Here is a 57,671-nt window from a genome sequence, read left to right on the forward strand (position 1 = left end):
CCAACGTGATTCAGTGGTTGATGGTCGGTATTTCTGAAACGATTGCCGTTGGAATGTATCTTGACTACTGGTGGCCAGGTATTCCAACGTGGGTAACGGGCGTTGTTGTTTTGGCAACGTTAACGGCCGCTAACCTGGTAACGGTTAAGGCCTACGGTTCTATGGAAGCATGGTTCTCATTGATTAAGGTGTTGACAATTGTCTTCATGATTATCCTTGGCTTCATGGTAATCTTGCTTGGTGTTGGTAACCACGGTCACCCACTTGGTTTCTCAAACCTTTGGTCACACGGCGCATTCTTCGCCGGTGGCTTCAAGGGCTTTATGTTCGCCTTGTCAATTGTTATGACGTCATACCAGGCCATTGAATTGATTGGAATCACAGCTGGTGAAGCCAAGGATCCACAAACGGCCATCGTGAAGTCAATCAAGTCCATTGTGGCTCGTATCTTGATTTTCTACGTTGGTTCAATCTTCGTAATTATCACGATTTACCCATGGAACCAGTTGGACCAAGTTGGGTCACCATTCGTTGAGACGTTCTCACGGGTTGGAATTACGGCTGCTGCCGGTATCATTAACTTTGTTATGATGACAGCTGCTATCTCAGCTTTGAACTCAGGTTTGTTCTCATCATCTCGTATGCTTTACACGCTTGCCTTGAACAAGGAAATTTCTCCTAAGTTCTTGAAGCTATCAAAGCGCCGCGTTCCTGAAGTTGCTGTTTTGGCTATGTCAGCCGGTATCTTACTTGGAATTGTCTTGAACGCCTTGTTGCCACTTATCTGGCACGACTCATCAAAGATTTTCGTCATGGTTTATTCCGCTTCGACTTTGCCAGGAATGGTGCCATGGTTCGTTATCCTTTGGAGTCAAATCAAGTTCCGTAAGGAACATCCAGAGTACTTGGAAGGACATCCATTTAAGTTGGCGATGTCACCAATTTCAAACTACTTTGCCATGTTCATGCTCTTGATTACTTTGGTCTTCATGACAATCAACCCTGATACGCAGATTCCATTGTTGATTGGATTCTTGCTATTGGCCTTGGTTTTGGTGGTTTACTTTGTTCGCCACCGCAACGATGCTAAATAAGTTTTCTTAAAAGAAGCCTTCGGGCTTCTTTTTTTGTTAGCGAAAGTCGGGTTATTCACGTTATAATAGATGAAATAAATCATTTAATGGAGGTCGAAATGACTAGAAGAGAAGTACGCCAACAGTTGAAGGCGAACGCACGAGAAAAGATGGCGGGGAACTGGCTATACTTAGCCCTTGTGACTTTACCAGCCGTCATGTTTTCATGGATTGGTGACCGTGCCTTTGATCGATTAGACGCATTCTCTGCGATTAATAACGCATCATCAATGGATATTCATGAATTCTCGAATACCTTCGGGGATGGTAGCTTGTTTAATGTGACAACGCCATCGATGATGTCCTTTGGAGATGGAACGGCCAAGGGTCTTTTGGCCTTTTTCGCCGCTACTGCAGCTACTTACTCTTTGCTGGATTACAGTCGTGCTGAAAAGAAGTTGCCACACCCATTCTTGCAAGCCATTGAGGCATACAAGACAAAGGGACTCTTTGTGGGAACAATCGCTGTTGCTGTCTTGCAATTAGTTTGGACGCTTCTATGGACCTTTGTCTTCATTATTCCTGGAATCATCAAGTCTTTCTCATACTCACAAGCCTTCTATGTATTGAAGGATGCCAAGACAAATGGCGAAGATATTCGCTACCGTGACGCCATTACTCGCTCCCGCGAGTTGATGGATGGCCACAAGTGGGAGTACTTTGTTTTGCAATTGTCCTTCCTTGGTTGGTCAATCTTGGCCTACTTGGTTCTTGGCCTTGGAATGGTTATCCTGTTGCCATACATGTACCTGACTTATGCCGGATACTATGACTACTTGAAAAAGGATTTGGCAGACAAAAACGCAGCGGAAACAGTTGCTGAATAATTGATTGAGTCCTAGCATGTGCTAGGACTTTTTTGATACCCACTTTTTAAAACGAATGAAAGTTTTGATTTTATTGAAACAAAAGTCGTGTTCGTCATGAATTTAAGCAGTTTCCGAATGTTTTTTGATAATTATTTTCTAACCTTTGCTTGTGCAATTTAAATAGAAGTGTTACGATAGAAAAAATCGAATCACACCTTTAAAGTTGATCAGAGAATCACTAAGGTATGCGATTGCGGTTGTTTGCCCTCCCAGACCAGGGAAGAGTGCCACCAGTGGTGGAGACAAGTGAAGCTTTTTTAGCAGAACAAAAAAGACTCGGTTCGGCGAAGAACTCAATAGGATATCTGAAATGACAAAGCTCTGATCAATTGATCAGGGCTTTTTTTGTCGGATATTTGGAGGAAATGATGGAGAAGAATGTGCATAACCTAGTGGACTTGGCGGATTTATCCAAAGCAGAGTTGAACGGACTCTTGGATACAGCCATTGCTTATCAAAAAGGAGCGGCAGTTCCAAAGTTAAAGCGGGACGTGGCTGTTGCTAATCTTTTCTTTGAAAATTCGACGCGTACGGTGACTTCCTTCCAGATGGCCGAGCATCGGCTGGGACTGAGTCGCTTTGACGTCAACATCAATGGTTCCTCGGTTCAAAAGGGGGAGAGTCTGGCAGATACGGTGAAGACGGTGCAAGCGATTGGCATGGACTTGGCAGTCATCCGCCACAGTGAAACCGGCTGGTATCAGAATTTAGAAAGCGACCCAAACATTCGCCTGTCTCTTGTTAACGCTGGTGACGGTGCGGGAGTTCATCCTTCCCAGACTCTCCTAGATCTGATGACGATTAAAAAAGAGTTCGGTGACTTTGCCGGCCTGAAGATTGGGATTGTCGGTGATTTATCCCACTCACGGGTAGCCAAGTCCGACGCCAAGATTTTTAAGGAGCTGGGGATGCAGGTGTTCTTCGCCGGACCAGAGGAATGGTGGAGCGAAGAGCTGGCCGAGTACGGACAGTACGAAGCAATCGATGATTTACTCGAACAAGTTGATGTGCTGATGTGTCTGCGGGTGCAGCTGGAACGACTGGAAGAAAGCGGACGGGATAACTTCACGGCGGACGCTTACCACGAGGCTTACGGGCTGACAAAGGACCGTGCGAAGAGGTTGAAAGGTTCGGCCATTATCATGCATCCGGCGCCAGTGAACCGCGGGGTTGAAATCGATTCGGATTTGGTAGATGGTGCACAGTCGCGCATCTTTGACCAGATGGCAAACGGGGTCTACGCCCGAATGGCCATCCTAACGCGGGTCTTACAAAAGCAAGGGTTGATGGAGGAAAAGTAATGGACAAAATTATTAAAAATGTAATCATTGACGGGCAAAAGTCAGCCATTGTCATTTCCGATGGCAAGATTGCTGGTGTCGGTCGGGCTTTTGCAGCCAAGCCGGGTTCTGAAATTATTGATGGGAAGGGAATGACCGCCATCCCCGGCCTCGTCGACGTTCACGTCCACTTCCGCGACCCAGGGTTAACCGAAAAGGAAACAATTCGGACTGGGTCAGAGGCTGCTGCTGCTGGTGGGTTCACAACGGTGTTAACCATGCCAAACGTACTGCCTGTCATTGACCAGGTGGCGACTTTGGAAAAGCAGGTTGCCTTAAACAAGGAAAAGGGACTTGTCAAAGTCGGCCAGATTGCGGCCATTACCGACGAATTAACGACTGACCGAGTAACGGATATTGCGGCACTGAAACAGGCCGGCGCAAAGGCCTTTTCAAACGATGGTCACGGTGTCCAAGAAGCAAAAACAATGTTGGAAGCGATGAAGGCTGTGGCTGCGGTCGGTGGCATCATGACGGTTCACTTGGAAGACAACGGTTTGGCAGACGGCGGGGTCGTTGATCCGGCCGCCAGCGAACGCTTAGGATTACCAGGTTTGACCGCTCTGTCCGAGACAACCCAATTGGCTCGCGACATTGAGTTAGTGCGAGCCACGGGCTGCCGCTACCATGTGGCCCACGTTTCAAGCCAACAGTCAGTTGAATTGATTCGCCAGGCGAAGAAAGAGGGCTTGCCTATCACAGCGGAAGTGAGTCCCCACCACCTCTTCTTGGACGAAAGTATGATTCAGGGTGACGATACGAACTTCAAGATGAATCCACCGCTGCGGACGAAGGAAGACCGCTACGCTTTGATTGCCGGTCTGCTAGACGGCACCATCGACATGATTGCCTCGGACCATGCACCACATACGGAAGAGGATAAGGCCGGTTCAATTGCCGACTGTGCCTTCGGAATTGTTGGATTGGAAACGACTTTGCCATTGGTTTACGAACGCTTTGTGGCATCGGGCCTAGTTGATTTGAAGACGGCGGTTTCCTGGTTGAACAAGAAGCCGATTGAAGGATTTGCGTTGAATGAAGCCGGTCAGCTACGAGCAGGAGATGCCGCTGACATCGTCTTGTTGGACGTTGAGCAGGCCTTCCAGATTAATCCGGAAAGCTTCCACTCCAAGGGTAAGAACACGCCCTTTGCTGGAGAAGAAGTGCACGGGTTGGTGATGAAAACCTTTGTGGACGGTCAATTGGTCTTTTCAAAAGAATAAGGAGAATGGGATGGAACGCTATTTAGTTTTAGAGAACGGTTCGATTTATCAGGGACAGGCCTTCGGGGCGCAAGGAGAGTTGTTGACGGAGGCGGTTTTCTCAACGGGGATGACCGGCTACCAGGAAACCATGACGGATCCATCTTATTACGGCCAAAGCATGGTCTTTACTTACCCACTAATTGGAAACTACGGGATTAACTTAGACGATAACGAAGCGGATGCACCAGCCGTGGACGCCATTATCGTCAAAGAGTTAGCCCGCCGCCCATCGAACTTTCGCTCGGTAATGTCAGTCGGTGATTATGCCAAGGAAAACGGTGTGGTTGGGATTCAGGGAGTCGACACCCGTAAGTTGGCAAAAGAAATTCGCCAGCAGGGTTCAATGAAGGCGGTCATCGTTAATTCACTTGATCAAAGTCGCATCGACGCGCTTTTTGATCAGGATTACGATGCCTTGCTGCAGGAGAAGCGAGCCCAACAGGCAGTAGCGGTACCTGCCTTGAGCAAAGAAGAGGCTGACCTGCATGTGGCCTTGATTGACTTTGGAATGAAGGACTCCATCATGAAGGCGCTGGAGAAGCGGGGAATTGCGGTGACGGTCTTCCCGGCGGACAGCGACTTTGAAACGGTGGCTGCTAGCCAACCGGACGGAGTGCTTTTGTCGAACGGACCGGGAAACCCAACGGACTGTGACTTTGCTTATCCTTTGATTCGCCAGCTGCAAGAGCATTACCCACTGCTCGGTATCTGTCTGGGCCACCAGCTCTTCGCTTTGGCCAACGGTGCGGAAACCTACAAGATGAAGTTTGGCTACCGTGGCTTTAACCACGCGGTTTGGGATGTCAGCCAACAGGCCAAGCACTTTACCTCGCAAAACCACGGCTACGCGGTGGACACTCAGTCGCTGGAAGATACGGACCTCGAGGTGACTCACGAAGAAATTAATTCCCGCTCGGTCGAAGGGGTGCGCTTGAAGAACCGACCAGCCTTCTCGGTGCAGTTTCATCCGGATGCCTGCCCTGGTCCCCACGATTCAGAGTATATTTTTGACCAATTCGTCTCATTAATGACAACAAAGGAGCTCGTCAATGCCTAAACGAAATGATCTTCATAAAATTTTGGTAATCGGTTCTGGACCAATTGTGATTGGACAGGCCGCGGAGTTTGATTACTCGGGTTCACAGGCCTGCTTGGCCTTGAAGGAAGAGGGCTATGAAGTTATTCTAGTCAATTCCAACCCAGCCACTATCATGACCGACGAAGAGGTCGCGGACAAAGTTTACATGGAGCCGCTGACCAAGGAATTTTTAAAGAAGATTATTTTAGAAGAAGAGCCCGACGCGATTTTGCCAACCTTAGGTGGGCAAACGGGGCTGAACCTGGCCAAAGAACTGGCCGACTCTTCGCTCTTAAAGGAGAAAGGGATTGAGTTACTCGGAACAAAGCTGAAGGCCATTGAACAGGCCGAAGACCGACAGCTCTTTAAGGACCTCATGGACGAATTGCAGGAACCAGTTCCTGCATCGGCCATCGCCACAACGGTGGAAGAGGCGCAGGCGATTGCTAAACAGATTGGCTTTCCTTTGGTTGTTCGACCAGCCTACACGCTGGGTGGTTCTGGCGGTGGCTTTGTCGACAACGAAGCGGAGTTACAAAGCATCGCGACCCACGGCTTGGACCTCTCACCAGTTAACCAGGTTTTGATTGAGCAGTCGATAGCCGGCTTTAAGGAAATCGAGTTCGAGGTGATGCGCGATTCATCTGATAACGCGTTAATCGTGGCCAGCATGGAAAACGTGGATCCAGTTGGTATCCACACGGGGGACTCAATTGTCGTTTCGCCAACACAGACTTTGGCCGACCGGGAATACCAAATGATGCGTGACGCGGCCCTAAAGATTATCCGCGCCTTGAAAATCGAGGGTGGTGTGAACATCCAAATGGCGTTGGATCCAAACTCCTTTGACTACTACATCATCGAAGTGAATCCACGAGTTTCCCGCTCATCGGCATTGGCTTCCAAGGCGACGGGTTATCCTATTGCTAAGATGGCGGCCAAGATTGCTACTGGTCTGACTTTGGATGAAATTAAAAACCCAATTACGCAGACAACCTGGGCGGTCTTTGAACCAGCCTTGGACTACGTGGTCACCAAGATTCCACGCTTTCCATTCGATAAGTTCAAGGAAGCAAACCGAGCGCTGGGTACCCAGATGAAGGCGACCGGAGAGGTAATGGCCATCGGGCGTACCTTTGAAGAATCCTTGCAAAAGGCAATTCGTTCCTTGGAAATCGACCAGAAGGATTTGACCGGAGTGGGTTACCATGACCGTTCGGTTGAAGACATGCTGGCGGATTTGATGCCTGGAAAGGAAGACCGAATCTTTGTCCTAGCGGAGTTAATCCGGCGGGGTGTCACGGTGGAAAAAATCCATGACATTACTAAAATCGATTTCTTCTACCTGGACAAGATTCAGCACATTGTTGAAATCGAGCAGGCCTTTAAAAAGAATCCAGCCGATGCCAAAGTCTTGAAAGAAGCCAAGGTTTACGGCTTCTCGGATGCAACGCTAGCAGCACTGTCCGGTAAGGATGAAATGGTCGTTCGCTCAGATCGACTCGCCGATGGGATTTGCCCAGTCTACAAGATGGTGGATACAGCCGCCGGGGAGTTTGAGTCGAAGACGCCTTACTACTACGGGACTTACGAAGACGAAAACGAATCAATTCGCACGAAGCGCCCATCAGTTTTGGTACTGGGTTCTGGTCCCATCCGAATTGGCCAGGGAGTCGAGTTCGACTACGCCACGGTGCACGCGGTGAAGGCCTTACAGGCCGCTGGCTATGAAGCCATTATTCAGAACTCGAATCCGGAAACGGTTTCAACCGACTTTGCCATCTCGGATAAGCTCTACTTTGAACCATTGACGCTGGAAGACGTGTTGAACGTCGTTGATTTAGAGCAACCACTAGGTGTGCTTGTGCAGTTCGGTGGTCAGACGGCTATCAATCTGGCGGAAGGTTTGGTCAAGGCAGGTGTAAACCTGCTTGGAACCAACCTTGAAACCATTGACGAAGCCGAGGACCGGGATAAGTTCAACAAGGTCATGGACGAATTGAACCTAATTCAAGCCGACGGGGCATCGGCTACGACCGAAGAAGAGGCCGAAGAGGCTGCCAATAAGATTGGCTATCCACTTCTGATTCGTCCATCTTACGTCATTGGTGGCCGAGGGATGGAAGTCCTCGATAATTCCGCGGAACTCAAGCGCTACATGACGGAGGCTGTCAAAGTCTCCCGCGACCATCCGGTCTTGCTAGACTCCTACCTAACTGGTCAGGAAGCCGAGCTGGACTTGATTTCGGATGGTAAGGATGTGGTTATCCCCGGCATCATGGAGCACGTTGAACGGGCTGGAATTCACTCTGGTGATTCCATGTCGGTCTATCCACCACAGGCGCTCTCATCTGACATTCAGGAGAAAATGATTTTGGCTGCGACAAAGTTGGCCCGCCGCCTAAAGGTGGTTGGCTTGATGAACGTGCAGTTTGTTATTCACAACAACGAGGCCTACGTGATTGAAGTGAACCCACGGGCTTCACGAACGGTGCCTTTCCTATCAAAGGTAACCAAGGTGCCAATGGCACAGTTGGCAACCTTGGTATCACTGGGCCATTCACTGAAGGACTTGGGCTACAGCTCTGGATTGGCCGAACAGTCCAAGCGGGTGCACGTCAAAGCACCGGTTTTCTCCTTCGAGAAGTTGCCAGATGTGAACCAAACGCTGGGCCCTGAAATGAAGTCAACCGGGGAGGCGATTGGTTCTGCCGATACCTACCCAGAAGCCTTGAAGAAGGCCTTCTTATCAGCTAAGTTGCCTGACTTAGCAGCCAATGCCAAGGTTTACCTGAGCTTTTCTGCAAAGGAAGAAGATGAGGCGCTGCCACTTGTGCAGCAGCTGATTGAATCTGGCAAGCAGCTCTTAGCTTCTGGTCAGACGGCCGATTTCTTAGAAAAGTCAGGCTTCCCCGTTCAACGAGTGGAGAGTGACCAGGAACTTGTTGAACGCTTTGCTTCAGCAGACGTTGACTTGGTGGTTGATACCATCGACTTGTTAGAAGAGGAAGCGCCACTGCAGGCTCGCGTCCGTGAACTAGCAACGGATGATGGCCGACCAATTTTAACGGCAATCGATACCTTTGCAGCCTTCTGCCAGGCCATGGCAGTCGCAAGCAAAACGCTATCCGTACAAGCATTAGGAGATGAATAAGATGACAGAAAAGAATTTAAAGACGCAACTTGCCCACGTAGCCTTTGATGGTCCTTTGTTGAATGCCTCAGGTATTCACTGCCAAACGGCGGACGAATTGGCTGATCTTGCCGCAACGGCCAACTTGGGCGGGATTGTGACTAAGTCAGCGACGCTTCTTCCCCGCCAGGGAAATGAGAATCCCCGTTACTACGACTTGGCTTACGGATCGATTAACTCAATGGGCTTGCCAAACTTGGGCTATCCCTTCTACTTGGACTACGTGCAAAAGGAAGAGGCTAAGCCAACCATCCTTTCAGTAGCCGGATTGTCAGCTGACGATGTGATTGAAGTGCTCCGGGATGTCCAAAATTCTGATTACCAGGGGTTAACGGAATTAAATCTCTCTTGCCCCAACGTGATTGGGAAGCCCCAAACGGCCTACGACTTTGTCGCCACTCGCAAGGTTTTGGAACGTATCTTTGAATTCTTCACCAAGCCAATCGGTGTGAAGCTACCACCTTACTTTGACTTAGTGCACTTTGACCAAATCGCAGCGGTCCTAAACGACTTTCCATTGACCCACGTCAACACGGTCAACTCGGTCGGAAATGGATTAGTTGTCGATATTGAGAAGGAACAGGTGGTGACCAAGGCCAAGGGTGGATTCGGTGGCCTTGGTGGAGCAATGATTTTGCCAACGGCGCTGGCCAACGTTCGCGCCCTGCGTCAGCGCTTGAATGACAACATTGCCATCATTGGAACCGGGGGTGTCACGACCGGTGCTGACGTCTTCGCCCATATTCTCTGTGGGGCCGACATGGTTTCTGTTGGAACGCAGGTAATTAAGGAAGGTTTGGGGGTCTATGACCGTTTGACCCAAGAACTGCAAGACATTATGGATGAAAAGGGCTATACAAGTTTGGCAGACTTCCGTGGTAAGTTGCAGGAACTATAAGGGGAGAGAAGATGAGCCAATCACTGATGGTGGCCTTTGATGTGCCAGATAAAAAAGCAGCCTTAAAACTGGCTGAAGAGCTGGGCGGTGGACAAGGTAAGACTGCCAAAGTCGGAATGGAACTCTACTATAAAGAGGGTGCTGCTGTTGTGCAGGATTTGCAGGAACAGGGTTTTGCGATTTTCTTGGATTTGAAACTCTTTGATATTCCGAACACCGTCCAAAAGGCCATGTTACAGTTAGCCCGTTTAGGCGTCGACTTCGTGACCGTCCATGCCATGGGTGGTAAAAAGATGTTACAGGCTGCCAAGCGTGGGCTGGAACAGGGCGCTCTTGAAAGTGGTCTGCCAGCGCCTAAGCTCCTGGCTGTGACGGAATTGACATCGATTTCCGAAGCCATTCTAAAGGATGAACAAAACTGTCGCTTAAACCTAAAGGAGCAAGTGGAGCAGCTGGCCTTGCTGGCAAAGGCAGCCGGCTGTGACGGCGTGGTCTGTTCGGCCTTGGAAGTGGCTGATTTACATCAAGTGGTTGGGGATGACTTCTTCTACTTGGTACCTGGTATCCGGATGGCCAATGATCAAGTCGGCGATCAGGTCCGAGTGGCCACACCTGCCAAGGCCAAGGCCTGGGGAGCCTCAGCCATTGTCGTCGGCCGGCCAATTAACCAGAGTACTGATGTTAAAACGGCCTATCAGGCCTACCTAGCTGACTGGCAAGGTAGCGAGCAAGAAAAGTAAGAAGTGGAGCGGACGATGACTTTACAAACAGAAATTATGAACCAGTTGATTGATGAACAAATCGTCAAATTCAAGGAAGAGGGGCATTTCACCTTTGCCTCCGGTATTCACTCACCCATCTACACAGATCTGCGCCAGACGATTTCTTATCCAAAAACGCGCAAGGACATCACGAAGGCGTTGGCTGCACTGGTGAAAGAGCATTATCCTGATACAACGGTGATTGCCGGTGTGGCGACAGCCGGGATTCCACAGGCGGCCCTGGTAGCTGACGAACTAGACTTGCCAATGGTCTATGTTCGCTCGAAACCAAAGGACCATGGAACCAAGAGCCAGATTGAGGGTGTGATTCGTGAAGATGACAAGGTGCTCTTAATTGACGACTTGATTTCAACCGGTGGCTCCGTTTTGAAGGCGGCCAAGGCCGTACAGGCTGCGAACTACCAGGTGAGCGGCGTGCTCAGCATTTTCTCCTACGGTTTCCCAGATGCTATGCAGAACTTTGAGGATGCTGGTCTGACTTTTGAACCAGTCATCACTTATTCTGATTTGTTGCTTCGTTACCAGGAGCGGGCGGGGATGCCGGCTGATAAAGTCGCTTCCTACCAATCCTGGCATGAAGACCCATGGAACTGGGAAAAGTAATCTCTAATAGACACTCCAAATAAAATCGTATAAAAAGGCTCTGCATCAACTGCAGAGCCTTTTTATTGAACATTTTTATTTTGACTTTTTTGTTATAATTTTGGCATAGAAACAAGTGAAGATGGTAGCTATCCTTTCAATTAAGGAGGTGATGTATATGGTTGTCAAAACCAATGCTCAAATCCGAAGAAAGGAGATGCCTAGGTGCCGGTGACGGACGTCTTACAGCTGATGCTAGTTTTTGGGATTCTTATTCTGAATTTACTAGCACTCGTTGTTGAGCTTATTAAATTAGGCCAAAAAAAATAACTATCTTTTGCTTTGCTGGCCTGAGATAGTTATTCATAACTAATAAAGGGTAGTCACCGTTAAACGGGTTTCTAGGAGCAATCGAGTTGCTGCTCGGTTGCTCTTCTTTATGTCTATATTATATGCCCGCTAGAATATCACTGCAAGCATATCAATCGTTAAGTGATGAATAATTGTGATGATTTCGGGCAATTTTTATTCTTATATGGAGTCAATCTTAAATTTAAAAATTTCTTGACAACCCCCATAGCAATCAGTAATATATATTAGGGCTCACATTTAATGTGAATACGTTTAATAGCTCCCAAGCATTGGCTTGGGAGTTTTTCTATTTTATATATGCCTGGTTGACCGAAACCCATCGGAAAGACACCAGCAGTTTTGGCAAAGCTACAGGAGGCAGTATGGCTAAGAAACAAACCAAGTATATTTTCGTTACCGGTGGAGTTGTTTCCTCACTTGGTAAGGGAATCGTGGCAGCATCATTGGGACGCTTGTTGAAGAACCGCGGACTCAAGTTGGCTATCCAAAAGTTGGATCCATATATCAACATCGATCCAGGTACCATGTCACCATACCAACACGGTGAAACATACGTGACGGGTGATGGTTTGGAAACTGATTTGGACATGGGACACTACGAGCGTTTCATCGACATCAACACGAACATGTACTCAAACGTAACAACTGGTCGAATCTACTCAGAAGTTTTGGCTAAGGAACGTCGTGGTGATTACAACGGTGCCACTGTTCAGGTTATTCCTCACATCACAAACGCCATTAAGGACAAGATTGTCAAGGCCGGTGAATCAAAGGATGCCGACGTTGTGATCGTCGAAGTTGGTGGAACTGTTGGTGATATCGAATCATTGCCATTTATCGAAGCTTTGCGTCAGATGAAGTCTGATTTTGGTAACGATAATGTCTTCTACATCCACACGTCATTGATTGTTTACTTGCGTGCGGCTGGTGAAGCTAAGACAAAGCCAACTCAACACTCAGTGACACAGCTACGTTCAATGGGTATCCAACCTGATATGTTGGTTTTGCGTACTGAAAAGCCATTGACTGAGTCATTGATTGAAAAGTTAGCAACCTTTACGGATGTTAACCCTGACGCCGTTGTGGAGTCACGCGACGTTGAGACTTTGTACGAAATTCCTTTGAACTTGCAAGTACAGCACATGGATGACGTTGTCTTGAGCAAGTTGAAGTTGGATGCTCCTGAAGCGGACATGACGGAATGGAAGCAAATGGTTGAAACCATCAAGCATCCTAAGAACACTGTCAAAGTCGCAGTGGTTGGAAAGTATACTGACCTTCCTGATGCCTACATTTCTGTTAACGAATCATTGAAGCACGGTGGTTACAGCGAACAAACTGACGTTCAAATCGACCACATCAAGTCTGAAACAGTGACTGCTGAAAACGTGGCTGAAAAGTTGAAGGACTACGATGGTATCATGGTTCCTGGTGGCTTCGGTGCCCGTGGAACAGAAGGTAAGATTCAAGCCATCAAGTATGCCCGTGAAAACAACGTGCCATTCTTGGGTGTCTGCTTGGGTATGCAATTGGCCTCTGTTGAATTCGCCCGTGACGTCTTGGGTTACGCCGATGCCAACTCAATTGAGTTGAACCCTGAAACGACACACCCAATCATCTCATTGATGAATGACCAAAACGAAGTGACAAACCTCGGTGGAACACAGCGTTTGGGATTCTACCCAACGGCACTTTTGCCAGGTACGAAGACCGCTGCTGCCTATGGTAACGTGGAAGAAGTTGACGAACGTCACCGTCACCGTTACGAATTCAACACGGAATACCGTCAAGAATTCGAAGATGCTGGTATGATTTTCTCAGCCACATCACCTGACAACAAGTTGATGGAAGTCATCGAATATCCAAAGAACGACTTCTTCATCGCTGCTCAGTACCACCCAGAATTCATCTCACGTCCAAACAAGCCAGAAGGTTTGTACCACGCCTTCATCAAGGCTGCGATTGCTGAAAAGGCATCTAAGTAATCTGGGCATTTTAATTCAAAATGTATCAAAAAAAGACCGCTGTCCAGGCGGTTTTTTTGATACGAAAAAGGATATAATGGACCTATGCTAGCTAATCCCTCAAAACATATTGAAGATAAACTATCACTTTTACCAAGTGAACCAGGTTCTTACCAAATGAAGGACTACACCGGCAAAATTATCTATGTCGGGAAGGCCAAAAACTTAAAGAACCGTGTCCGTTCATACTTTAAGCAGGACCACGATGGTAAGACGGCCGAATTGGTTGCCAACATCGTCGACTTTGACTTCATTGTGACGAACTCCGATAAAGAGGCCTTTTTGCTCGAAAACGAGCTGATTAAAAAGTATAAGCCTTACTACAACATTCGTTTGAAGTACGGAACCGGCTATCCCTACATCAAGATTACCCAGGAACGGAATCCCCGTTTGGCTTTGGTGTCTGAAGTGAAGAAGGATGGCGCCTTTTACTTTGGCCCATACCCCAACGTCTATGCGGCCCAGGAAACCCTGCACTTCTTGGAAAAGAACTATCCCTTGCGCCGTTGCAAGGGCCGGCAGGGACGTCCTTGTTTGTACTATTCAATGGGCCAGTGCCTAGGGGCCTGCTTTAAGTCCGTGCCAATGGCTGAATACGATGCCCAGGTCGACCGTATTAAGCGCTTTTTATCTGGTGATACCAAAGTCGTGAAGAAGCGTTTGGCCAAAGAGATGGAAGAGGCAGCCGAGAAGATGGAGTTCGAACGGGCTGCTGACCTGCGTGACCAGCTGAAGTACATCGACGAAACCGTCGAAAGTCAGCGAGTGCTGTCCAAGGATTCAACGCCGCGAGACCTCTTCAACTACCACATGGACAAGGGTTGGATGACCGTTTCCGTCTTCTTCCTGCGTCAGGCACGTTTGATTCGGCAGATGAAGCAGACTTTTGCAGTCGTGTCAGACGGGGTGGACGAGTTGACGACCTTCATTCAACAGTTTTATCTGCAGAAGAACATTCAGAAACCAAGGGAAGTGCTGGTGCCAAAGGTTGTCGACGCCGACTTGATGTCCCAAGCCCTGGACTTACCGGTGCGAACACCAGTCCGTGGTGAAAAGAAGGATTTGTTAGACCTTGCCGAAAAGAACGCCCGGATTGCGCTAGAAGAAAAGTTCCGTTTGATGGAACTGAACGAACAAAAGACGACCCAGGCGATGAAAGAAGTGACCGACGCCCTTGGTATTTCCATGGGCCACCGAATCGAAGCTTTTGATCATTCGCACACGCAGGGGGATGAGATTGTTTCGGCCATGGTGGTTTTTGAAGACGGGCGTCCAAACAAGGATTTGTATCGTAAGTACAAGATTCACTCAACCAATCATGCCGATGAATGGCTGGAAACCCAAGAGGTCATTCGCCGCCGGTACTCCCGTTTGCTTAAAGAGCACGAAGATATGCCGGATTTGATCCTGATGGACGGTGGGATTGCTCAACTGCACGCTGCCAAAGAAGTTTTGGAAGATGAGCTTGGCTTGGACATTCCAATTGCGGGGATGGTCAAGAACGATAAGCACAAGACAGCCGATTTGATTTCTGGTGAAACGGAAGAAATCGTGCCGCTTGACCATCACTCCCAGGGATTTTTCCTGATCCAACGTGTCCAGGACGAAGTGCACCGTTTTGTTATCACATTCCACCGGAAGTCCCGTTCGAAGAAGTCGCTGGCTTCCCGCCTGGATGCCATTTCTGGCGTCGGACCAAAGACCCGTCAGAAGCTATTGACTAACTTTGGTTCTCTAACCAAGATTGAGGAAGCCTCTCCAGAAGAATTGCAAGAGTTGGGTCTGTCGAAGAAGACGGCTCAATTGATTCATTGGACGTTATCGCAGTCCAAGGTTGAAAAATAATATTTAAGTGAAGTCAGTGAGTAAAGCTCGCTGACTTTTTCTTTGGAGTTAATTTGAAAAAAGTATAAGATTACTTGTTTATTCCCCTTAAACCTGCAATTTTATAAGGAAAAATCGTGTATAATATCCTTAATTTACCCTTGGGGTAAATGAAAATCACGAGCGTTGCTTCCGACACGGCTCGTATAAAAAACAAGAGGAGATGAACAGATATGTTCACAAAAATAAATAAGCTGCTGCACAAGACCTTTTTTAAGGGGATGGTTGACCTATTCGACCTTCTTGGTGTCGTGATGGTGTTGGCGGTTGCCTGGTATATGCACTTTTTGACAACACCACTGTCTGCTTTGCATTTCTTCCACGGTGCACAGGGTTATTGGATGACGACTTTTCCAGCGGTTGGGATTATCTCAACGCTATCAGCCGTTGCCTCCATCACGTCAACGCGTTTCATTGCCAAGCAATACAACCTGGGTAACTGGATTTCATGGATTAACGTGATTTTTGCCGGATTGCTCGATTTCGGATTTGGTAACATGGGAGCTTGGTTAACCTATCCGATCTCTGTGGTGACCAACTATCTACCAACCCGCATGACGGAATGGACGGAGAATAAGACGCCGAAGAAGGCGAAGTGGTACGTTGTCTGTCTTTTGATTGTGACGGCATTTTTGCTTTCGTTTGGCTTGAACTACCTTGGCTATGGTCTATGCCATTGGCCGGTCAATGCGGTTTACTACTTGGCGTCAATCACCTTTGGCTTAGCGCTAACGGCTGATGTTTTGAATATCTTTAAGGTACAAGAGCAGTGGTACTTCTGGGGAATCTATAACATCGCCAACTTTGGGAAGGCCCTAACTCAGCGCAACTTTGCCAATGTTGGTAAGTATTCCTACTATATTGTGAACTCGCTTTGGGCAATGGTTACTTGGGCGAAGAAGTCAAAGTAGGGATTAGAAACGATCAAAGTGAAAGATGAAAAGTAAATAATTGTAAAAGTCAGTGGGCGGAAGCTTGCTGACTTTTTTGGTGGAAATATGATATTGTCTTCTCTTCGAAAAGACTTTTTTATAGAAGAAAAGAAAGGTATAATTAAATTTATATTGCACTTTTACCGCTATACAGTCCCGTTGTTCCATGATATACTTAAATGTCTGTTACACGATTGAATAAAAGGAGAGAGACCGGTTCATGGCATTTGTTGATCAAGCACAAGTTGAATTAAAAGCCGGCAAGGGTGGCGATGGAATCGTCTCCTTCCGACATGAAAAGTTCGTCGCCATGGGCGGTCCCTTTGGTGGGGACGGCGGCCATGGTGGTTCGATTATCCTAAAGGTAGACGAAGGTCTACGTACTTTGATGGATTTCCGTTATAACCGTCACTTTAAGGCACAGTCTGGTGGAAAAGGTGGTACGAAGGGGATGACAGGGGCTTCTGCGGAAGACCGTATCATTTCTGTTCCGCAAGGAACCATCGTTTCGGATGCCGATACCGGTGAAGTTTTGGGTGACATGGTGCACGAAGGGCAAACCCTTTTGGTTGCCCGCGGTGGCCGTGGTGGCCGTGGAAACATTCACTTTGCCACACCTGCCAACCCAGCTCCTGAATTGTCTGAAAACGGTGAGCCTGGTCAAGTCCGTCGCATCAAGTTGGAATTGCGTGTTCTTGCTGATGTTGGATTGGTTGGATTCCCATCGGCTGGTAAGTCAACTTTGCTTTCCGTTGTTTCAAACGCTAAGCCAAAGATTGCCGCTTACCACTTTACGACGATTAACCCAAACATCGGAATGGTTCGCCTTTCAGACGACCGCGACTTTGTTATGGCCGATTTGCCAGGGTTGATTGAAGGAGCTTCTGAAGGTGTTGGACTTGGATTCCAATTCTTGCGCCACGTTGAACGTACCCGTGTTATCTTGCACCTTGTCGATATGTCAGGTATCGAAGGGCAGGATCCTTACACGCAGTATCGTAAGATTTTGACTGAATTAGAGCAGTATGACCCAACAATCTTGGAACGTCCACAAATCGTTGTGGGTACCAAGATGGACATGCCTGATTCACAAGAGAACTACGAAAAGTTTGTTTCTGAAGTGAAGGCCGATTCTGGATTGAAGTTTGAACCAGAAATTATGGCGATTTCAGCGGTTACACACAAGGGTGTTGATGACTTGCTTCGCGCAACGGCCGACATGCTTGATAAGGCACCGGTTCCTGAATCATACAAGGTTGAGGAAGAAACGGACGCTGAAGCAAAGCTTTATAAGTTCGAAGAAGAACAGGCTGAAGTATCCGTTGATTGGGATGCTGAACTTGATTGCTGGATTATTTCTGGCCCTGAAGTTGAAAAGCTTGCCGCAATGACAAACTTGCAGCGTGAAGCAACGATTATGCGTTTTGCACGCCAGTTGCGTCATATGGGTGTTGATGACAAGCTCCGCGAAGCGGGTGCTAAGGACGGCGATGACGTTCGTATTAATAACTCAAACTTTATTTTCGAATATTCTGATTAAAAAAGACCTGGGCGACCAGGTCTTTTTCATCAGGGTGAGTGTCAAAAGGAATCGATTGATTTGTTATTCGATAAGCCAATATCACCTGCTATAATAAATATTAGATAACTAGACCAACTAGTGGAGAAACATATGATTTTACCTGAATTACAAGAAGAATTTGATAAGCATTTTCAAGAAAAAACGGCTATCCAAGCGGCACTCTTTGACCGCTTAGCTGATGGTGAATCCGTCTTTGGTTTGGCGCCAACGGGTTCTGGAAAGACCTTGGCCTTTGCCTTGCCATTGCTATCCCGTCTTGATTTAGCAAAGAAGGGGCACCAACTCTTAATCCTGGCTCCTTCACAGGAATTAGGGGCCCAATTAGCACAAGTGATTCGTCCTTATGCTGCCTTGATTGGTGTCAAAGTCGCGGCCCTAATCGGCGGCGCAAACGGAAAGCGCCAAGCTGACAAGTTGAAGAAGGAAAAGCCAGCCGTTGTGGTTGGAACTTTGGGCCGTATCCAGACCATGATTGATGGGAAGGCCTTGAAGACGAATCACTTCACGATGTTGGTTGTCGATGAGGCGGATGCGACTTTGACAGAGGAACACGCGGCGGAGTTGGAGAAACTAGCGGATAACTTACCAAACTTGCAGCAGGTTTCTTTGTTCTCAGCTACCTCCGGGGTTGATTTAGCCTGGGTTGAACGACTCTTTGGGCAATCGGTTAAGCCAGTTTCTGTTGGCCAGCGTTCACCAGAAACCATTGATCACACTTTCCTTCACGTGGATGGCCGTGCCAATCATAAGGTCTTGATTGAATTGGCTCGTCGTCACGTGCAAGCTTTGGTCTTCTTTAACTCGATTAACGCCTTGGTTGCTGCACAGGCTGCCTTGCGCCATGAGCACGCTTCTGTGATGTCGGTTGGAAACAACGAGAAGTCCCATTTGAAGCGGGCAGATGCCTTGCAGGCCTTTAAGAAGGGTAAGTTGGACTTGCTCTTGGCAACGGACGTTGCTGGCCGTGGATTGGATATTACGGGATTGCCACTGGTGGTTAACGCTCAGGTTCCACGGAACTTAACGACATACTTGCACCGTTCTGGCCGTACCGGTCGTGCTGGTCAACGTGGCCAGGTCTTGACGCTTGGAAACGATCATGATATTCGAATGCTGAAGCAGTATTTGCCGGATGAATTGGAATTGAAGAAGTTTTCATGGGAATCGGTTGCCGATAAGAAAAGGTCAGTTGCGCCAGTCGTTTCTGATGAACCGGCTGCTGTGTCCATTGCGTCGACAAAACGAGTGAAGTCAGCTACGCCTAAAGCCGCTGACTCGGACTCTGTTAAGAAGCCTGGACAGGGTTATGCAGCTCGAAAGGCAGCGCAACGCAAGCAAGAAGACCCAAAGACTTTGAAAAAGGCGAAGCAAAAGCACCAGGCTCGTAAAAAGAAGAATAAGGGAAAGCCAAAGTGGGCTCAGAAACGAGATTAATTTTTTCTGATTGTTCATTTGGAGAGGCTAATAATGAATAATAAATTACACGATCGTATTAAAAAAGATTATGAAGGCGGCCTCTATAGTCGTAACTATGACTACAAAACGGAATCAAATGTCTATGGCCAAAACACTCTAAAGGAGTTACGTGCTGACTATGCTTCTGGTGCACAGAAATTCCGGGAGGATTTACGGAACGGCCATGTCCGCCATTGGCATACCTTTCCATTATTACGTGTGGCTAACCGTTTGATTGGTGGTCGTATGCAAGAAACGATTGATTTTATTCGTGGTTATAAGGATGAGGCGAAGAAACCTCATTAATAAAAAAGCAGCAACCAAAAGGTTGCTGCTTTTTGTGTGCATTATTGTTTTGCTTGATGCTTTGTTAAGAAGTAGAAAGGAACGGCTAGAATGAGTGCGCCTAATCCCCAAATGAGGTTCTTGCTTTCGACGTGGAAGAGTAACCAGAAAGAGGCAAGAAGTGCCAAAATTGGAATGACAGGACCGAATGGGATGCGGAATGCTTTATCAGAGCGGGCCATCGTTTTACGAAAGACGAGTACGGCAATGATAGTTGGAATGAATTGCGCAAAACGGGAAACGGCAGAAATTTGTGCTAGGACTGCAAATGACCCTGAGTAGGCAATCAATAGTGAAATGCTTGATGAAACGAGAATCGCTGCAAAGGGAGCATTGCGACGGTTACGCTTTGCTAGAAAGGATGGCATCATCTTGTTTTCGGCAAGTGCCAGCCCTGAGCGAGGGGAAACGAAGGAAGAGGCTAAGCAGATTCCTCCAATCGAAACGATTGTTCCGAAGGAAATGATATTGGCCCCAAAGTTTCCAGCTACAGCCTGGAAGGTATCCTTTAGTGGAACGGTTGATGTGGCTAGCTTATCACCCAGCACACCAATCGATGTCACCATGACTAAGATATAGACGACAACGACGGTACCAAGAGAAATGAGAAGGGCTTTTGGTAGGTTCTTTTGAACGTCCTTCATGTCTCCGGCGGTAATTACCACACGTTCAAAACCAGAGAAGATGTAGAAGAGGGTAATGGCCGCTGTGGCAAAGTTTGGAATCGTGGTGAGTTTTTCAACAAAGAATGGATCGAAGTGAGTTGGCTTGATGAAGAATAGTCCGACAATAATCACCAAGAAGATGGGTACTAGTTTTCCAACGGTAACCACGTTTGAAATGATGGTGGTTAAACGTACACCCGAAAGGTTTAAGCAGACTAGGCAGAGGTATAGAACCGTAATGATAATGTTTTTACTAGTACTGTCCGCTAAAGCAGGAAAGATACCACCAAGTGCTGTTGCAAAGGCCGTGTACATCGTTGCTTCAGCGATAATCCAAATTGCCCATGTAACGAAGCCAACTTCATAGCCGACAAAGTGGCCAAAGGCCTCACGGGCGTATACATAGGCACCGCCAGTTTCCTTGAAGTAGGAAGCACATTCGGCAAAACACATGGCGATGAAGAAGGCTAAGCAGCCGTCAAAGAGTAAGACTAAAATACTGGCCGGTCCGAAAAGGCGCATCCCAGTGGAAGGAAGTAAAAAGATACCTGATCCAATAATAGCGTTAATTCCAAAGAGTATGAGGCTGATGAAGCCCATTTTTTGTGTGCTTTTCTTTAGTTTTGGCATGAAATGAACTTTCTGTGGTTGGGCCTTTGGACTCCAGGCAGTTTAAAGTAAATAATGTATTAGACTTTTCTAATGATACGAGTCGAAAGCCCTACTGTCAATGAATTTTATTAATATTTTTATTCTTTTTAAATATTTAAACAAAAAGTCCTGTAAGCACTTTGACTTACAGGACTAAAAATTAAATTATGCTTCATGATGATGCTTTGTAAGGAAGTAGAATGGGACAGCGACAACAAGTGCGCCTAGACCCCATGCTAAGCTTTTTACGTCGACGTGCCAAAGCAACCAGCCTGAAACAACGAGAGCTAGAAGCGGGATGGCTGGACCAAAGGGTACGTGGAATGAGTGCTCCACGCCCTTCTTGGTCTTACGAAAAACCAAGACGGCAATGATGGTTGGAATAAATTGGGCGAAGCGGGAAACGGCAGAAATCTGTGCCAAAACCGCAAATGAACCAGAGAAAGCAATGAACAGAGAGACCGTTGATGAAGCGATGATGGCCACAACCGGTGCATCGTGCTTGTTCTTCTTAGCCAAAATGGCGGGCATCATTTTACTTTCAGCCAGGGCAACACCGGAACGTGGTGTGATAAAGGAAGAGGCCACACAGATACCACCAATGGAAAGGAGGGTACCAAATGAAATGAGGTTAGCACCGAAGTTTCCAGCAATCACTTGGAAAGTGTCTTTCAGTGGAACCGTTGATGTTGCTAGCTTATCGCCAAGGACACCAATGGAAACGGTCATTACTAATGCGTAGATGACAACGACGGTACCAAGCGAAATGAGAAGGGCCCGTGGTAAGTTTTTCTTTACGTTTTCCATTTCACCGGCGGTAATGACAATGGCCTCAAAGCCGGTAAAAATGTAGAAGAGCGTAATGGCCGCAGCGGCAAAGTGTGGTGTTGTCGTTAACTTTTCGACAAAGAATGGATCAAAGTGGCTGGGTTTGATGAAGAACAATCCGCAGATAATAATTAAGAAGATTGGTACGAGCTTTCCAACGGTTACAATGTTTGACACCATTGTGGTTAGGCGAACACCGGCAATGTTTAACAGAGCCAGGCTAACAAAGAGGATGGTGATAATAATGTTTTTGGCAAGTGGTGTTGCTAAGGAGGGGAAGGTACCGCCTAAGGCCGTAGCAAAAGCGACATACATTGTTGCTTCAGCAATGATACGAATGGCCCAGGTAACAAAACCGACCTCGTAACCAATGAAGTTACCAAAAGCTTCCTTGGCATAAATATAGGGCGCCACCCGTTTGCTTAAAGTAAGAGGCACATTCGGCAAAACACATGGCAATTAAGAAGGCTAAGGCACCGTCAAACAGTAAGACGAGGATACTTGCCGGGCCAAATAGCTTCATACCAGATGATGGTAGTAAGAAAATACCCGATCCAATAATAGCGTTGATTCCGAAGAGAATCAGGCTAAAAAAGCCCATCTTTTGAACAGTTGTGGTCTTATTTTGCATTCATTTTCTCCTGGACAATTTCGAAGAAGTGTTCAAAAAGGTTCTTTTCCTCTGGCATTGATTCCCAGAGATTTTCAGGGTGCCACTGAACGGCAAAAACACCGTCTTCTTGGCTTTCAATGGCTTCTGGAATACCGTCTTTGGCCTTTGCGACAACGCGTAGCCCCTTGCCAATCCTTTTCAAGCCCTGGTGGTGGCGGGAATTGACTTTGGCTTCTTTACCGAAAACTGGAGCCAAGAATGAGTCATCCTCGATTGCTACGGTATGAACGGGTAAGAACCCGCGGGCAGCTTGGCTATGCTGCAAAGGCTCTTGTTCGTATTGGCTGGTGAGGTCTTGGTAGACGTTTCCACCGTAGTAAATGTTAATCAGCTGAGCGCCACGGCAAATGCCAAGAACGGGCTTGCCCGCCTTCCTTGCTTCGTCAATGATAGCGTATTCGAAGTCATCACGGGCGGGGTAGGTCGTTCCAATTTTAGCATGGGGTTCTTCACCGTAAAGTAGCGGTGAAACGTCTGGGCCGCCAGGGATGATGACTGCATCAACCATGTCGACGTAGTCCTTGGCCATTTTCTTTTTGGCAATGGGGAAGGCAACGGGAACGTGGTTAAAGTCCATCATCACATCGACCAATGGCTTAGGTACGAAGCTGGCCAACTGTAGGTTGATAATGTCAGTTTCTAAAAGGTTAACGTCACAGGTAATACCGATTTTCATAGGGTTTTCTCAACTTATCTTTTTATTTCGTTTCATTAAATGAATTACTGAAGCGATAAATTATTAGTATTTTTAGTATAGAACAAACTTGGTTGTTTCAAAATATTAATTAAAAGAATATCTGGAAAAGGGGAGAAATGCCGCATTCTTTATTAATAGATTAAAAATAAGGTGTTGTCTTCTTTCTAATACGAAAAGCAGCCGGAATCCTATGATAAAATGGAAGAGATATCCTTTATAATGGGTCCATTAAAAGGTGAAGGAGAGGAACATGCCAGAGCTACCCGAAGTTGAAACGGTCCGTCGTGGGCTGACTAATTTAGTAAAGGGTGCCATCATCCGCAAGGTTGAGGTTCCATATCCAAAAGTGGTGACATCTGATTTGACTGAATTTAAATCAGACCTCGTCGGTCGGACAATTGAAAAGATTGACCGTCGCGGAAAGTACTTGCTCTTCCGCTTTTCAAATAACCTTACAATGGTGTCACACCTTCGAATGGAAGGACAATATTCAGTGGAACCTGAGGGCGCCCCTCTTCGCAAGCATACCGAGGTTGTTTTTCACCTCGAGGACGAGCGACAGCTCTTTTATAACGATACCCGCCGCTTTGGCCGCATGACGCTGGTTAAGACGGGGGATGAGTTGGTAACTGTGTCCGGCTTGAAGGATTTAGGGCCTGAACCAACGGAAGAAGATTTAAAGCTTTCTTATTTGAAAGAAATCTTTAACCGGAGTCATCGTATGGTGAAAACTTTCTTGTTGGACCAGTCAAACATTGCTGGATTAGGAAACATTTACTGTGACGAGGTTCTCTGGATGTCTAAGATTCATCCAGAAACGACGACAGATAAGTTATCGGACCGTAAGTTGTCTGAATTACGCAAGAATATTATTGCTGAAATTAACCGGGCGACTGCCCACCACGGAACAACGGTCCATTCTTTCTCCAATATTTTTGGTGAAACGGGCCAGTTCCAAAACGAACTACAAGTATATGGCCGGGCAAAGTTACCCTGTCTACGCTGTGGCACGACTTTGGAAAAAATCAAAGTCGGCCAGCGAGGCACGACTTTTTGCCCCAAGTGCCAGGTAAAAAAAGTATAAATTAAAGGTACTATGACAGAACTTCCAGTGATTTCACGCCGTCGTGTCAAAATAACGGCTAAAAAACAATTGAAAGAAAACTTTAGAAACGTCCTCAAGGGGACCTGGCCACTCGTGATTTTGCAGATCATTCAGACCTTGTTAATCTTGGCGACAGCCTATTTGATGTACGCTGGTTATGTCATTTCGCCATCGAATAGCAAGGATGATTTGTATTTGTCCAAGACATTCTTTTCATCATTAGGGCTTCTGTTAACTTGGTCAGCCAAGTGGGCGGTGATTGACAGCTTCCAGAAGCCTGAGGTGAAGCGGGGATGGTCTTCTGCTCTGCAAGGATTTGCGCCAAAGCGCTTTTTCCAAGCCTTCTTATTGGCCTTTGTGCAGAAGATTTTGCTCTTCTTCTGGTCATTAGTCATCCTATTGCCAGCCATTATTAAGCGTTTCTCTTACTCGCAAACATACTATGCTTATAAGATGGATTTACTCTTTGACCGTTCGCAAAAGTCATTGACGGATTACATCACGATCTCCCGTCGTGTGATGTCCGGGCGCAAGCGTGAGTTATTTCTACTAGAGTTGTCTTTCATTGGCTGGCACCTACTTGGCATCTTGACGGCAGGTTTAGCCTATATTTTTGTGACACCATACATCAACACCTGTCGGGTAGTATACTCAACACAGGTTTTTGCTCAAGCAATTGAAGGAGTTCGAAAATGAGAGTAATCGCGATTACAGGCGGGATTGCCTCGGGTAAATCCGCGGTGACCAATCAAATTAGAATGGCGGGGTATCCGGTGGTCGACGCTGACTTGGTTTCACGACAGGTGGTCGAACCGGGTACGCACACGCTTGAAGAAATTAAGGAGACTTTTGGAGAAGACATTATTAAAAACGGTGTCTTGGACCGGAAATTATTGGGTCAAAAAGTCTTTGGAAACCAGGCACTGTTAAAGCAGTTAACCAAAATTACCGCACCAGAAATTCAATCTGCGATTCAAGACCAGTTATCCTTTTATAAAATAAAGGGCAAGTCACTGGTCTTTTGTGCTATTCCGCTTTTCTTCGAACAGCATTATGAAGAAACGGGGTGGTTTGATCAAGTGGTCGTGGTTAGCTCAAATGAACGCACACAGCTCGACCGTCTGATGGCTCGCGATCATTTAGATGAATGGGAAGCCCAATCACGTATTAAAGCGCAGCTGCCTTTGAAAACGAAAATGGGAAAGGCAGATGTGGTGATAGAAAACGACGGGACACCCGAAGAACTTGAAGCAAAAGTTGCTCATTATTTAAAGGAAGTGAAGGAGGGGTAAATGGTTGATTCGGTTGAAAACTTTCAGGCTGCAAAGCCACTTGTGATTGATCAGTCTTCAAGCATTCAGCCGGAAGATTTATCAGTTCTATTTAATTTATACCTTCCTTTTTTGGGGGCTAAGGCCTACGCCCTTTACCAGTTTTTCTACGAAGAAAAGAAGGGGGCGGGCCAGGTACCAGCTTCCTTTCAAAATCACTATTTAATCCTGGATTCACTGTCTTTGTCTGCTCCAGACTTCGTCCGTGCTCGAAAAGCCTTGGAAGGGCTGGCATTGTTGAAATCCTACCAGGGACAGCAGATGGGCCAGGAAAAGATGCGTTACGTTTTGCAAAAGCCATTGTCAGCAGCGGCTTTCTTTAAAGAAGACCTGCTTTCCGGCTTGCTCTTTCACTACGTTGGTGAGGAACGTTATTTGGCCCTTGCCAAGCGCTACCAGCAAAATGCTGGCCCAAGGCTAAATGCTGAACAAGACGTTTCGGCTTCTTTCCTTTCTGTTTTTGATTTGCCAGAGAGCTCTCAGAAACCGAAAGTTGCCTTGAATGATCAGGCTGCTGAACGTCCTCGAACCGGTTTCAGCCAGTTAAGCTTTGACTTTGACGGGATGGCCGAGCTGGTGCACGGGACAACTGTTGATAAGATTCAGAAGGCCCGTGAACTGATTCTTACACAGCAGGTTCTTTATGGTTTGAACGAAGCGGAGATGGCAACGGCCGTAACCCGCTCCATTAACTTGGATGACCATGAAGTCAACAAGCAAGCCTTCCTAGCCTATCTCGCACAAACTTGGGCTTCAAAGAAGCAGGAAAAGCAGTTAGCAGAGATGGAAAAGTCGCCGGCGGTAGACAGCAAAGAACAGCCTGTAGCCCAGCCAGCACAGAGGACTGGTAATAAGAAGCTGGCAGGCCTTTATCGGGCGGCCAATGAACTATCACCAATTGACTTCATTTGGCAGATTAAGCAGCAAAATTCTGGTTATGTGACCCAAAACGAGCGGCGAATGTTAAACGATTTGGTTGCCAACCGTATCTTACCGGTACCAGCCATTAACATGTTAACCTACTTAATTTTGGTGGATATGGACCAAGCTGATTTGAAGCGGAACTTACTAGATACCATTGCAAATTCATGGGCGAAGGCAGGTGTTCGCACTGCAGAAGATGCTTTTGCAGCGATTATGGCGCATAATAAAAAGAGCAAAGAACGGACCAGCCAACCAAAGAGTGGTTGGAATCGTCAGCCAGTTAAAAAAGAGCCGGCCTTTACTTCAAACGAAGCGGCTAGCCAGCAGAAGGTTGATTCTGATGCGGTGAAAGACGCTTTGAAATTAATGAAAAACTATAAGACAAAGGACTAAGATTTATGCAGGATTTGGCAAGTGTTTTAAAAGAATTTTCGAAGCGCTACCCTGCTATCGGAAATGACAAAGCGGCAGCAGCCTTTGAAGCGGTTCAGCAGGATCAAGATATCCGTGACTTCTGGACAGAAAACCAGGCAAACTTGAAACCAGATGCCCTGGTTGTTTCCATGACGGACTTGTTTGAATTTGTTCGTGAAAAAAAGCGTTCGGCGGATGGAAAGCCGGCCCTTTACCCGGGCTATCGGCCAACTTTGGTTGTTGAAAAGGGCTACCCACACGTGGCCTATGAACCAACGGAAGAAACGAAGAAGAGTCTTCGTCAAGCAGCCTTGCTCCGTTCGATTGCGGTTCCAAAGTCGGTTGCGAAAGCCGATTTGAATCAAATCGTAGAAGAAGTTGGTTCGGATGAAGGACGCGCGCCTGCCGTGGCGGCCGTTGTTTCGACTTTCTCAGCCTTGGTTAATCAGCACGAAAACGGTGGCCAAGACTTCGTTCCTGGTGTTTACCTTTCGGGTGACTTTGGCGTTGGAAAGACCTACTTGATGGGGGCCTTTGCAAACGCCTTGGCCTACAACGGCATTGGGGTCATGATGGTTCACTGGGCAACTCTAATTGAGCGCTTGAAGGGTTCATTTGGAAACAATGGGGACCAGTCGCTTTTGGATTTGATTGACGAAGCGAAGAAGGCGCCGGTTTTGATTTTGGATGACCTTGGTGCGGACACCTTATCATCATGGTCCCGTGACTCCGTTTTGGCTGTGATTCTGGAATACCGGATGCAGCACGAATTAACGACCTGCTTTACTTCCAACTTTGATTTGAACTCTTTAGAAAAGTATCTTAGTCAGACCAAGGACGGGCAGGAGCCAGGTAAGGCCGCTCGTTTGATGCAACGTGTGCTGTACCTTTCAAAGCCGGTCGCTATGGCAGGTAAAAACCGCCGTTTGGACCGCTAACTCGAATTTTCTCTCATAAAGAAGGCTTTATCATGACAAAACATTGGCGAAAAATACTCCTTATTGCAGCGATTACATTGGCCTGCTTTTTTCTGGGTCGTTTGGATAGCTTTTGCTACAAGCAACCAGTGGGGCAGGTGACCGCTGTTAAGACGGTGGCATCCGATGAATCAACGGATGAACATGAAAATGAAGACCGTTCTTACACACAGAAGCTGACCGTAAAGCTTCTGAACCGTTCTGGCCAAACCGTTACGATTAAAAACGACTACTACGCCTCGCATGCCGAATCTGATCAATACCATGTTTTTGATCAGATTTTGCTACACAAGACCTCCTCTGGCTACCAGGTGGATATGCCGAAGCGGGATTCCTTGCTCTTTGCTTTGTTAGGTTTCTTATTCTCGGGACTCTACTTCTCGATGAGTCGACGAAAGTTCTCTTTCTTAGGCCTATCAATCATCGTAAACGCTGGCTTATTCATCCTAACGATTATCTGGGATGCTTCGGCTCGCGCACTTCCAGTGCTACCGGTCTTTTCGGTTTTGGCTGTGGTCCTTTCTGGCCTAGCGTTGTACTTTGTCTTGGGGCACGGTCTACAGGCTTGGATAACCTGGTTAGCAACAGTGATTGCCACATTATTGGCACTCTTGGCCATGGCCATCGTGATTGCTTTAACCGGGGCGACCGGTGTGCACTTTGAAACCATGTCCTATGTCACCCAGGTACCGCAACCCGTCTTCTATGCCCAAGCTGTGATTGGGGTGCTGGGTGCTGTCATGGATGAATCCGGGGATATTGTTGCCGGACTCTTCGGATTACAACGTGAATCTGCCGACCGTTCTTTCTCAGACTATTGGCAGGCCGGCCTATCCGTGGGACGTGAAATTTTAGGAACATTGACCAACGTCTTGTTCATGATTTTCATTGCCGAAACCATTCCGATGGTTGTCTTAATGCTCCGTAACGGTAATAATTGGTCTTACATTTTGGATCAAACGATGAACCTTGGTATTCTACAGACCGTGGTTTCTGCTCTTGGAATCGTCTGGGCGGTACCGGTCACGGCCTTCTTAACGGCGACGCTTTTGACGCGAAAGGAGACAGCAAAATGAATGGGATTTTTGTTTTAATTCTGCTACTTTTGATTTCGTTGCTGTTCGTTGGTGGTAGGCAGGGTGCCTTAACTTTCTTAGGCCTCTTCTTAAACTGTATTTTGATTTTCTTATTGATTACTCTGGTTAACTGGGGCTTTACGCCAATGGTTGTTCTGCCCATTATGGCGGTTCTCATCTTATCGGTGGCTATTTATCTTTCAGCTGGCCGTCAGAAAGTCCTGGCCATTACTTGGAAGACTTCGGTCCTCGTGCTGCTGCTCATTATGGTCTCAGCCTATTTGGCACAGCATCTGGGACATCTACAGGGATACACCTTGGAGAACTCAGATGAGTTGGAGGGATTGTCCTTAGCGGTCGGAATTGACTTTTCAAACCTGGCCATTATCGTCATGGTCATTTCAGCCCTTGGAGCGATTGCGGAAGCGGCCATGGCGGTAACTGCCGATCTCTTTGAAGTGGTGGAGCGAACGCCAGACATTACTTTGGATAATTTGAAAGCTCAGGGTACAACCATTGGTTCACAGATTCTTGGGACGGCGATTAACACCTTGTTCTTTGGAATGTTAGGGGCTAATATTCCACTTCTCGTTTGGTTCTTCCGTTTGCACTATTCTGCAGCTGAATTCATGAACGGAAAGCTCTTAATCTTTGAAGTCGTCACGATGCTCCTGGGAATGATTGGTATTATGTGCTCAATCAAAGTGGCGATTTTCTTTGTTGAACATGCTTTCCATAAGGAAGGAAGAGGTATTTTAAATGAATCAGACCTTTAGTCTTATTGAAGAAATCACTCGAAACGACGGTAGTATCTACTACGAACTAGGTAATGTCACGGAGAACTCCCGCGCCGAGTACGCTGCTGACCACGGCTTTATTAAGATGGTTCGTATTTTAAAGATGAACGTGCCCCGTTCATCCCACTTGCTAAAGGTGGAAGAATATCTAAACAAAACCTACGAGCAGTTGCCAATTGAAGCCGACCACTTTGATGAATGGGTGAAGCCGGAAGAGATTCAAAAGGAAATGCAGCAGGTTCTTCTCGACAACAAGCTAGGATAAGTGAACCTTTTCATTTATTCGCTTTTAATTGCTTGAAAAAGTCAGAAAATTTCTTTATAATCATAAGCGTTGTTAAACGCTTGATGGTGGTATAGCCAAGCGGTAAGGCATGGGTCTGCAACACCCTGATCACCGGTTCGATTCCGGTTACCACCTTTTCGGCCATTTTCTAGGATTCCTGGAAGGTGGCCTTTTTTTGTTCCAATAAAAAAGAGCGCCTCGGTACTCTCAAATACATTCTTACTTCTTCTTATTAATTTCATCCAACTTTGCATCAATCTTATTTAAACGGTTTCGCAGTTCATCAATGGTTTTATCTTCCTGCTGCTGGGTGAAGAAGGAGGTTACCGTACTGGAATGGTTCCAATCAGCCCGATGCCCAGAAACATGAGAACAATGGCGATGCTGCGTCCGACTTCGGTCTTAGGAGAGATATCACCGTAACCCACTGTTGTCACTGTGACAACGGGCCACCAGAGGGCATTACCAAAGTTCGTATCTTCGGCCAACGCGTAGATGCCGGCTGAAATCATAATCAATACAAGTGTAAAGGTCATCAAATAGATGAAACCGTTAGTATTGAGGAACTTATCGATGTTCCTTTTGAACTGGACGCTAAAGCCGATAATACGGACGAAACGTAGTAGTTTCAAAATTTTATTTGCTCGTGAAATACGGAATAGCGTAAAGAAGGCGTCGAAGGGAATAATGGCTAATAAATCGAAGATATTGGCTTTGAAAAAGGCCCACTTATTTTTGGTTTGTGTGAATCGGACAATGTAGTCAATCCAGAAGAAAAGTAGGATGAGTCGATCAATCAGGAAAAACGGTGCTTAATAAATTGAAATCAGACCTGCAATATCCAGTCCCGCTAATGATATTGAGATGAGTGCTAGCAGCCCTACAACTGCGTGATATAACTTTTTCATAAAATGACCTCTTAGATGGGTGGTTAAGAAGGCTATGATTTAGTCTTGAAGTTTTGTCTTTTCTTTCATTGTAACGCAATGAGACAAATATGTACGCCCGGTGGGGGCATGGTGTTAGTTAGCAAAAGTCGTGTTCTTGACTTTCCAATCTTCCAACTTGATGGTCACCCAGAATCCGTAAATACCGATTGTGATAATCATAAAGAAAAGCCACTTGATCCAGTTACCAAATAGTCCGCTGGCAGTTCCATGGAATCGAAGGCGGCGACCTTCGACAACGGTATGGTTAATCTTCCAACCGTAAATCCAAACTAAGGCAAGGGGATAAAGAATGCCTAGTGTACAGATAGTGATAATAAAGCCAAGAATTCGCCAACCGATGTAAGAAGCTAATCCACCATCAAAGAATGAGTTGCGACCAAATTTACTTTCCAAAATACTTCTCCTAACAGCTTTTAGCGTGGTTCAGACTGCTGCACGTTTTTTGATGCTTCATTCAATGTAACATAATCTGACGGTACTAAAAAAGAAGGCCATGCGGCCTTCTTAAAATAATAGCGATTCACTTTAGTCGTCCAAGTGTTCCAAAGTTTGCTTGTAGGCATCGATGTAGGCGAACATGGCACGTTCACCGTCAATGCTTGTGTCACTGTCGTTCTTCTTGGCCATGTCGATACGCGCTTGAACAGCTAGCTTGGTAATCATCATTGCAAAGTCGTGTGCTCGTTCTTCTTTACTAATCATAAAAGTTTCTCCTTTTATCAATATAAAATTAATGTTTTATTACTTAAAGGATAACAAAAGTAGACGACTTTGTGATAAATATCTGCAGTAAAAAGACACTTTCTTAGAAATAGTGGACTAAATTCTAATGAAAAAGCTTAAATTTATCGTTTTTTAGAATATAAAATGTTCAAAAAAACACAAAATTGTTAATTATAAGAATACATCGCCTTTATAAAAAGCATTTATCAAGATAAAAAATGCACAAATTCCTTTTGGAAAAAGTAATAACTCTAATAAGTATGTTATAATATCTTTAAATTATTCAAGCGAGTAATAGAATAGGAGAATGAATTCATGGGAATGCGTGTTGATAACTACGTTGATCCGAAAGATAAGAAACCAGTTGATGCTAAGCGAATCAAGATGTTGAAGCTCTTTTCAAAGGTGGCCACGGCTACTTGTATCTTGATGTACGTTTCTTACATTCCACAAATTATGTCAAACTTCTCTGGGAACCCTGTTAACCCTGTGCAGCCTGCCGTTGCGATGATTAACGCGACCCTTTGGACGGGTTATGGTTGGTTGAAGACTTATAAGGATTGGCCAATCATCATCTCAAATATTCCAGGTGTGTTCTTCGGATTGGTAACGATTGTGACGATTTACGTTCACTAAAATTATTTTTTATTGAAAAAGCAGCACGTTTTCGTACTGCTTTTTTGTCTGCTTTTCTTTTCAATTAGGCAGGTGGTAAAATAATGCTTATTGAGATGGGAGGAAAGTAGGATGCCGTTAACATTAACCGATAAAGTCAGTGCCTTATCAGGCGTTGGACCCAAGCGCGAGCAGGCCTTGCAAGACTTAGGTATTTTTACCATTGATGATTTGCTGTCCTACTATCCTTACCGTTATGACGATTTAGGCGAGCGCCTGCCATCCGAAACTCTGGATGGGGAAAAGGTCACCTTTAAGGGTGTGATATCCACACCAGCCGTTGTCCGCCGTTATGGGAAAAGGTCACAAACGGCGATTGGACTGCTCGTTGACCGTGAAAACGTTCGGGTGACTTTTTTCAACCAACCTTGGATTGCTAAAAACTTAGAAGTCGGTCAAGAGGTAGCGGTATACGGCACTTATAACGCGGCGAAGGCGGCTTTGACGGCGATTAAATTGGTACCTGCTTCCATTGACGGTCTTGCGCCAATTTATCCAGTGTCAAAGGCTATTAAGGCTAAGACAATTGCAGAGCTAGTGGAACAAGCTTGGGGACAGCTGCGAGGGAGCTTGCCTAACCTGGTGCCAACGGCTCTTCGTGAAAAGTACCGCCTGCTCGACAAGAACCAACAAGTTGAGTACTCTCACTTTCCAAAGGATAAAGTCGAATCCAAGGCTGGTCGTCGTTCGGCTGCCTTTGAGGAGTTTTTCCTCTTTCAAATGCGTTTGCAACTGATTAAGCAGGCGGATCAGCGCTTTTTAGGGGAAGCACTGAATTATGATAAAAAACAGGTTGCGGACTTTATTCAGTCCCTACCTTTTCAGTTGACCGGTGCTCAGCAGCGGGTGGTTGATGAAATTTTAGCCGACCAGGCAGCGCCCCAGCACATGAACCGCTTGTTGCAGGGAGATGTTGGTTCTGGTAAAACGGTGGTGGCCGCCATTGCCATGTACGCTGCGGTAACCGCTGGTGCCCAGGGAGCTATCATGGCGCCAACTGAAATTCTGGCTCAGCAGCATGCGAAAGGCTTAGCCAAGTTATTTGAGTCTGCTGGTATCCACCTGCGGGTGGAACTGCTGACATCGGGCTTGAAGGCGGCGCAACGCCGACAAATTTTAGAGGACCTCGAATCGGGTGATATCGACATTGTTGTTGGAACCCATGCCCTGGTGCAAGACGGCGTTTACTTCCACCACCTTGGTGTGGCAGTCATTGACGAGCAGCACCGTTTCGGTGTGAAGCAACGTGCCAAACTTCGTGAAGGGGGTGTGAACCCGGATATCCTAGCGATGACGGCAACGCCAATTCCAAGAACCTTGGCCATTACGGCTTATGGTGAAATGGAAGTTTCCATTATTGATGAATTGCCAGCCGGCCGTAAGCCAATCATTACCAGCCAACTTTCAAACCGTCAGTATGATCAAGCCATTGATTTATTGAGAGCGGAGTTGGCTAAGGGGGCCCAGGCCTACGTGGTGACGCCCTTGATTGAAGAGTCCGAAACATTGGATGTGCAAAACGTGACAGCGGTCTACCAAGAGTTACAAGAAGCTTTGCCAGACTATACGGTGGGACTTTTGCATGGCCGTTTGCCAAAGGAAGACAAGGACGTCTTAATGGCCGGTTTTGCTAATAACGACGTGCAAGTTTTGGTTGCAACGACCGTGATTGAAGTTGGGGTCGATGTGCCAAACGCTTCGATTATGTTAATATTAGATGCTGACCGTTTTGGCCTGGCCCAGCTCCATCAACTCCGTGGACGTGTTGGTCGAGGAGACCGACAGTCCTACACGGTTCTGCTGGCCGATCCGAAGACCGACTACGGGAAGGAACGCTTGGCCGCCTTGGTGCAAACGACAGATGGTTTTGAATTAGCCCAACGTGATTTGGAGTTGCGTGGTTCTGGTGATATTTTGGGAACCAAGCAGTCGGGAATGCCGGACTTCAAAGTCGGGGACCCGGTTAAGGATTTGACCATGTTGACGATTGCCCAGGAAGAAGCGTTGAAACTTGTTCGACAGCCCGACTGGGAACAAGAGGTGGATAATCAGGCCTTGGTCGATAAGTTATCGACGACAATGGCTGCTTACCGCCATTTTGATTAAATATTGTTATTTAATTGAAAAAAGATAGCAAAGTGCTATCGCTAAAATAATGATTATTGAACGTAGATACATTTAAAGGAGAATTGCTGTGATTAAGATTGCCATTGATGCCATGGGTGGGGACTTTGCCCCTGATGAAATTGTAAAGGGTGTTGAAATGGCCCGTGATCGTTACCCAGAATTGGAATTCCAACTCTATGGTACGGAATCAAAGGTTAAGCCTCTTATTCAAAAGTCAGACCGCATCACGTTGATTGCAACGACTGATGAAATCGAAATGGGTGAAGAACCCGTGAAGGCAATGAAGAACAAGCCAGATTCTTCAATGGTTCGTGCAGCGACTGCTGTTAAAAATGGGGAAGCGGATGCTTTCTTTTCTGCTGGAAACACTGGGGCAATCTTGGCTTCAGCCATCTTTATTGTTGGCCGTATGCGTGGTGTAGAGCGTCCAGCCTTGGCCTCTGCTTTCCCAAGCTTTGGTGGACAACATGATGACTTTGTCTTCATGGACTTGGGCGCCAATGCTGAAAACAAGCCATCTCACTTGTACCAATATGGTATCTTAGGTTCTTTTTATGCGGAATCCGTTCTTGGTATTTCAAACCCACGTGTTCGTTTGTTGAACAACGGTGGTGAAGAAGATAAGGGTGATGAAGTGCATAAGGCCGCTCACCAATTGATGAAGGATACGGATGCCTTCAACTTCTTGGGAAACGTTGAAGCACGCGAAATCATGGATGGAACGGCTGACGTGGTTGTTGCGGACGGATTCTCTGGAAACGCCACTTTGAAGGCTATCGAAGGAACGGCTTTGACCATGTTGGACCAGTTGAAGCAATCGATTAAGTCATCTGGTCTTCGTGGAATCTTGGGTGCTTTGCTCTTAAAGCCAGCCTTCAAGTCATTGAAGAGCAAGTTGGACTTCAATGAAAAGGGTGGTGCGGTTGTCCTTGGTGTTAAGGCGCCAGTTGTGAAGACTCACGGTTCTGCTAAGGCTGATGCAGTTGCTAATTCAATGGGCCAGATTCAAACAATGGTTCAAGAAGATTTGGCTGGTAAGACGGCTGCTTTCATCAAGGAAAATGCTGATAAGTTGAAGGTTAAGAAATCTGCAAAATAAAGTTCGCAAGCTCGGTTTTTTATGGTAGTATAGATTCGATTTGATTAAGCTTGAGGAGAGAACAATGGCCTTATCGAGGGAACAGATTTACGAGAAACTAGAATGCGAAGTAGCAAAGCGTTTTGAAGTTTCGAAGGACAAAATCGAGGGCGACCACGACTTTGTTAAAGAAATCGGTGCCGATTCTATCGACGTCGTTGAACTAGTTGTCGAAGTTGAGGATGAATTTGACATTGAAATTCCAGACGAAGAGCTGGATTCATTGACAACTCTAAATAAGGTGTCGGATTACGTTTATGAGCATCAGGGTAAGTAACTTTTTAAAAAAGTCTACACGGCCTGTGAAAACAAATACAACCTGGCAAAAGAAAATAGGGGCTCCTGAACAAGTTGCTTTACAAAAGCGGGTTGAGCAGGTGTCCCTTTCTGCCTTTGACCGGCCCTTTGAGCATCAGGCTGTTTTTAATTCCCGTTTGCAAACAACAGGTGGCCGTTACCACCTCTCTGATCATCATTTGGACTTCAATCCAAAGATGGCGGACCGGGACGACTTTGACGCAATTATTAAGCACGAACTCTGTCACTACCACTTGCACCGGGCAGGGCGGGGCTACCAGCATGCTAATCAAGATTTTAAAGGACTGTTAGCCCAGGTTGGCGGTAGTCGTTATGCGCCAGATATTGGGGCGGGTCGAACAGTCAAGAAAAAGTACCATTATCTGTGTGAAAATGGCCATGAATTTGATCGGGTGCGCCGGGTGGACACGAGGCGTTACCGCTGCGGACGCTGTCGTGGGCGTTTGCATTTAGTAAGTCATAGTAATTAGAAGGATGAAAAGAACATGTCATACACTTGGCTAAAAATTCTCTGGGCCTTTTTGAACTTATTGGCCTTTCCAAGTCTATTTCTCTGGACGTCACAGATTGATTTATCGATTCGGATGACACTTGTCCTAGCGACCGCTTTGTTCATTGTGTCAAACCTTTGCCTCGTTGCTATTTTGTACCTACAGTACAAAAAAGGGGATAAAGCGCAAGTCGAAGAGAAATGAAAATCCTTGTGATTGAATAAGAGATTGACAAGACCTAATCGTTTGCGACTAGGTCTTTTATTGTGCTATGATAAATGGCGGAATTAAGCGCTTACAAAAGAGGTTTTGAAATGGTTGAAGAAAAGAAGAACGCCACAATTTATGATGTCGCAGCAGCAGTTGGTGTTTCTCTTGCGACCGTTTCACGAGTGGTCAACGGATCTGAAAACGTTCGGCCAGCAACCCGTGATAAGGTCTTAGCTGCAATCAAGGAATTGGGCTACCGACCAAACGCCGTTGCTCGTGGACTAGCCTCAAAAAAGACGACTACGGTCGGGGTTGTCATGCCAGATATGACCAACCTCTTTTTCTCGGAGTTGACCCGTGGAATCGATGATGTTGCCCACATGTACCAGTACGATGTCTTGTTAACCAATACGGATGATGATCCAGAACGAGCATTAACTGCTATCCGAAATTTGGCTGATAAGCAAATTGACGGATTGATTTTCATGGGAAGTCAGTTGTCTGACAAAGTGCTGACAGCTATCCGCGCAACAGGCATTCCTGTCGTACTTGCAGGGTCAGTTGATAAGGATCAGCAACTACCATCCGTTAATATTGACTATAAGATGGCCTTTTCAGAAGTGACAGCACGCTTTCTTGAATCGGGTTATGACCGGGTTGCGTTAGTAACGGGTTCAGCTGACCGTGCCATTGATGTTGATTATCGACGCGCAGGCTATGAGGCCGCACTGCTAAAGGCTGGAAAGAAGCTAGATGAGGAGTTAATCTTCCCTGGCGCTCGTTCATATCAAGATGGGGTAAGGCTTGCCAAAGTCATTCGCGATGCGGATGCGAACGCCGCACTGGTTTACGATGATGAAGTGGCCTTAGGTGTCTTGAATGGTTTGCAGGATGAGGGCCTAAAGGTACCGGATGACTTTGAAATTGTATCAGCCAATAACACCACCTTTACGCTAGTTGCTCGTCCAGAACTTTCATCCATTGACCAGCCAAAGTATGATATCGGGGCCGTTGCCATGCGAATGTTAACAAAACTAATGGATAAGCAGGACCTCGGCGAGGAGCAAATCTTGCTTCCCTATACGATGGTTAACCGTTCTTCAACAAAATAAATTATTTTTAAAGGTCTGAATCCAATTCAGGCCTTTTTATTTAGAATGATAACAATTTAATTGCCTTTTGCTCCTTTGTCGCTTAAAATATTTAAAGGATTAATTTGGAGGAAAGTATTTTGAAAAATATTCGTTCACTATCACCATTCTCCTTGATGCTTTTGCTTACGTCATTTACGATGTCAATTTCACAGTCGACAATGACAACGGCCTACCCAATTTTGATGAAGCAGTTCGGTATTGATGCCGCTGCGGTTCAGTGGGTAACATCAGGGTTTATGGTGGCCATGACTTTGGTAATGCCAGTTTCGCCATGGTTGTTAGATAATCTTCATATGAAGAAGTTGTTAAATTTGATTATTGCGGTTTTCCTAGTGGGAACGGCAATTGCCATGGTAACGCCAAACTTTTTGGGTGTTGTTGTTGGCCGTTTGTTGGAAGGGGTGGCCGTTGGAGCGCTCTTCCCAACTTACCAGTCCGTCATCATGGAAAACACGCCTGAAGAACGGCGTGGAATTGCCATGGGTGCGGTTGGACTAGTGATGTCTTCTGCTTTGGCAGTGGGACCAATCGTTTCTGGAATTGTTTTGCAATTTGGAACCTGGCGTGTACTTTTCGCCTTCTTCTTCATTGTGTTACTTGTCTTGAGCATCTTCATGCAGGGACAAATTGAAAACACCCACCCAATGAACAAGCGTAACTTTGACTTTTTGTCATCCTTCTTGTTGATTGGATTTGCTGGAATCTTGTACACGGTTTCCATCTTGCCGGCGAAGGGCTGGTCAGTTGGTTTGGCTGCGACTTTGGCCGTATCGGTTATCCTCTTGGTCATCTTTGTCGTTCGCCAATTGAAGCAGGATAACCCATTCTTGGACTTGCGTGTCTTTGAGCACCAGGGATACTTGCCAGCCATGCTTTTGACCGGAATGTCTTATTCAGGTTTGATCACTGCCACAGTAATCATGCCTTTGTACTTCCAAAAAGTCTTTGGCTTAGCACCATTGTGGTCTGGACTTTTGATGATTCCAGCCGCTGCCTTCCTATCATACTTGAACCCTAAGTCGGGTCGCTTACTTGGACAAATCGGTTTGCGTCCTTTGGTTTTGATTGGTTCAACAATGATGTTGGCCGGTTACTTGACGCTCGCCATCTTTGGAACAAAGTTCTTGATTTTGGCCATTGCTGGCGCCATGTTGCTTGAGGGTGGAAACGCCTTTATCATGATGCCTGCCGTAACGGCCGCTTCAAACGCCTTGCCAAAGAACTTGATTTCACACGGTACTGCCATTATCACGACTATGCGTCAGTTGATTGGTGCCTTGTCAATTCTTATTGCTGGAATCTTGATTGGATTCTTCCACGGTGATCACAGCTATGGTAATTCATTGAACTTGACTGCTGCTTGGTTTGTATTGGTACCTTTGACTGGTTACCTTTTGGCAAGCCGTATTAAGACAACAAAAGAATAAATACAAAAGTCGGTTTTTGACCGACTTTTTTACTAGCTTTTGTATTCTTTCTCTCGTAAAATAGTTGGGATAAGAAAAAACAGGCAGGATGCATACATTTAGTTCATTGTGGAGGCTATTTTGGCAAAGAAACCTTTTTTAATTGGAATTACAGGTGGTTCTGGTTCGGGAAAAACCACTGTTTCCAAGGCTTTGATTACTCGTTTGGCGGATAATAACCCAATTTTGCTTCAGCAGGATGTTTATTATAAGGATCAGTCCGAAAAGCCAATGGAAGAACGGATGAAGACGAATTATGACCATCCAGATTCAATTGAAACGGACCTTTTTGTTTCGGATTTGAAGAAGTTGATTCGTCACCAATCCATCGATACGCCGGTTTATGACTATGCAGAACACACGCGTTCAAAGGAAACCACACACGTGGAACCTGGTGATGTGATTATTGTTGATGGTGTTTTGCTTTTCAACGATGAGCGTGTTCGTGATTTGATGGACTTAAAAGTCTATGTTGACACTGACGATGACATTCGTTTTATTCGTCGTTTGCAACGTGATACCCATGAACGTGGTCGTACGGTTGAGGGCGTAATCGAACAATATACAGCGACGGTTAAGCCAATGCACAACCAGTTTGTTGAGCCAACCAAGCGTTATGCTGATATCATTGTGCCAGAAGGTGGCGGAAACTACGTTGCCATTGACATGTTGATGAACCAGGCCATTGCCATGGTGAAAAAAGAAGATTAATCAGGAATGATTTTTCCTGAAAGAACAGCCAACGATGGCTGTTCTTTTTATTTAGAACGGCTCTTGAATTCTATATAGCGAGTGTTAAGATGAAGATAAAGAAGAAGGGAGTACGAAAATGACAAGCAAACGCGATGGACTAAAAGAAGATCGTCAATCATTTACGAATGCCCAAGAGAAAGCTGCGTTGAATCATGTGGCTGAGAAGCATGAAAAACACAGTGAGTCGCTTGAACATGCCAAGCATAAAGATGCTCGTTATGATAATGAGGCTTTTGAAGCTGAAAAGAAAGAATACGAGGGATAAGACTTATGAATAAGAATCATGAATTTGAAGCAGAAGATGCCAACCAGGTAGAGGGCGAGAAGCGCCAGGAAGAACGTCTGGAAAAGCAATCAGAATTTGACCTTTCGTCACATGAAGCACGTGAGAAGAAAGCAGAAGATAAGATTTGATAGTTGATTGAGTCATATAGAATATGTTGTGATTAAGTGAAGAGCTCACTAGGGTGTGCGTTGGCATACCGTAGTGGGCTTTTTTTATTTCCTAAAGGTTTCTGTTGCTACCCTTATGAAATAAAGGGTAATGGTAGATTACTCCTTGATTTCGGAAATGATACAAGATGATGAAAGCTCCATTTTGTTTGGAAGGAAGGGGTATTATGAAAATAAATAATTGTAATTTTAAGGAGGATTAATTGTGATTGTTCATAAACAAAAATTACCTGAAAAAAGTCCAACTTTATATATTATGGTTGTTGTGGCATGGGGATTTCTACTATTTGTGAGTGTTCCGGCAGTTCTTAGGGATGCCTTACATCAATCAAGATGGTATGCTAGTGTCTTTTTATTATTTGATTTAATTGTTATTTCTTATTTCTGGATCAATGGTATGAAGGATTTATTCTATATTTTTTATCGCTATGTCTTTGGAAAAAGTCGAACAGTCTGGGAATATACAACAATTCATGATTTTTCACACCGGCAGAGACTATTGAAAGAACAACCAAAAGTTGCTTTGATTTATGTAACTTGTAATGATTTTATACCGGATGCTTTGGATACCTGTATGAATCAGACCTATCCGAACACCCATACTTATATTTTGGATGATTCAACAGATTTTACTTACCAGCAAAAAATTGATGCTTTTAGAGAGAAGCATGAAAAAACCGACGTTATTCGGAGAAGTAAACATCTGGGATTTAAAGCTGGGAATATCAATCATTTTTTAAAAAAGTATGATAATTGGGATTACTTTGTATTATTGGATAGCGACGAAATTATTCCTAATAATTTCATTGAGGAATCAATTATGTTTTTCATGGAGGATGAAAAGCTGGGCATTTTACAAGGAAATCACGTTAGTACGAGAAATGAAAACCGTTTTATGAAACGATTTTTTCGAGGTGTTGATGCCCATTGGGCTACCTATCAGAGTGAAAAGGAACTCTATGGTTTTTTTATCTTTTCTTGGCCATGGTGCCTTAATTAGTAAGGCTTGTTACCGAGCCGCTGATGGCTTTCCAGAGATTGTTTCAGAAGACATAGCTTTTACAATGGAATCGGTTTTCAAGGGCTATCATGTTCGCTTTGCTAAGAGCATTATTTGTGAAGAGCAGTTTCCTGTTGATTATCCAGCCTTTTTAAAGCGTCAACATAAATGGGTTGGTGGAAGTCTTGAATTTATCAAGAATTACTTTTGGAAAATATTTAAAAGTACAGAGTTAGATTGGTTTCAAAAATTGGACATTCTACTTTTTGTGTTCAACCTACCATTAACATATTTATTTTCTTTATTTTTAGTAACCAATATTTTAATCATGCCATTATTAGGGGTAAGACCTAGCTATTCAATTTGGCTGTTAATTCCAACGTTCCTTTTTTATTTTTCGCCAATGTTAAATGATATTATTCATCAGGCGAAATTTGAACCTAGCATTTTAAAACAGTTCAAGTACTTGTTATCTAGCATGCTACTGTATGGATCAGTCTACTATACGACAGTTGCGGCATCAATGAAGTATTTGTTTACTGGGAAAGCAAAATTTGTTGTAACACCCAAATTTAATGATAATTATGGATTCTGGCAGAGCTTTTTTATGAATCAAGGGACCTTACTGTTTGTGCTTGCGTTGGTATTGATAAGTTGGGCTTTGACGGGAGGACTTTCTGGCGTCATTCTTTTGGTTGTTCCAGCAATTTCATCTGTTTATCTAACAGTTATGACAAATCATGAAAATGATTGGTTAGAGCAAATAGAGGATTATGATCATGACTAAATTTTTTAAGGATATTTTATATTGGCATTTTGGCTGGGAAACAGGTTTAATACCGGTTCTAGCCATTTTATCCGTTTTATTTGTAGTTGTAATGACGACAAATTGTATCGTGCGTTTGCATGTATTGTATCGATATATTTTAGATGATTTGAATCATCATAATCATCATAATCATCATGAATCGATGATGTCGTGATTCATGATAAATAAAAAGAGCATTCTAAATGCAGAATGCTCTTTTTATTTATTAGATTAAGATTGCCGTCGTGTTCCTTCAATGACATTACGCATTGTATCAACAACTGATTGGGTTGCCTTTGGCAATTTGGATCCGGCAAGAGTGAAAAGCGTGTCGACAATCGTTAGTTGCGCAATCAATGATGACATTGATTCGGAACGGTAATTGACCTCTTCAGCTAGTGAGAAAAGAGCGATATCGGCCATCTTTGCTAAGGGTGAATCCGGAAAAGAGGTGATGGCGATGAAAGGAACGTGGTGTTCTTTTAACTTTTGAGCCAGGAAGAGGGTGTCGTCGTTTCGACCTGAATGGGAAATAACAACCGCCGTATCCTGTGGCGTTAGCTTAACGGCCTGCATCAGTTGAATATCGTAGTCCTGGTGGGAAATGACATCAATTGGGGTACGTAAAAACTTGTGGTAAGCGTTAAAGGCGACAATCGAAGAACCCCCAATTCCAAAGAAACCAACGCGCTTTGCTGAGATAATCCAATCGAGAGCGTGGTCTAGTTTTGAAACGGATAGGGAATCGAGTGTCATGGTGAGGGCGTTTTGTGCACCCGAAAAGACTTTACGAGTAATTTCTTTCGTGTTGTCGTCGTCGGTAATTTCTCCGAATAAATCGACGGGGGGCTTACTGCGTTGGTAAGTGGCGAGGCTGACGGAAAAGTCACGGTAGGAGTCAAAACCAATTTTCTTAACAAAACGTGAAATGGATGCAGTCGAAACGGAGGACTTTTCAGCCATTGATTGAATGGTATCCTGTGAAGCCTCGGACATATTACTAATAATGTAGGAAACGAGTTTTTGCTCGGTTTGATTATAGTTGTTTGGCTCTTGCCCCAAGCGGGTGAAGATGGCCTGTGCTTTGCTTTCTTTCATAAATAGTACGGTCCTTTGTTAAACTAACTATACCGAATATGAAACTTATTTTCAATTATTACTTGTGTTCTGAAAAATATTTTCATATAATAAACTTGTAGTATAAAAGATGAAATTATAAAAGAGGTAATACACATGAAGTTTGCCATGATTGGTCTTGGAAAGATGGGTCTTAACTTGGTTAAGAACGCTGTCGATAACGGCCACGAAGTTGTCGCATTTGACTTGAACAAGGACTTTGTTGCAGAAGCTGATGCTTACTCAGACAAGGTTGAAGGTGTTAACTCACTTGACGACATGCTTTCAAAGTTGCCATCACCTAAGGTTGTTTGGGTTATGGTTCCAGCTGGAAAGCCAACTAACTCAACCATCGATACTTTGATTGAAAAGATGGAAAAGGGCGACATCATCATTGATGGTGGAAACTCAAACTACAAGGATAATCTTGAACAAAACAAGCGTACCACTGCTGCTGGTATCAACTTGTTCGATGCTGGTACATCTGGTGGAATGGCCGGTGCACGTAACGGTGGAAACTTCATGATCGGTGGAGACAGCGAAGCCGCATGGAAGGAAATCGAACCATTGTTCAAGTCAATCGCCCAAGAAGACGGTTACTTGTACACAGGTCGTTTGGGATCAGGTCACTACTTGAAGATGGTCCACAACGGTATCGAATACGGTATGATGCAAGCCATCGCCGAAGGTTTCGAAGTTTTGGAAGCCTCACAATTCGATTACGATTACGAAGCTGTTGCTAAGCTTTGGAACCACGGTTCAGTTGTTCGTTCATGGTTGATGGAATTGATCGAAGAACAATTTGCTAAGGATCCTAAGTTGTCAGCAATTTCTGGTCGCATGCACTCATCTGGTGAAGGTAAGTGGACTGTTGAAGAATCACTTGATTTGGAAGTTCCAGCACCAGTTATCTACTTGTCACTTGCTATGCGTTACCGTTCATTGCAAGAAGACACTTTCTCTGGAAAGGTTGTTTCTGCTTTGCGTAACGGCTTCGGTGGTCACGCAATGGACTCTGCTAAGTAAGCATTCGAAGAAACCTGCACTAAGCTCCCTAATGCTGGGGGCTTTTTGTGTGGTCGTAACATGTATCACAGTTTAGAATAATATGCTGTACCGACATTTTATCTTATAGATAAGTAAAGATGGAGACATAACATGGACTATATGATTGGAATTGACTTGGGGACAACGTCCACTAAGGCAGTTCTGTTCGACGATCAAAACCAAGTCGCTGCACAAGCTAACTTCGGCTACCCCCTTTACCGGGAAACAACTGATATGGCGGAAGAGGACTTGGACGAAATTTTTGTTGCCTTTACCAATGCGCTGGGAGAGGTTGTACGAAAGGCTGAATTAAGTAAGGGAAACACGATTAAAGCCGTGTCATTCTCATCAGCTATGCACTCTTTGATTGCTTTTGATAAGGATTGGCAACCATTAACGCGTGTTATTACTTGGGCAGACACTCGTGCTGTTAAGTATACGGATGAATTGAAGTCATCTGGTTTGGGAAGGGAAATTTACCAAAAGACCGGAACACCAATTCACCCAATGGCGCCTTTGTCAAAGATGCTCTGGTTGAAAAACGACCAGACAGCTATCTATGAAAAGGCTGCTCACTACCTTGGAATTAAGGAATATTTGTTCCACCGTTTGTTCGGTTCTAACAAGATGGATATTTCCATTGCATCTGGAACCGGCCTCTTTAACATCTTTGAACTCGATTGGGATAAGCAGGCCTTGGAAGTGACTGGTTTGACAAAGGATCAGTTGCCTGAACCTGTTTCACCCTATGAATATGAAACTGGCATGAACAAGGAATTAGCCGCAGTTATTGGCTTGCCTGATGATGTGCCATTTGTCTACGGTGCCGGTGATGGACCATTGTCAAACCTTGGTGTTGACGCGGTTCAACCAGGTGTCGCTGCCATCACGATTGGTACTTCTGGTGCCATCCGTGTTGTTTCAGATAAGCCAGTTATCGATCCAAAGGGCCGTACATTTACTTACGCCTTGGATAAGGACCACTGGGTTGTTGGTGGACCAGTTAACAACGGTGGGGACGTCTTCCGTTGGGCCCGCGACAATCTCTTTGATGCTGAAAAGTCAACGGCTGCCTTGCTTGGTCAAGACGCTTACGATTTGATGACTGAAATTGCCTCAAAGATTCCTGCGGGATCTGATGGCTTGCTCTTCCACCCATACTTGGGTGGGGAACGTGCGCCTATTTGGGACGCGAACGCCCGTGGTTCATTCTTCGGTTTGAACCATTCTCACACCCGTGCAAACATGCTCCGTGCCGTCCTTGAAGGAATTACCTTTAACGTTTACATGGTGTCATTGGCACTGGAAGAAGTGGTTGGTTCCTTGAAGTCAATTCAAGCAACTGGTGGTTTTGCCCGCTCACCACTTTGGCGTCAAATGTTTGCTGATATCTTTGAACAACCAGTGACTGTTCCACAAGCCTTTGAATCAGGGGCTTTGGCAGCGGTGATTGTTGCTCAAAAGGCACTCGGCCAAATTGACGATTTGTACGAAATTTCCAAGTACATCGGTAAGTCCAACACTTACCAACCTGATCCTGAAAACTTCGAAGCCTACCGTGAATTGGCACCTATTTTCATTCGCCTCTCACGTCAATTGCAGACGGAGTATGATAACATTGCCGACTATCAGCGTAAGCACACGCGTCCGGCTGAAGAGAAATAAGGGAGTGGGGCTTTTCAGCCCTAAACAAATACCATGGAATTTATCATGTTAATTCTGTCCATTTTGCTTTTGTTGGTCTTGATCACCAAATTCAAATTGAACACATTCGTTTCATTGGTCATTACAGCGATTGTATTGGCTTTGCTCTTGGGTATGAACCCATCTAAAATCCCAAACGCTGTTTTGGGTAACCAGGGAATGGGAAACATCCTTGGTTCAAACGCCGTCATCTTCATCTTCGGAGGAATGATTGGACGTTTGGTTGCTGATGCTGGAGGTTCTTACCGAATCGCCAAGACTTTGATTTCTTGGTTCGGTTTGAAGCGCTTGCAGTGGGCCGTTTTGTTGGCTTCATTCATCATTGGAATTTCAATGATCTTCGGTGTTGGTATGGTGCTGTTGATTCCAATCGTCTTTGCGGTTGCTATCGAAGCCGGTGTGCCATTGCTATACTTGGGTATCTCAATGACTGCTGCCTTGTCATCTGCACAAGGTTTCTTGCCCCCACAACCAGCTCCTACAGCGGTTGCTTCACAGTTGAATGCTAACATTGGTTTGATGCTTTTGGTTGGTCTTTTCGTATCAGTGATTACAGCCGTTGTTGCTGGTCCTGTATTTACTAAGTTGGCCCAGAAGTACGCACCGGATGCTTTCCAATTTAAGGAACATATCGAAGCGGTTGGGGATGTTAAGGAATATGACTTGGACAAGACGCCATCATTTGGCTTGTCTGTTTTGACTTCTGTTTTCCCATTGATCTTTATGATTATCGCAACCATCTACAAGTTGGTTGTAACGGGTGGTAAGACCCCTAAGAACCCTGATTCTGTTTACCAAGTGATTGATTTCTTGGCTAACCCAGCCATTGCCATGACTATTTCTTTGATTTTGGCCATCTTCACAATGGGGATCATGCAAAAGCGTGATATGAAGACAGTTGGTGCTTCATTGAACGAAGGAATGAACGCCGTTTCAGGAATCTTGTTGATTGTTGGTGGTGGTGGAGCCCTTCGTGGTGTTCTTGTTACCTCAGGAATGTCAGATAAGATTGCCGATCTCTTCCAGTCATCTGGTTCAATGTCACCAATTGCCATTGTCCTCTTTGCTTGGGCAGTTGCCTCATTGCTTCGTATTGCTGTTGGTTCAGCTACAGTTGCCGGTATCACAGCCGTTGGTGTCGTGAACGGTATCTTGCTAGCCAACCCACACGGGGACTTGCTCTTGGTATTGGTTGCCTTGGCTATCGGTGCCGGCTCATTGATTGCTTCTCACGTTAACGATGCTGGATTCTGGATTTTCAAGGAATTCTTCGACTTATCAGTGAAGCAGACTTTCCAAATCTGGACGGTTTTGGAGACAGTTATCTCCGTTACTGGTTTGATTGTTATTTTGATTTTAACGGCGGTCTTAGTCTAAGACCAAAGCCACCGCTAAGGCGGTGGCTTTTTGCTTGCCGTTAGAAAATGCAAAATGAATTTTGCATTTAAAAATGTTTCTGGTAAAATAGTGACCATCGGATGATTACTTACGAGTGGTCACTTTGAAAAGAGACGAAAGGTTATTATGAAATCTAATAAAATTGGTTTATTGCAGCTGGTTCTGCTTGGGTTAGGTTCTTTGATTGGTTCCGGATGGTTGTTCGGTTCCTGGGAAGCAACCCGTGTGGCTGGACCAGCGGCTATCATTTCTTGGGTAATTGGTGCCGTGGTTATCGGTGTCATTGCCTATACGTACGTTGAATTGGGAACGATGTTTCCACAGTCTGGGGGAATGTCAAAGTTCGCTCAGTATACGCACGGTTCACTGCTCGGCTTCATTGCTTCATGGGCCAACTGGGTGTCTTTGATTACCTTGATTCCTATTGAAGCGGTTGCTGCCGTTCAGTATATGGCAACATGGCCTTGGTCATGGGCGAACTGGACACACCATTTCTTAGAGGGTGGTTCAATCACCACACCTGGTTTGTTGGTTGTCTTTGCCTTCATTGCCATCTTTACATTATTGAACTACTGGTCAGTGACATTGCTGACACGCTTTACGTCATTTATCTCCTTCTTCAAGTTGGGGGTACCATTGTTGACGATTATCATGTTGACGATTGCATCGTTCCACCCATCAAACTACGGGTCAAACATGCATGAATTCATGCCATACGGTTCAGCCCCAATCTTTGCGGCAACGACTGTTTCTGGTATCATCTTCTCCTTCAACGCCTTCCAGACCATCATTAACTTTGGTTCTGAAGTGAAAGATCCTACGAAGGATATCTCACGTGGAATTGTGATTTCACTTGGAATTGCGACAATCTTGTACATCTTGATTCAGTCGACTTTCATCACGGCTATCGAACCTTCAGAAATTGCAAAGTTCGGTTGGCACGGTATTGATTTCCAATCACCATTCGCTGATTTGGCCATTTTGGTTGGTTTGAACTGGTTGTCTATCTTGCTTTATACGGATGCTTTTATTTCACCATTTGGAACCGGTGTTTCTTTCGCCGCTTCAACTGGTCGTGTTTTGGCGGCGATGGCTTCAGACAAGCACATCCCACAATTCATTGGTAAGATTAACAAGAAGTACGGTATCCCACGTATGGCCATGCTAACTGATGCTATTCTTTCAATGATCATGGTTTCCTTGTTCCGTTCATGGGCAACTTTGGCCGCTGTTATTTCAACGGCGACATTGATTGCTTACATGACTGGACCAGTTACGGTTATGTCACTTCGTGAAATGGCACCAAACTTCACGCGTCCATTTAAGTCAAAGTCAATGAAGTGGATGGCACCATTGGCCTTTATCTTGGCATCACTTGCTACGTACTGGGCAATGTGGCCAACAACCATTGAAGTTATCTTGATTATCATCCTTGGTTTGCCATTCTACTTCTACTATGAGTGGAAGCAGGGCTTCACTTGGGAAAAGACGAAGAAGCAATTGAAGGGTTCATTCTGGTTGCTTTCATACCTTATCGTTTTGTCAATTGAATCATACATCGGTTCAGTTGAATTTAACGGTGTTGGTTGGGTTCACTACCCATGGGACTTCGTGATGGTTGCCTTTGTATCCTTGGCATTCTACGCCTGGGGTAAGGGTTCACATTTGATTACAAAGCACTTCAAGCGTGCTAAGAAGGTTAACGATACAGTTGACTACGAAGAACCAGCTGAATAATTTATCAAAAGTCAGATCGAAAGATTTGACTTTTTTTATATTTATTAAAATTTTTACGTGAGAGAAATTGACACCTGCCGGAAATACTGGTAATATTCTAAGAAGTTTATTAGAAAGAACTGAGGGAGATTATGACAGAAGAAAAGCAAAAGGGTGCTTGGCTAAAAAAAGCTGATCCAAGCGCCTTTGAACAATCAGATAAGCATCTGAATAAGACGCTTGGCGTAAAAGAAATGCTCGCTTTGGGTGTTGGAACCATTGTTGGTGCCGCCATTTTTACTTTGCCTGGTATTGTTGCCGCAACGCACGCTGGTGCAGCCGTGACGATTTCATTCTTGATTGCAGCCGTGGTGTCTGGCTTGACGGCCTTTGCCTACGCTGAATTTGCTTCTGTCTTGCCATTTGCAGGTTCTGTTTACTCTTGGGCTTCCGTTGTTTTCGGAAAAGTCTTTGGTTGGGTTGCCGGTTGGGCACTTTTGGCTGAATACTTTATCGCCGTTGCCTTCGTTGCAGCGGGTTGGTCAGCTAACTTTAAGCTCTTCTTGTCTTCATTCGGCTGGACTTTGCCAAATGCCTTAGCTAATCCATTGGCTGGTGGTAATGGGGGAATCGTTGACCTCTTTGCTTTGTTAGCCATTTTGACAGTGACGACTCTTTTGTTCCGTGGAACGAAGAATACAGCCCGCGTTGAAAATACTTTGGTTGTTTTGAAGGTTGCCGTTATCATCCTCTTCATCATCGTTGGGGCAACGGCTATCCAGCCAAGCAACTACGCCCACTTTATTCCAGCCCACGTTGAAGGAACAACCTTCGGTGGCTGGCAAGGAATTGCTGCTGGTGCGTCACAAATCTTCTTGGCCTACATTGGTTTCGATTCAATTGCTGCTAACTCAGCCGAAGCAAAGAACCCACAAAAGACGATGCCACGTGGAATCATTGGGTCCCTTTTGATTGCCACAGCACTCTTTGTGACTGTTTCAATGGTTCTTGTTGGTATGTTCCACTACAGCCGTTACGCAAACAATGCGGCGCCTGCTGCCTGGGCCCTTCTTGAATCTGGTCACACTTGGACTTCACACATCCTGTCAGTAGTTTCACTGGCTGGTATGTTTACCGGTTTGATTGGAATGATGTTGGCCGGTTCACGTTTGCTTTACGCCTTTGGACGTGATGGTTTGTTGCCAAGCTTCTTGGGTAAGGTTTCTGAAAAGGGACAACCAAGCAACGCTTTGCTGACATTGACTGTCATCGCCATCTTGATTGGCTCGGTCTTCTCATTTACTGAATTGGCTGACTTGATCTCTGCTGGAACGTTGATTGCCTTCATGATTGTGTCACTTGGTATCTACGCCTTGCGTCCACGTGAAGGAAAGGACTTACCAGTTCCTGGTTTCAAGATGCCTCTTTACCCAGTTTTGCCAGCATTGGCAGCACTTGGTGCAGGATACATCTTCTACACATTGGACACACAAGCACAGATTTACGCTGGTGTTTGGTTCCTTCTTGGCCTTTTGGTTTATGCCTTCTACGGTGCCAAGAACTCAAAGTAATGTATTTATTAAAGTCGGCCTCGGCCGACTTTTTTGTTGCTTTAAATGGTTGACGTCGGCGCTCTTATGCTATAATGGCAGTATTGATTGGTCATGCAGTAATGACAAGCCTTTAAGCGAGACCCTGGTTGGTGAAAAGGGTTAGGCGGCCATTTTCTGTGCTCCCAATTGCAAGCCCGCAAGGGCGCTTTCCTGGCGTTACAAGGTTTGAGGTAAGACTTTAACAGTCATTACAAACAGCGGTGGTACCACGGTCACGCGTCCGCTCTTTGTGATGGCTTTTTCTATTGTTTTAAAAAGGAGCTGTCTATGAAAGAATTATCATCAGCAGAAATCCGACAAATGTTCTTGGATTTCTTCGCATCAAAGGACCACTTGGTGGTCCCTTCTAAGTCACTAATTCCTGACAACGATCCATCTTTGTTGTGGATTAACTCAGGGGTTGCTACTTTGAAGAAGTACTTTGATGGTTCAGTTGTGCCACCAAAGCCTCGTTTAACTAACGCCCAAAAGGCAATCCGTACTAACGATATCGAAAACGTTGGTAAGACGGCCCGCCACCATACATTATTTGAAATGATGGGAAACTTCTCAATCGGTGATTACTTCAAGGAAGAAGTTATTCCTTGGGCCTGGGAATTGTTAACGTCACCTGAATGGTATGGTTTGGACAAGGAAAAGTTGTATGTGACGGTTTACCCTAAGGATCAGGAATCAAAGGCAATCTGGGAAAAGACAGACTTGCCAGATGGTCACATCTACGAAGTGGAAGATAACTTCTGGGATATCGGTGAAGGCCCTTCAGGTCCCGATTCAGAAATTTTCTACGACCGTGGTGAAGCCTTTGCGGACTTGCCAGCCGATGACCCTGAAATGTATCCAGGTGGTGAAAACGAACGTTACTTGGAAATCTGGAACATCGTTTTCTCACAGTTTAACCACTTGCCTGGATTGACGGACAACAGCACTTACCCAGAACTTCCTCATAAAAACATTGATACGGGGATGGGGCTCGAACGGTTGGTTTCTGTTTTCCAGAACGGTCGTACGAACTTTGATACAGACCTCTTCTTGCCAATTATCCACGCAATCGAACCATTGACTGATGGTAAGAAGTACGATGAAACAAAGGACACGGAAGACAACGTTTCCTTCAAGGTTATTGCCGACCACGTCCGTGCCGTTGCCTTTGCCATCTCAGATGGTGCTAAGCCTTCTAACGAAGGGCGTGGCTATGTTATCCGACGTTTGCTTCGTCGTGCCGTTTTGCACGGTCAAAAGTTGGGCATCCAAGGAAACTTCTTGGCCAAGATTGTTCCTTCTATGGTAGGAACGCTTGACGCCTTCTACCCAGAGTTGAAGGAAAAGGAAAGCTTGATTGAATCCATCATGACGGCCGAAGAAAAGCGCTTTAACAAGACTTTGAAGGCTGGCTTGGCCATGTTTGATCAGTTCGTTGAAGCAGCTAAGGCTGCTGGCTCAAAGGAAATCTCTGGTGAAGACGCCTTTAAGTTGTCTGATACCTATGGCTTCCCAGTTGAATTAACGGCCGAACAAGCTGCTGACATGGGTATGACGGTTGATATGGAAGGCTTCAAGAAAGCCCTCCAAGAGCAAAAGGACCGTGCCCGTGCTGCCCGTGGTAAGGAACACGCCATGGGTGTTCAAAACGCTGCTTTGACTGATTTGACAGTTGATTCTAAGTACGTTGGTTGGTCAAAGACGGCCGTTGATGGGGCAAAGATTGTGGCCATCATCGCCCATGACGATTCTGGCGTAGCCGTGAACACGGATTCAGCTAAAGCCGGCGCTACTGCTTGGTTGGTCTTTGACCAAACACCATTCTATGCAGAAATGGGTGGCCAGGTGGCCGACTTTGGTACGGTGAAGGACGAAAACGGTGATATCGTTGCCGAAGTACGTGATGTGCAGGCTGGACCAAACGGTCAAAACATCCACGAAGTGGAATTGGCTGACGATGTTCAAGTTGGACAGGTTGTTGACCTTGCCGTCGATATGGAACGTCACCACGCCGTTTCATTGAACCACACGGCTACTCACTTGCTTGACCAAGCCTTGCGTAACGTGATTGGTGGGGATGTCCACCAGGCTGGTTCGTTGGTTGAACCAGAATACTTGCGCTTTGACTTTAACCACGAAGGACCTGTCGATCAGGCCACTTTGAACCGAGTTCAAGACGAAGTAAACCGTCAAATTCAGCGTAACTTGCCAATTACTTGGGAAGAAATGTCCATTGAAGATGCGAAGAAGCTTGGCGCCGTTGCCGTCTTTGATGATAAGTATGGTGACACGGTTCGTATCGTTTCAATTGGGGATTACAACCGTGAATTCGATGGTGGTACCCACGCGGCATCCACAGCAGAATTGAACCTCTTCAAGATTACTTCTGAATCAGGTGTTGCTGCTGGTATTCGCCGTATCGAAGCAATGACATCATTGCCAGCTTTGACGGACTTTGAAGCCGAAGAACAGACTTTGCAAACCATTGCCAAGAACTTGAAGGTGCCAAACCTCTTGGCTGTTTCAGACCGTGTGGCTGACTTGGCTGCCGAATTGAAGGAAGCTAAGACACAGATGGGTGCCTTGCAAGCTCAAATGGCTGCCTTGCAGGCCGCTGAACTTTGGCAGAATCCAGCAGATATTAACGGTTTGTCTGTCGTGGCTGCTTCCGTTCAGGTTGAAAACGCTTCTGGTTTGCGTCAAATGGCAGATGCCTGGCGTGATAAGGGCGCTTCAAACGTCTTGATTTTGGCTGCTGCCATTGGTGAAAAGGTCAACTTGTTGGTCGCTGCCGATAAGACAGCAAATGGCGCTGGCGTCAAGGCCGGTGACATCGTCAAGGCCATTGCCCCAATCGTTGGTGGTGGCGGTGGTGGACGTCCTGACATGGCGCAAGCCGGTGGTAAGGACCAAGCCCAGATTCCAGCTGCTTTGGATAAGGCCAAGGAATTGATTGCTGAAGCTTAAAAAGTCGAGTTGGTGCTGATTTGGATGCTAGAATGTTTCTAGATGTCTAGACCGACACCAACTTTTTTGATAGTTTAACTGTCCAATAATGGAAATCGTGTTAAACTAGAGGCAAGAAGAAACCTTAAGATTTGTTAAAGAAAGGAGTGTGTACGATGAGCGTAAGTGATAAGACAGCCATTTTTGATTTTGGCCAACAGGAGCCAAAGGATATACATGATACGATGTTTTTGGTTTATGCAGCCTTGGAAGAGAAGGGCTATAATCCAATTAACCAGATTGTTGGTTATTTGATGTCTGGCGACCCAGCCTATATTCCCCGCTTGCACGATGCCCGTAATTTGATTAAGCGGCATGAACGTGACGAGATTATCGAGGAACTCGTACACGCCTATTTGAAAAAGTAATGCGGATACTCGGATTAGATGTAGGTTCTAGAACAGTTGGTGTGGCGGTTTCCGATCCCATGGGTTGGACGGCTCAAGGCGTTGAAATCATCCGTATCAATGAGGATGAAAAAGAATTTGGACTGGACCGCCTTGGTGAAATCATCAAGGAAAAGAACGCCCACGCCGTTGTCTTAGGATTACCCAAAAACATGAATAATTCTGAAGGCCCTCGTGCTGAGGCTTCTAGAGCCTATGCTAAGATGGTAGAAGAGCGTTTTAGCCTACCAACGGACTTTCAGGACGAACGTTTGACGACGGTTCAAGCGGAGCGGATGCTAATCGAAGAAGCAGATGTTTCTCGTAAAAAGCGTAAGAAGGTCATTGATAAGATTGCCGCAGAGTTTATTTTGCAAAACTATTTAGATGCAAACGGTAAGTTGACCAAACTATAAGATTAAAAAAAGGATAATAGCATGGCAAAACAAAACCCTGAAATTGATAAGATTACCCTTGTGGATGACAACGGCGACGAAGCTTTGTACGAAGTGCTCTTCACTTTCCATTCAGAAGAATACGACAAGTCATACATTCTCTTGGTTCCAGATGGTGTTGAAGAAGACGAACAAGTTGATGTTCAAGCCTACATCTTTAACCCTGAAGAAGACGGTGAGTCAAAGGAAGGCAACTTGATGCCAATCGAAGACGATGCCGAATGGGCAATGGTCGAAGAAGTGTTGAACACTTTCTTGGATGATGATTCAAATTTTGAATAAAAAATAGAAAAAGCTCCCGTCTATGGGGGCTTTTTTTTGACACTTCTCTCTTGAAGTGTTTAAATGGCCTTGACTTTCTAACTCAGAAGAATAGTCTAGATAGGAAAAGAGGTATTGGAATTATGGCAGAAAAGTCTTCAAAAAAATTTAGTTTGAAAAACATGTCTAAGAAGAGCAAGTGGATTACGGCAATTGTTGTTTTGCTCGTTGTTATTATTGCTGGAGCCGGCGTTGGCTACAAGGTATATGAGAACAGCACCAAGCTTTCCGGACAATACACTTACAAGACAACAGAGGGAACAGCGGTTATTTCATTTACGAAGTCAAACTATTCTTTCTATAACAAGTCAAACCCAAGCAACAAGGTTGGTGGTAAGTACTACGTAAGCGGTGATACTGTCGTCCTAATGTACGATAAGGATTCAGCGATGGCACAACAAACGGGTAGCCGTGGCGCCGTCTTCCAATTGTCAAACAAGCACAAGACAATCAACCTACAAGGTGCTGATTTTAAAAAGTAAACGTTAATTAAGGCCTAAAATAAGGGCCTTTTTTTATTGGCATTTTTACTTGGTATTAAAAAGTTGTATAGTATTTAAATGTAGAACGAGTCAGGAGGTCAGCATGGCAAAGAGAAAGCGCCGTAAGTGGTTGAAAATACCGCGGAATAAAAAAGAACGCCGTCGCTATTTTATCGCTTTGCTAGCCTTGCTAACCTTGGTTGTGGCAGCTGGGGTAATGACTCCGAAGTTTATCCAGGATCGAAAAGAAGCCCGCTTAGAGGATGAACGTTCGAAACAGTTAAAAGCGTGGGCGCCCTATGCGCAAAAAATTCAACAGCAGTATGGTATTTTTGCTTCAATTTCTCTGGCCCAGGCTGCCCTTGAATCCGATTTTGGTACATCTGAGCTAGCAACACAAGCGCATAATTTATTTGGTGTGAAGGCTTCGTCTGGGCAGCCCTCGGTGACGATGGCAACCAAGGAGTATGAAAACGGCTCTTGGGTAACCGTGAATGCCGCCTTTGTTTCTTATTCTTCCTGGCAGGCTTCGATGTTGGCTCACGCCCAATTGTTAAAGAGTGGTACTTCATGGAATCCGACGCAGTACGCCCATGTTTTGGCAGCAAAGAATTATCAAGATGCTGCTAAGGGGCTTGTAACGGATGGTTATGCGACTGATCCGGATTACGCCGAAAAATTGATTCAAGTCATTGATAAATACCACTTGCACCGTTTTGATTTAGTCAGTTGATTGACTGTATTTTTGTCCGCCTTGGCGGACTTTTTTTGTGGGAAAAGTCCTGGAGTTTGATTCTTTTTCCCCGATAGATATCAGAAGAGAAAGCGGTCTTTCTATGCTAAAATGGAAGGAGCGATATTAAGACTTTAGGATGGCAAAATGACTGTTGAAGAATTAACCAAGGGGATGAATGATAAGCAAGCCGAGGCGGTTCGAACGACCGAAGGGCCACTGCTAATTATGGCCGGAGCTGGTTCCGGTAAAACCCGTGTGCTGACACACCGTGTGGCACATTTGATTGAAGATTTAGATGTTCGTCCATGGCGAATTCTAGCGATTACCTTTACGAATAAGGCCGCCCGTGAAATGCGCGAGCGTATTGGAAAGCTGGTTGATCCAGAAGTTGCTCAGTCGGTTTGGGTTTCGACTTTTCACGCCCTGGCCGTACGAATTCTCCGTCGTGATGGGGAACAGATTGGCTTAGGAAAGAACTTTACCATTTTGGACTCGTCTGCTCAAAAGACCTTGGTAAAGCGAGTGGTCAATGAGTTGAACTTGGATTCCAATCAGTATGACCCACGAACAATTTTGGGAACCATTTCAAACGCTAAGAATGAATTGCTGACGGCAAAGGATTACGCTCAGCAGGCTGGCAACTATTATGAAGAACGGGTTGCTGAGGTCTACCGTGCCTATCAGAAGGCTTTAGCCCAAGCCCAGTCAGTCGACTTCGACGATTTGATTATGAAGACGATTGAGCTCTTTGAGAAGGCGCCGGAAGTGTTGCAGCGTTACCAAGAGCAGTTCCGTTACTTGCACGTCGATGAGTACCAGGATACCAATGACGCCCAGTATAAAATTGTTAACATGCTGGCCCAGGGTTCGCGCAACTTAGCCGTTGTTGGGGATGCCGACCAGTCCATTTACGGCTGGCGTGGTGCCAACATGCAAAACATTTTGAACTTTGAAAAGGACTGGCCCGATGCCAAGTCTGTTTTCTTGGAGCAGAACTATCGTTCAACACAAAACATTTTGGATGCCGCCAACGATGTTATTAATAATAACAACGAACGTGTGCCAAAGAAGTTGTGGACGGAAAACGGGAAGGGTGAAAAGCTGACTTACTACCGTGCTCAATCAGCTCAGGACGAGGCTTACTATGTCTTGGGTAAGATTCAAAAGTCGCAGCGGGAAGAGAAGAAGTCCTTGTCGGACTTTGCCATTCTTTACCGAACCAACGCACAATCCCGTGCGATGGAAGAAGCGCTGGTTAAGGCCAACATTCCTTACACGATTGTCGGGG

General features: G+C 45.6%; 55 protein-coding genes, 1 tRNA gene and 1 pseudogene (2 of these 57 running past the window's edge). 50 read left to right on the top strand and 7 right to left on the bottom strand.

Going from position 1 to position 57,671, the window contains the following annotated elements:
• The 16 genes from BMZ93_RS00310 to BMZ93_RS00385 form a co-directional block, all read left to right on the top strand.
• Positions 1–1,094 carry the 3' portion of an amino acid permease gene (locus tag BMZ93_RS00310; protein ID WP_091501065.1) on the top strand. It extends 283 nt beyond the left edge of the window, so the window shows 1,094 of its 1,377 coding nt (coding positions 284–1,377); its start codon lies beyond the left edge, outside the window; the stop codon is at positions 1,092–1,094.
• A gap of 98 nt (positions 1,095–1,192) precedes the next feature.
• Complete coding sequence (locus tag BMZ93_RS00315) at positions 1,193–1,960, top strand: DUF975 family protein (RefSeq protein ID WP_159427763.1); 768 nt, start codon at positions 1,193–1,195, stop codon at positions 1,958–1,960.
• A gap of 407 nt (positions 1,961–2,367) precedes the next feature.
• A complete protein-coding gene (locus BMZ93_RS00320) occupies positions 2,368–3,303 on the top strand; it encodes an aspartate carbamoyltransferase catalytic subunit (RefSeq protein ID WP_091501068.1) in 936 nt (311 codons plus the stop codon).
• Positions 3,303–4,565, top strand: a complete 1,263-nt coding sequence (locus tag BMZ93_RS00325) for a dihydroorotase (protein WP_091501070.1) — start codon at positions 3,303–3,305, stop codon at positions 4,563–4,565. The genes BMZ93_RS00320 and BMZ93_RS00325 overlap by 1 nt, the downstream gene beginning before the upstream one ends.
• 10 nt (positions 4,566–4,575) lie before the next feature.
• Positions 4,576–5,664 carry a carbamoyl phosphate synthase small subunit gene (locus tag BMZ93_RS00330; protein WP_091501072.1) on the top strand — a complete coding sequence of 363 codons (1,089 nt, stop codon included), beginning with the start codon at positions 4,576–4,578 and terminating at the stop codon, positions 5,662–5,664.
• Positions 5,657–8,839 carry a carbamoyl-phosphate synthase large subunit gene (gene carB, locus BMZ93_RS00335; protein ID WP_091501073.1) on the top strand — a complete coding sequence of 1,061 codons (3,183 nt, stop codon included), beginning with the start codon at positions 5,657–5,659 and terminating at the stop codon, positions 8,837–8,839. Before BMZ93_RS00330 ends, carB begins: the two co-directional genes overlap by 8 nt.
• 1 nt (position 8,840) lies before the next feature.
• A complete protein-coding gene (locus BMZ93_RS00340; protein WP_091501075.1) occupies positions 8,841–9,776 on the top strand; it encodes a dihydroorotate oxidase in 936 nt (311 codons plus the stop codon).
• Positions 9,777–9,787: 11 nt separating this feature from the next.
• Entirely contained in the window at positions 9,788–10,516 is a 729-nt protein-coding gene (gene pyrF, locus BMZ93_RS00345; protein ID WP_091501077.1) for an orotidine-5'-phosphate decarboxylase, read from the top strand.
• A gap of 15 nt (positions 10,517–10,531) precedes the next feature.
• Positions 10,532–11,161, top strand: a complete 630-nt coding sequence (gene pyrE / locus BMZ93_RS00350) for an orotate phosphoribosyltransferase (RefSeq protein WP_091501079.1) — start codon at positions 10,532–10,534, stop codon at positions 11,159–11,161.
• 210 nt (positions 11,162–11,371) lie between these two features.
• A complete protein-coding gene (locus BMZ93_RS00355) occupies positions 11,372–11,470 on the top strand; it encodes a putative holin-like toxin (protein ID WP_280139645.1) in 99 nt (32 codons plus the stop codon).
• Between the two features lie 404 nt (positions 11,471–11,874).
• Entirely contained in the window at positions 11,875–13,497 is a 1,623-nt protein-coding gene (locus BMZ93_RS00360; protein WP_091501083.1) for a CTP synthase, read from the top strand.
• 84 nt (positions 13,498–13,581) lie between these two features.
• On the top strand, positions 13,582–15,381 hold the full coding sequence (uvrC, locus tag BMZ93_RS00365; protein ID WP_091501084.1) for an excinuclease ABC subunit UvrC: 1,800 nt from the start codon (positions 13,582–13,584) through the stop codon (positions 15,379–15,381).
• A gap of 212 nt (positions 15,382–15,593) precedes the next feature.
• Positions 15,594–16,331 (top strand): nicotinamide mononucleotide transporter, encoded by a 738-nt coding sequence (locus BMZ93_RS00370; RefSeq protein ID WP_091501086.1) that lies wholly within the window; start codon positions 15,594–15,596, stop codon positions 16,329–16,331.
• A 241-nt stretch (positions 16,332–16,572) separates the two neighbouring features.
• The gene (obgE, locus tag BMZ93_RS00375) at positions 16,573–17,892 is read left to right on the top strand and encodes a GTPase ObgE (RefSeq protein ID WP_091501087.1); all 1,320 of its coding nucleotides are present in this window, start codon (positions 16,573–16,575) and stop codon (positions 17,890–17,892) included.
• Positions 17,893–18,024: 132 nt separating this feature from the next.
• Positions 18,025–19,368, top strand: coding sequence for a DEAD/DEAH box helicase (locus BMZ93_RS00380; RefSeq protein ID WP_091501089.1), 1,344 nt, complete (start codon positions 18,025–18,027; stop codon positions 19,366–19,368).
• A 33-nt stretch (positions 19,369–19,401) separates the two neighbouring features.
• Complete coding sequence (locus tag BMZ93_RS00385) at positions 19,402–19,695, top strand: hypothetical protein (protein WP_091501091.1); 294 nt, start codon at positions 19,402–19,404, stop codon at positions 19,693–19,695.
• A 41-nt stretch (positions 19,696–19,736) separates the two neighbouring features.
• Here BMZ93_RS00385 and BMZ93_RS00390 read toward each other — a convergent pair whose 3' ends face one another.
• The 3 genes and pseudogenes from BMZ93_RS00390 to BMZ93_RS00400 all read right to left on the bottom strand — a co-directional run bounded on the left by BMZ93_RS00390 (position 19,737) and on the right by BMZ93_RS00400 (position 23,227).
• Positions 19,737–21,029, bottom strand: coding sequence for an APC family permease (locus BMZ93_RS00390; protein ID WP_091501092.1), 1,293 nt, complete (start codon positions 21,027–21,029; stop codon positions 19,737–19,739).
• Between the two features lie 186 nt (positions 21,030–21,215).
• Positions 21,216–22,509 (bottom strand): annotated as a pseudogene (locus BMZ93_RS00395) (APC family permease).
• Positions 22,499–23,227, bottom strand: coding sequence for a gamma-glutamyl-gamma-aminobutyrate hydrolase family protein (locus BMZ93_RS00400; protein ID WP_091501094.1), 729 nt, complete (start codon positions 23,225–23,227; stop codon positions 22,499–22,501). Before BMZ93_RS00400 ends, BMZ93_RS00395 begins: the two are co-directional and overlap by 11 nt.
• A gap of 271 nt (positions 23,228–23,498) precedes the next feature.
• On the opposite strand from BMZ93_RS00400, the gene mutM reads away from it, so the two are divergent.
• The 9 genes from mutM to BMZ93_RS00445 all read left to right on the top strand — a co-directional run bounded on the left by mutM (position 23,499) and on the right by BMZ93_RS00445 (position 30,293).
• Positions 23,499–24,332: a bifunctional DNA-formamidopyrimidine glycosylase/DNA-(apurinic or apyrimidinic site) lyase gene (gene mutM / locus BMZ93_RS00405; protein WP_091501096.1), complete on the top strand. Its 834-nt coding sequence runs from the start codon at positions 23,499–23,501 to the stop codon at positions 24,330–24,332.
• A gap of 12 nt (positions 24,333–24,344) precedes the next feature.
• Complete coding sequence (locus BMZ93_RS00410) at positions 24,345–25,049, top strand: DUF975 family protein (protein WP_091501098.1); 705 nt, start codon at positions 24,345–24,347, stop codon at positions 25,047–25,049.
• Positions 25,046–25,645: a dephospho-CoA kinase gene (gene coaE / locus BMZ93_RS00415; protein WP_091501100.1), complete on the top strand. Its 600-nt coding sequence runs from the start codon at positions 25,046–25,048 to the stop codon at positions 25,643–25,645. The genes BMZ93_RS00410 and coaE overlap by 4 nt, the downstream gene beginning before the upstream one ends.
• On the top strand, positions 25,646–27,001 hold the full coding sequence (locus BMZ93_RS00420) for a DnaD domain protein (RefSeq protein WP_091501102.1): 1,356 nt from the start codon (positions 25,646–25,648) through the stop codon (positions 26,999–27,001).
• 5 nt (positions 27,002–27,006) lie between these two features.
• A complete protein-coding gene (gene dnaI / locus BMZ93_RS00425; protein ID WP_091501104.1) occupies positions 27,007–27,960 on the top strand; it encodes a primosomal protein DnaI in 954 nt (317 codons plus the stop codon).
• Between the two features lie 32 nt (positions 27,961–27,992).
• The gene (locus tag BMZ93_RS00430) at positions 27,993–29,075 is read left to right on the top strand and encodes a YibE/F family protein (RefSeq protein WP_091501106.1); all 1,083 of its coding nucleotides are present in this window, start codon (positions 27,993–27,995) and stop codon (positions 29,073–29,075) included.
• Complete coding sequence (locus BMZ93_RS00435) at positions 29,072–29,851, top strand: YibE/F family protein (protein WP_091501108.1); 780 nt, start codon at positions 29,072–29,074, stop codon at positions 29,849–29,851. The genes BMZ93_RS00430 and BMZ93_RS00435 overlap by 4 nt, the downstream gene beginning before the upstream one ends.
• The gene (locus BMZ93_RS00440; protein WP_091501110.1) at positions 29,835–30,137 is read left to right on the top strand and encodes a hypothetical protein; all 303 of its coding nucleotides are present in this window, start codon (positions 29,835–29,837) and stop codon (positions 30,135–30,137) included. Before BMZ93_RS00435 ends, BMZ93_RS00440 begins: the two co-directional genes overlap by 17 nt.
• An 85-nt stretch (positions 30,138–30,222) precedes the next feature.
• Positions 30,223–30,293, top strand: a tRNA-Cys gene (locus tag BMZ93_RS00445).
• Between the two features lie 188 nt (positions 30,294–30,481).
• Here the strand turns inward: BMZ93_RS00445 and BMZ93_RS00450 are convergent.
• From BMZ93_RS00450 to BMZ93_RS06550, 3 genes are all read right to left on the bottom strand, one after another.
• Entirely contained in the window at positions 30,482–30,958 is a 477-nt protein-coding gene (locus tag BMZ93_RS00450; protein ID WP_342027617.1) for a potassium channel family protein, read from the bottom strand.
• Positions 30,959–31,180: 222 nt separating this feature from the next.
• Complete coding sequence (locus tag BMZ93_RS00455) at positions 31,181–31,501, bottom strand: YjgN family protein (protein WP_091501112.1); 321 nt, start codon at positions 31,499–31,501, stop codon at positions 31,181–31,183.
• 132 nt (positions 31,502–31,633) lie between these two features.
• Positions 31,634–31,810 (bottom strand): hypothetical protein, encoded by a 177-nt coding sequence (locus tag BMZ93_RS06550; RefSeq protein ID WP_159427764.1) that lies wholly within the window; start codon positions 31,808–31,810, stop codon positions 31,634–31,636.
• Positions 31,811–32,152: 342 nt separating this feature from the next.
• Here BMZ93_RS06550 and BMZ93_RS00460 point away from each other — a divergent pair, with 342 nt between their 5' ends.
• The 13 genes from BMZ93_RS00460 to BMZ93_RS00515 all read left to right on the top strand — a co-directional run bounded on the left by BMZ93_RS00460 (position 32,153) and on the right by BMZ93_RS00515 (position 42,403).
• A complete protein-coding gene (locus BMZ93_RS00460) occupies positions 32,153–32,467 on the top strand; it encodes a SemiSWEET family transporter (protein ID WP_091501903.1) in 315 nt (104 codons plus the stop codon).
• Between the two features lie 111 nt (positions 32,468–32,578).
• Positions 32,579–34,612: an ATP-dependent DNA helicase RecG gene (gene recG, locus BMZ93_RS00465; protein WP_091501114.1), complete on the top strand. Its 2,034-nt coding sequence runs from the start codon at positions 32,579–32,581 to the stop codon at positions 34,610–34,612.
• A 91-nt stretch (positions 34,613–34,703) separates the two neighbouring features.
• Complete coding sequence (plsX, locus tag BMZ93_RS00470) at positions 34,704–35,732, top strand: phosphate acyltransferase PlsX (RefSeq protein ID WP_091501905.1); 1,029 nt, start codon at positions 34,704–34,706, stop codon at positions 35,730–35,732.
• 64 nt (positions 35,733–35,796) lie between these two features.
• Positions 35,797–36,048 carry an acyl carrier protein gene (acpP, locus tag BMZ93_RS00475; RefSeq protein ID WP_091501116.1) on the top strand — a complete coding sequence of 84 codons (252 nt, stop codon included), beginning with the start codon at positions 35,797–35,799 and terminating at the stop codon, positions 36,046–36,048.
• 25 nt (positions 36,049–36,073) lie between these two features.
• Positions 36,074–36,559 (top strand): SprT family protein, encoded by a 486-nt coding sequence (locus BMZ93_RS00480; protein WP_244269325.1) that lies wholly within the window; start codon positions 36,074–36,076, stop codon positions 36,557–36,559.
• Between the two features lie 15 nt (positions 36,560–36,574).
• Complete coding sequence (locus BMZ93_RS00485; RefSeq protein ID WP_091501119.1) at positions 36,575–36,784, top strand: hypothetical protein; 210 nt, start codon at positions 36,575–36,577, stop codon at positions 36,782–36,784.
• 110 nt (positions 36,785–36,894) lie between these two features.
• Positions 36,895–37,902 (top strand): substrate-binding domain-containing protein, encoded by a 1,008-nt coding sequence (locus BMZ93_RS00490; RefSeq protein WP_091501120.1) that lies wholly within the window; start codon positions 36,895–36,897, stop codon positions 37,900–37,902.
• Positions 37,903–38,018: 116 nt separating this feature from the next.
• The gene (locus tag BMZ93_RS00495; protein ID WP_091501907.1) at positions 38,019–39,371 is read left to right on the top strand and encodes an MFS transporter; all 1,353 of its coding nucleotides are present in this window, start codon (positions 38,019–38,021) and stop codon (positions 39,369–39,371) included.
• A gap of 120 nt (positions 39,372–39,491) precedes the next feature.
• A complete protein-coding gene (gene udk / locus BMZ93_RS00500; protein WP_091501122.1) occupies positions 39,492–40,121 on the top strand; it encodes a uridine kinase in 630 nt (209 codons plus the stop codon).
• A 118-nt stretch (positions 40,122–40,239) separates the two neighbouring features.
• Positions 40,240–40,428, top strand: a complete 189-nt coding sequence (locus tag BMZ93_RS00505; RefSeq protein ID WP_091501124.1) for a hypothetical protein — start codon at positions 40,240–40,242, stop codon at positions 40,426–40,428.
• Between the two features lie 5 nt (positions 40,429–40,433).
• Positions 40,434–40,577: a hypothetical protein gene (locus tag BMZ93_RS06555; protein ID WP_159427765.1), complete on the top strand. Its 144-nt coding sequence runs from the start codon at positions 40,434–40,436 to the stop codon at positions 40,575–40,577.
• Between the two features lie 244 nt (positions 40,578–40,821).
• Positions 40,822–41,616, top strand: a complete 795-nt coding sequence (locus BMZ93_RS00510; protein WP_091501126.1) for a glycosyltransferase — start codon at positions 40,822–40,824, stop codon at positions 41,614–41,616.
• The gene (locus BMZ93_RS00515) at positions 41,576–42,403 is read left to right on the top strand and encodes a glycosyltransferase family 2 protein (protein WP_159427766.1); all 828 of its coding nucleotides are present in this window, start codon (positions 41,576–41,578) and stop codon (positions 42,401–42,403) included. The genes BMZ93_RS00510 and BMZ93_RS00515 overlap by 41 nt, the downstream gene beginning before the upstream one ends.
• Before the next feature lie 252 nt (positions 42,404–42,655).
• On the opposite strand, the gene BMZ93_RS00520 is transcribed toward BMZ93_RS00515, so the two are convergent.
• Positions 42,656–43,522, bottom strand: a complete 867-nt coding sequence (locus tag BMZ93_RS00520; RefSeq protein WP_091501130.1) for a MurR/RpiR family transcriptional regulator — start codon at positions 43,520–43,522, stop codon at positions 42,656–42,658.
• Between the two features lie 135 nt (positions 43,523–43,657).
• On the opposite strand from BMZ93_RS00520, the gene gnd reads away from it, so the two are divergent.
• The 12 genes from gnd to pcrA all read left to right on the top strand — a co-directional run.
• A complete protein-coding gene (gene gnd, locus BMZ93_RS00525) occupies positions 43,658–44,566 on the top strand; it encodes a phosphogluconate dehydrogenase (NAD(+)-dependent, decarboxylating) (protein WP_091501131.1) in 909 nt (302 codons plus the stop codon).
• 132 nt (positions 44,567–44,698) lie between these two features.
• The gene (gene gntK / locus BMZ93_RS00530; protein ID WP_091501133.1) at positions 44,699–46,252 is read left to right on the top strand and encodes a gluconokinase; all 1,554 of its coding nucleotides are present in this window, start codon (positions 44,699–44,701) and stop codon (positions 46,250–46,252) included.
• 33 nt (positions 46,253–46,285) lie between these two features.
• Positions 46,286–47,668, top strand: coding sequence for a gluconate:H+ symporter (locus BMZ93_RS00535; protein WP_091501134.1), 1,383 nt, complete (start codon positions 46,286–46,288; stop codon positions 47,666–47,668).
• Between the two features lie 147 nt (positions 47,669–47,815).
• Positions 47,816–49,426 (top strand): APC family permease, encoded by a 1,611-nt coding sequence (locus BMZ93_RS00540; RefSeq protein ID WP_091501136.1) that lies wholly within the window; start codon positions 47,816–47,818, stop codon positions 49,424–49,426.
• A 131-nt stretch (positions 49,427–49,557) separates the two neighbouring features.
• Positions 49,558–50,976 (top strand): APC family permease, encoded by a 1,419-nt coding sequence (locus tag BMZ93_RS00545; RefSeq protein WP_091501138.1) that lies wholly within the window; start codon positions 49,558–49,560, stop codon positions 50,974–50,976.
• A gap of 309 nt (positions 50,977–51,285) precedes the next feature.
• Complete coding sequence (alaS, locus tag BMZ93_RS00550; protein ID WP_091501139.1) at positions 51,286–53,964, top strand: alanine--tRNA ligase; 2,679 nt, start codon at positions 51,286–51,288, stop codon at positions 53,962–53,964.
• Between the two features lie 155 nt (positions 53,965–54,119).
• Positions 54,120–54,371 (top strand): IreB family regulatory phosphoprotein, encoded by a 252-nt coding sequence (locus tag BMZ93_RS00555; protein WP_091501141.1) that lies wholly within the window; start codon positions 54,120–54,122, stop codon positions 54,369–54,371.
• Complete coding sequence (gene ruvX / locus BMZ93_RS00560) at positions 54,371–54,805, top strand: Holliday junction resolvase RuvX (protein ID WP_091501143.1); 435 nt, start codon at positions 54,371–54,373, stop codon at positions 54,803–54,805. The genes BMZ93_RS00555 and ruvX overlap by 1 nt, the downstream gene beginning before the upstream one ends.
• 21 nt (positions 54,806–54,826) lie before the next feature.
• Positions 54,827–55,126 carry a DUF1292 domain-containing protein gene (locus BMZ93_RS00565; RefSeq protein ID WP_091501145.1) on the top strand — a complete coding sequence of 100 codons (300 nt, stop codon included), beginning with the start codon at positions 54,827–54,829 and terminating at the stop codon, positions 55,124–55,126.
• A gap of 122 nt (positions 55,127–55,248) precedes the next feature.
• Entirely contained in the window at positions 55,249–55,647 is a 399-nt protein-coding gene (locus BMZ93_RS00570) for a hypothetical protein (protein WP_091501146.1), read from the top strand.
• Positions 55,648–55,750: 103 nt separating this feature from the next.
• Entirely contained in the window at positions 55,751–56,380 is a 630-nt protein-coding gene (locus BMZ93_RS00575) for a glycoside hydrolase family 73 protein (protein WP_091501148.1), read from the top strand.
• Positions 56,381–56,527: 147 nt separating this feature from the next.
• On the top strand, positions 56,528–57,671 hold the 5' portion of the coding sequence (gene pcrA, locus BMZ93_RS00580) for a DNA helicase PcrA (protein ID WP_091501152.1). It continues 1,109 nt past the right edge of the window; only the first 1,144 of its 2,253 coding nucleotides appear in the window; the start codon lies at positions 56,528–56,530; its stop codon lies off the right edge, out of view.

It is taken from the genome of Fructobacillus durionis (assembly GCF_900112405.1).
Taxonomy (GTDB): domain Bacteria; phylum Bacillota; class Bacilli; order Lactobacillales; family Lactobacillaceae; genus Fructobacillus; species Fructobacillus durionis.

What these genes read in the sequence shown, in the direction of transcription:
- BMZ93_RS00315 (WP_159427763.1), top strand. Translation starts at nt 1,193, where the DNA reads ATGACTAGAAGAGAAGTACGCCAACAGTTGAAGGCGAACGCACGAGAA.
- BMZ93_RS00320 (WP_091501068.1), top strand. Translation starts at nt 2,368, where the DNA reads ATGATGGAGAAGAATGTGCATAACCTAGTGGACTTGGCGGATTTATCC.
- BMZ93_RS00325 (WP_091501070.1), top strand. Translation starts at nt 3,303, where the DNA reads ATGGACAAAATTATTAAAAATGTAATCATTGACGGGCAAAAGTCAGCC.
- BMZ93_RS00330 (WP_091501072.1), top strand. Translation starts at nt 4,576, where the DNA reads ATGGAACGCTATTTAGTTTTAGAGAACGGTTCGATTTATCAGGGACAG.
- carB (WP_091501073.1), top strand. Translation starts at nt 5,657, where the DNA reads ATGCCTAAACGAAATGATCTTCATAAAATTTTGGTAATCGGTTCTGGA.
- BMZ93_RS00340 (WP_091501075.1), top strand. Translation starts at nt 8,841, where the DNA reads ATGACAGAAAAGAATTTAAAGACGCAACTTGCCCACGTAGCCTTTGAT.
- pyrF (WP_091501077.1), top strand. Translation starts at nt 9,788, where the DNA reads ATGAGCCAATCACTGATGGTGGCCTTTGATGTGCCAGATAAAAAAGCA.
- pyrE (WP_091501079.1), top strand. Translation starts at nt 10,532, where the DNA reads ATGACTTTACAAACAGAAATTATGAACCAGTTGATTGATGAACAAATC.
- BMZ93_RS00360 (WP_091501083.1), top strand. Translation starts at nt 11,875, where the DNA reads ATGGCTAAGAAACAAACCAAGTATATTTTCGTTACCGGTGGAGTTGTT.
- uvrC (WP_091501084.1), top strand. Translation starts at nt 13,582, where the DNA reads ATGCTAGCTAATCCCTCAAAACATATTGAAGATAAACTATCACTTTTA.
- BMZ93_RS00370 (WP_091501086.1), top strand. Translation starts at nt 15,594, where the DNA reads ATGTTCACAAAAATAAATAAGCTGCTGCACAAGACCTTTTTTAAGGGG.
- obgE (WP_091501087.1), top strand. Translation starts at nt 16,573, where the DNA reads ATGGCATTTGTTGATCAAGCACAAGTTGAATTAAAAGCCGGCAAGGGT.
- BMZ93_RS00380 (WP_091501089.1), top strand. Translation starts at nt 18,025, where the DNA reads ATGATTTTACCTGAATTACAAGAAGAATTTGATAAGCATTTTCAAGAA.
- BMZ93_RS00385 (WP_091501091.1), top strand. Translation starts at nt 19,402, where the DNA reads ATGAATAATAAATTACACGATCGTATTAAAAAAGATTATGAAGGCGGC.
- BMZ93_RS00390 (WP_091501092.1), bottom strand. Translation starts at nt 21,029, where the DNA reads ATGCCAAAACTAAAGAAAAGCACACAAAAAATGGGCTTCATCAGCCTC.
- BMZ93_RS00400 (WP_091501094.1), bottom strand. Translation starts at nt 23,227, where the DNA reads ATGAAAATCGGTATTACCTGTGACGTTAACCTTTTAGAAACTGACATT.
- mutM (WP_091501096.1), top strand. Translation starts at nt 23,499, where the DNA reads ATGCCAGAGCTACCCGAAGTTGAAACGGTCCGTCGTGGGCTGACTAAT.
- BMZ93_RS00410 (WP_091501098.1), top strand. Translation starts at nt 24,345, where the DNA reads ATGACAGAACTTCCAGTGATTTCACGCCGTCGTGTCAAAATAACGGCT.
- coaE (WP_091501100.1), top strand. Translation starts at nt 25,046, where the DNA reads ATGAGAGTAATCGCGATTACAGGCGGGATTGCCTCGGGTAAATCCGCG.
- BMZ93_RS00420 (WP_091501102.1), top strand. Translation starts at nt 25,646, where the DNA reads ATGGTTGATTCGGTTGAAAACTTTCAGGCTGCAAAGCCACTTGTGATT.
- dnaI (WP_091501104.1), top strand. Translation starts at nt 27,007, where the DNA reads ATGCAGGATTTGGCAAGTGTTTTAAAAGAATTTTCGAAGCGCTACCCT.
- BMZ93_RS00430 (WP_091501106.1), top strand. Translation starts at nt 27,993, where the DNA reads ATGACAAAACATTGGCGAAAAATACTCCTTATTGCAGCGATTACATTG.
- BMZ93_RS00435 (WP_091501108.1), top strand. Translation starts at nt 29,072, where the DNA reads ATGAATGGGATTTTTGTTTTAATTCTGCTACTTTTGATTTCGTTGCTG.
- BMZ93_RS00440 (WP_091501110.1), top strand. Translation starts at nt 29,835, where the DNA reads ATGAATCAGACCTTTAGTCTTATTGAAGAAATCACTCGAAACGACGGT.
- BMZ93_RS06550 (WP_159427764.1), bottom strand. Translation starts at nt 31,810, where the DNA reads ATGATTAGTAAAGAAGAACGAGCACACGACTTTGCAATGATGATTACC.
- BMZ93_RS00460 (WP_091501903.1), top strand. Translation starts at nt 32,153, where the DNA reads ATGCGTGTTGATAACTACGTTGATCCGAAAGATAAGAAACCAGTTGAT.
- recG (WP_091501114.1), top strand. Translation starts at nt 32,579, where the DNA reads ATGCCGTTAACATTAACCGATAAAGTCAGTGCCTTATCAGGCGTTGGA.
- acpP (WP_091501116.1), top strand. Translation starts at nt 35,797, where the DNA reads ATGGCCTTATCGAGGGAACAGATTTACGAGAAACTAGAATGCGAAGTA.
- BMZ93_RS00485 (WP_091501119.1), top strand. Translation starts at nt 36,575, where the DNA reads ATGTCATACACTTGGCTAAAAATTCTCTGGGCCTTTTTGAACTTATTG.
- BMZ93_RS00490 (WP_091501120.1), top strand. Translation starts at nt 36,895, where the DNA reads ATGGTTGAAGAAAAGAAGAACGCCACAATTTATGATGTCGCAGCAGCA.
- BMZ93_RS00505 (WP_091501124.1), top strand. Translation starts at nt 40,240, where the DNA reads ATGACAAGCAAACGCGATGGACTAAAAGAAGATCGTCAATCATTTACG.
- BMZ93_RS06555 (WP_159427765.1), top strand. Translation starts at nt 40,434, where the DNA reads ATGAATAAGAATCATGAATTTGAAGCAGAAGATGCCAACCAGGTAGAG.
- BMZ93_RS00515 (WP_159427766.1), top strand. Translation starts at nt 41,576, where the DNA reads ATGGTTTTTTTATCTTTTCTTGGCCATGGTGCCTTAATTAGTAAGGCT.
- BMZ93_RS00520 (WP_091501130.1), bottom strand. Translation starts at nt 43,522, where the DNA reads ATGAAAGAAAGCAAAGCACAGGCCATCTTCACCCGCTTGGGGCAAGAG.
- gnd (WP_091501131.1), top strand. Translation starts at nt 43,658, where the DNA reads ATGAAGTTTGCCATGATTGGTCTTGGAAAGATGGGTCTTAACTTGGTT.
- gntK (WP_091501133.1), top strand. Translation starts at nt 44,699, where the DNA reads ATGGACTATATGATTGGAATTGACTTGGGGACAACGTCCACTAAGGCA.
- BMZ93_RS00535 (WP_091501134.1), top strand. Translation starts at nt 46,286, where the DNA reads ATGGAATTTATCATGTTAATTCTGTCCATTTTGCTTTTGTTGGTCTTG.
- BMZ93_RS00540 (WP_091501136.1), top strand. Translation starts at nt 47,816, where the DNA reads ATGAAATCTAATAAAATTGGTTTATTGCAGCTGGTTCTGCTTGGGTTA.
- BMZ93_RS00545 (WP_091501138.1), top strand. Translation starts at nt 49,558, where the DNA reads ATGACAGAAGAAAAGCAAAAGGGTGCTTGGCTAAAAAAAGCTGATCCA.
- alaS (WP_091501139.1), top strand. Translation starts at nt 51,286, where the DNA reads ATGAAAGAATTATCATCAGCAGAAATCCGACAAATGTTCTTGGATTTC.
- BMZ93_RS00555 (WP_091501141.1), top strand. Translation starts at nt 54,120, where the DNA reads ATGAGCGTAAGTGATAAGACAGCCATTTTTGATTTTGGCCAACAGGAG.
- ruvX (WP_091501143.1), top strand. Translation starts at nt 54,371, where the DNA reads ATGCGGATACTCGGATTAGATGTAGGTTCTAGAACAGTTGGTGTGGCG.
- BMZ93_RS00565 (WP_091501145.1), top strand. Translation starts at nt 54,827, where the DNA reads ATGGCAAAACAAAACCCTGAAATTGATAAGATTACCCTTGTGGATGAC.
- BMZ93_RS00570 (WP_091501146.1), top strand. Translation starts at nt 55,249, where the DNA reads ATGGCAGAAAAGTCTTCAAAAAAATTTAGTTTGAAAAACATGTCTAAG.
- BMZ93_RS00575 (WP_091501148.1), top strand. Translation starts at nt 55,751, where the DNA reads ATGGCAAAGAGAAAGCGCCGTAAGTGGTTGAAAATACCGCGGAATAAA.